Here is a 56,241-nt window from a genome sequence, read left to right as displayed (position 1 = left end):
TCGGCGCTGCCGCTGGAGGCGTCCGGCGACCTCGACCCGCTGCTGGCGCGGATCGGCGACGCCCGCCACGTCCTGATCGGCGAGGCCAGCCACGGCACGCACGACTTCTACGCCTGGCGGGCCGAACTCACCCGCCGCCTGATCGCCGAGAAGGACTTCCGGTTCGTCGGCGTCGAGGGCGACTGGCCCGACTGCGACCGGATCCACCGGGCCGTCACCGGAGACGGCCCGCCCGACGAGGCCGTGTACGCCTTCTCCCGCTGGCCCACGTTCATGTGGGCCAACCAGGAGGTCAAGGAGTTCTGCCGGTGGCTGCGCGACTGGAACGACGCCCTGCCGCCGCAGCGGCGCGTCGGCTTCCACGGCCTGGACGTCTACAGCCTGTGGGACTCGCTGCTGGCCGTGCGCAGCTACGCGCAGCACCACCTGCCCGAGCAGGCCGACACCGTGCTGCGCGCGCTGCACTGCTTCGAGGCCTACGGGCACGACCCGCAGCGGTACGGCCTGGCCACCCGGCTGCTCCCGGACACCTGCGAGGACGAGGTCGTCGGCATGCTGACGGCCCTCCGCCGGGAGGCGCCCGGCGACGAGGAGGGCTTCGCCGCCCGCCAGAACGCCGAGGTCGTGGCCGGAGCCGAGGAGTACTACCGGGCCATGATGCGCGGCGGCCCCGACTCGTGGAACCTGCGCGACATCCACATGGCCGACACCCTCGACCGGCTGACCGGCTTCTACGACGGCGCCAAGAGCGTCGTCTGGGCGCACAACACCCACATCGGCGACGCCCGCGCCACCGACATGGCCGCCGCCGGGATGACCAACCTGGGGCAACTGGCCCGGGAACGCCACGGCGAGGACACCGTCGTCCTGGTCGGCTTCGGCACCCACCGGGGCACGGTGATCGCCGGCCACGCATGGGACGCCCCCGCCGAGATCATGCCGGTGCCCTCCGCCCGTCCGGGCTCCTTGGAGGACCTGCTGCACACCGCGGCTCCGAACCGCGCGCTCTTCGTCGTCCCGCCTCCGGGCGCCGACCGCCCCGCCTGGTACGACGCCCCGGTGAAGCACCGCGCCATCGGGGTGGTCTACCACCCCGAACGCGACCGCCTGCGCAACTACGTCACCACCGTTCCCGGCCGCCGCTACGACGCCTTCCTCTGGCTGGACGAGACCACGGCCCTGCACCCCCTCCACGGCGAGCCGCCGGGCGAGACCGAACCCGAGACCTTCCCCAGCGCCCTGTGAACCCGGGTCCGCCGACCGGACGGGTGCCCACGTGGCCGCGCGTCAGCTCAGGCCGGGAAAACGCGGCGTACGGCGCTCGACGAAACTGCGCACGCCCTCCCGGTAGTCGGGGGACCTCCTCGCCTCCGCCAGCAGGGAGCGGGCGTTCGCAGCGGCCTCGCCGAAGGTGCGGGCCTGGTCTTCCAGCAGCTGCCGTTTGATCACCGACATGGCGTGCGGGCTGCACAGGCGCGCGATCTCACCCGCGTGGTCGACCGCCGCCGCCAGCAGGTCCTCGGAGTCCACCAGCCGGTTGACCAGACCCATCTCCAGCGCTTCGACGGCGGTGGCCGGCCGGGAGGACAGCAGCAGGTCGCTCGCCCGGCCGAAGCCGACGACGCGCGGCAGCAGCCACGAGACGCCGTCCTCGGCGATGAGGCCACGTCGGCTGAACGCGGCGGAGAACTTGGCACCGGGCGCGGCGAACCGCAGATCGCACATGAGCGCCTGGTTGAACCCGATCCCCGCGCACGCCCCGTTCACCGCCGCGATCACCGGCTTGGGGAACATGAGGGGACGGACGCGCGGCGGCAGCCGGTCCGCGGGATAGGGATCGGCCCCGGAGGAGGAGGCCTCGAGCACGGCCATGTCCATTCCCGGGCAGAAACTGCGCCCCGCCCCGGTCAGCACCACCGCCCGCACGTCCGGATCCTTCTCGGCGCGGTCGAACGACTCGTTGTAGAGCAGTTCCATCTCCAGCGTCCACGCGTTGTGGTGGTCGGGCCGGTTGAGGGTCAGGACGAGCACGCCGTCGCCGACGTGCTCACTGAGAACGACCATCTCCCCTCCTCACGGGGCTTGGCGTGCTGTTCGAACCGGCCCGCTCGAGCGGTGTCAGTCGAGGAAGCCGGGCTCTTCCTCGATGACGACCTGGTACAGCGCCTCGAACGACCGGCGCGCCAGGGACTCGCCGCCGATCTGGCCGGCGGTCAGCCTGGCCGTGTCGTGGTCGATGTGCTTCAACGTGCCGGCGGCGGCCGCGATGAGCTGGGCCTTCGCCGCGCGCTCTGCCGCGATGTACCAGTACGCGGCCGACTCGACCGACCTCCCGACCGACAGCAGCCCGTGGTTGGCCAGCAGGGCCAGCTTGCACCGGCCGAGCGCGGCGGCGATCCGGTCGCCCTCGTCGGTGCTCAGCACGACGCCGGCGTAGTCATCGAAGATCACGTGGTCCTCGTAGAAGGCGCACGCGTCCTGGTTGACGGGATGCAGGGGCTCGCCGATGGCCGACAGCGCCTTGCCGTAGACCGAGTGGCTGTGCGCCGCGGCGACGACGTCCGGGCGCGCCTCGTGGATGCGGGAGTGGATGGCGAACGCCGCCGTGTTCAGCGGCCCCCGGCCCTCGACGATCTCGCCCTCCGCGTCCACCAGCAGCAGGTTCGAGACGGTGATCCGGCTGAAGTCGACGCCGAACCGGTTGACCCAGAAATGGTCGGGCCGCTCGGGGTCGCGGGCCGTGATGTGACCGGCCAGCCCCTCGTGCAGGCCGAGCCGGGCGAAGATCCGGTACGCGCCCGCCAGGCGCTGTCTGCGGTGCAGGCGCTCCTGCTCGACGGTCCGCTCCGGCCGGGCGCCCGGCCGTTCGCCGGGCGCCGTTCGGGGATCGCCGAGTGACGACGGGGTCGCCATGGTCCTGTCTCCGTCCTGGGACCGGGCGGTCCCGTCAGATCGGGTGCGCGTCATGCGCCCGTGCCGCCGTCCACCGCGATCGCCTGGCCGGTGAGGTAGCCGGGGGCCTCGTCGCACAGCCACAGCGCGACGTCCGCGATCTCGTTCGCCTCGGCCAGGCGCCCCACCGGATTGCCCGACACGAGGCGCTCGACGGTCTCGGGCGGCATCGACCGGCGGAACATCGGCGTGTCCACGGTCCCGGGGCAGATGACGTTCACCCGCACGCCGGAACCGGCGTACTCGCGCGCCGCGACCCTGGTCAGGCCGACCACGCCGTGCTTGGCGGCGGTGTAGGCCGGCACCGTGGGCGCCGCCCGGAGCCCGGCCACCGACGCGCAGTTCACGATGGAGCCGCCACCGGCCCTGACGATCTCGGGCAGCTCATAGCGCATGCAGGACCAGGTGCCGGTCAGGTCGACGGCGATCACCCGGTTCCAGTTCTCCATGGTGCACTCGGCGGTGGGCCTGCCGTGCTCGCCGTCGATGCCGGCGGCGTTGAACGCGGCGTCCAGGCGGCCGTAGGTCGCGACGGCCCCGGCCACCGCCTCGCGGACGGTGTCGTCGTCGGTCACGTCGCAGCGGAAGAAGCTGCATTCGCCCAGTCGGCCCAGCTCGGCCGCCACGCCGAGTCCGGCCTCCTCGTTCAGGTCGGCGAGCACCGTCGCGTAGCCGCGGCGGACGAAGGACTCCGCCGCGGCACGACCGATGCCCGAAGCGGCGCCGGTCACGAAGACGACCTTGCGTTGTTCGGTTCTTCCCATTGCTCCTCAGCTCCCGGTCGTCCGGCCCGCCGGTCACGATGACCGTGCGTCGGGGTCAGGCCGCAGCGTGGTCCTTGCGTGAAGCGAGCCGGTCGATCACGAAGGCGCCGTCTCGGATGACCGCCTTGAGTGCCTCGTCGGGTCGGGCGAGCAGCGACAGGTCGGCGAGCGGGTCGCCGTCGACGATGATGAGGTCGGCCATGGCGTCCGGCTCGATCACGCCGACCCTCGCCGGCGGGTCCACCAGCAGCTGGCCGGCGTTACTGGTGCCCCAGCTCAGGATCTCGGCCGGTGACAGCCCGTCGATCTGGCCGTAGAAGGCGAACTCACGGCCGTAGTTGCCGACCTGGTGGTCGAGCGGGTCGTTCTCGAGCATGGTGCGGAACACGCCGCTGTAGTCGTCTCCGATCAGGATCCGGACGCCCGCCTTCTGGGCGACCGGGAGCATCGCCCGCACATGGTCGTACTGGGCCCGCGTCACGCCGAACTGCGCGGCGTAGCCGACCTCGAACAGGCTCCAGAGGTAGACGAGGCTGGGGACCCAGAAGGTCCCCGCCTCCACCATGGCCCGGACGCACTCCTCGTCGACCTCGTCGCCGTGGTCGACGATGTCGACTCCGAGCTCGACGCACTCGAGGATCATCTGCTTGTCGGCGACGTGGGCGCGCACCTTGGCGCCGCGTTCGTGGGCGGTGTTCACGACCGAGGCGATCTCGTCGCGTGACATGTTGCGCGTCGTGCGGTTGGGGATGCCGTGCCCGGAGCCGGCGAAGATCTTGATCGTCTCGACGCCGCGGCTGATCTCCTCGCGGACCAGCTTGCGCAGGGCGTCGGGGCCGTCGGCGAGGAGGTCGAGGCCGGGCGTCTCGTAGCGCTTCCACCACCGCGACTTGTTGTTCATGTCGCCGGTGGTGCCGAGGTGATGGCCGCACGCGCGGATGCGGGGACCGGGGATGATGTCCTGTTCGATGGCGATCTTGAGCTGGGCGTCGATGTCGTGCGCGCAGGCCGCGCCGGCGTAGCCGGTGAAGCCGCTCTCCAGCAGGACCCGGCAGGTGCGGACGCCGATCGCCATCATGACGCCGGGCGGGAGCTCCTTGCCGGGCTTCTCGCCGGAGAAGACGTCGAACTTGTAGAAGTCCGGGTGCAGGTGGCAGGTGATGAGGCCGGGCATCAGCGTCATGCCGCCCACGTCGACGACCTCGCCGGACACCGTGCCGGGCGCGTCGATGGCCTTGATCCGGTCTCCGTCGAGGAGCACGTCGTGCTTGTCGGGGAGCATCTGCCTGCCGTCGAAGACTCTCGCGTTCGTCAGGATCAACATCGTCATCCTTCCTCTGGGTTTCGGCTGGAGTGTTCGGCGGCCCGGCCCCGCTGGCTGAGGCGCCAGTCGGGGGGAAAACGCTCGTCGTTGTCCCGGACGGAGCTCGTCAGGCCGCGGTCGAGCATCTCCCGGTCGAGCTCCAGCGACGTGCCGTCGGGCCGGAGCAGCCGTCCGGTCGACTCGAGCAGGCCGGCGAGGATGCTGCCCATGTACTCGCCCTGATGCTGCTTGTAGATCTCGAAGAACGTCTTCTGGACGAAGACCGTGTCCGTCGGCCGGGAGCGGGAGCAGGCGAGCGCGTACTTCTCCGTCATCGCTTCGAGCTCCTCGAAGGGAACGACCGCGTTGACGAAGTCGCAGTCGTACATCTCCTTGGCGGTGAACGGCCGACCGGTGAACACCATCTCCATGAACTTGCGGAGGCCCATCATCGTGCACCACTGCCACTGCCGCGCCGCGTAACCGGCGTAGCGGAACGCGGCATGCCCGAACAGGGCGTCGTCGGAGGAGATGACGATGTCGGCGTCGGCCGCCTGGTAGAAGTGCCAGCCGTAGCAGTAGCCCCGCACTTCGAGGATGCTGATCTTCTTGAAGTCCTGCAGGCTCCGCATCCCGGCGCTCGGGTCGGTGTAGGACTGGACGTTCGTCGCGCCGTAGCGGTACGAGCCCTTCGGGGGGTACACGACGTCCGCGTCGTCGGGGACCCGGACGATGTGCTTCATGGGGACGTCGCCCCGGCCGGCCATGATGTCCAGCAGTTCGGGGAGGTCGGCGCCGCTGCCGAGGTGTCGGCCGTTCGCCCGGATCACCAGCACCTTGACGTCGTCGTCGACGCCGGCCATCCGGACGAGGTCGGCGTAGCGGTGCTGGGCGTCGATCGTCATGGCGTTGAGATCGTCGGCGCGGTCGAGCGTGATCGTCGCGATCTTGGTCTTCGGGTCCTTCTCGTACAGGACGATCTCCTCCGCCGTGGGGCGGCTGTCCTTCTCCGTCATACGTGCTCTCCTGCGGGTGTCGAGGTGCGGGATGCGATCAGTTCGGCCAGGTCGAAGAGCCTCACCTTCCCCGTCGCCGTCCTCGGGACGTCGTCGTGCGTGACGAACACGATGCGGCGGGGGATCTTGAAGCTCGACAGGCGGTCGCGCAGCGCCGTCCGCAGGCCGTCCTCGGTCGGGGCGGCGCCCGGCGCCGGGACCACCGCCGCCGCGACGATCTCCCCGGACTCCGGATGGGGCAGCGCGGTGACGAGCGACAGCGCCACCTCCGGCAGCGAGTTCAGGGCGGCCTCGACCTCCAGCCGTGACACGTTGGCGGAGCTGGTCTTGATCATGTCGCCGGTCCGGCCGACGAAGAAGGCGTAGCCGTCGGCGTCGATGCGCACCAGATCGTTCGTGGGGTAGAAGCCGTCCGGCGTGAACACCCTGCGCCGGTCGACCTTGTAGAAACCGGTCATCAGCGCGCCGCCGCGGAGCTGGAGCTCACCGATCTCGCCGGGCGGCACCTCCGCCCCGGTCTCCGGATCCACCGCGCGCCGTTCGATGCCGTTCACCGCCCGGCCCGAGGCGCCCGCCTTGCCGTCCGGCATGCGCCGGTTGACCGGCTCGGCGCTGTGCGCGGAGAAGCTCTCCGACATTCCGAGCAGGTTGGCCCGGAGCGGTGGCGGGACTGCCTCTCCCCGTTCGTCGCGTGACGGGCCCCCCATGCCGCGGATGCCGTCGACGTCGATGCCCCGCGCGATCGCCGCCGCCCGGAGCTTCGCCAGGACATGCCAGACGACCACGTAGGTGACGTCGTGCCGCTCGATCATGTCGAGCGCGTCTTCGAGGTCGGGGGAGGGCGGGTACACCAGCGTTCCGCCCGTGCTCAGGACCTGGAGAGCGGCGGCGATGCCGCCCATCCAGAACGCGGGCAGCAACGGCATGGTGCGGTCGTCGCCGGTCAGGAGGAAGTACGCGGCGAGCGCCCGCGGCTGGCGGGCGACCGCCCACTGCCCGTGCACCACCGCTTTCGGGGTCGCCGTGCTTCCCGAGGTATAGACGACGAACGCGTCGTCGCCCGGTGACACCTCCTGCTCCGCGGCGGCGAGCAGCACGGCATCGGGCGCGTCGGGGGCGTCGGCCTTGGCGAGGAGGTCGCCGACCGGCCGCGCCCACGGCAGTCCGTCGGCACCGTCGAGCCAGACGGACCGCAGATGAGGAGCGCCGGGGAGCCGCAGCGCCGCCGCTTTGCCCTCGCCCAGTCCGGGCAGGGCCGTGACGAGTTTCTCGGCGTAGTCGTGACGGAGGAAGCAGCGTGTCCCGATGAGGATCTGGGCGTCGCTCGTGCGGATGATGTGCGCCAGTTCGGGTGGTGTCGCCAGCGTGCTGATGGGCGTGATGAGGGCGCCGATCCGCAGGGCCGCGTAGAAGGTCGTCAGCCAGAGCGCTCCGTCGGGCGCCAGCAGTCCGATCCGCGTCCCCTTGCCCACGCCTGCGGCCAGTAGCGCCCGTGCCATCCTGGCGGACCTGCGGTCGAGCTCCCGATAGGTCAGCGTCTCGTGCGCGAGGATGAGCGCGTCATGGTCGCCGCGTGCCGCGACGATCTCTGCGAACAGCGCCGGAAACGTCGACGCCGGTTCGGTCTCGTCCATCGGGCTCCTTTCAGCCTGGGCCATGACTTTCAGGAGAGGCCGACGATCGGGTCGGTGCCGTCCCAGATGTCGGCGGCCTTGCGCATGGCGGCGAAGCCCGCGTCTCGCGTCGCGCTGGGCTCCAGCAGCTCGATCATGAATCCGAGCGTGGGGGACGTGTCGAGCCAGCAGGTGCGGCTGGTGCCGATGACGCCCTCGAACGCGAGCGTCGCGCCCGCTTCGATGTAGGTGTCGCGCTCGGTTTCGTAGTCGCGGCAGACCAGTCCGGCGTGGTGGAGCCCGGACCGCCCGCGGGGGACGAGCTCGGAGAAGATCGACGGTTCGTCGTCGTCCTGGCAGACGAGCTCGATCTGCAGATCGCCTGCGTAGGCGATGGCGGCCGTGACCGCCGGGAACTCGGCGGGCCGCCCGCGGTAACGGCCGTCGGTGCAGGGGACGCCGTCGAACCAGAAGAACGGCCCGACGCCGGCGGCCCGCACCCAGGAGTCGATGGCGGCCCGCAGATCGGGCACCACCCAGCACATCTGCATGAAGTTCCGGTTCGGAAAGGGCAGGGTGACCATCGTTGTCGTGTCCTTCGCGCCAGGGGATGCGTCAGGCGGGGGCTTGTCTCCGTCAGCCGATCAGCGGGAAGCGCTCGTCGCCGAACGGCTCCCAGGGCTTCATGGCGGTCGAGTCGAAGTTCGGGCACGGCGAGCCGTTCCAGCGGACGTCGGCCGGCTGCGTCACGAGGAGGTAGGCCCAGCGGGGCCGGTCCATCGTGTTCGCGCCGGCGCCGTGGATGGTGAGGTGGGTGTGCACCGTGACGTCGCCCAGCTCGTACGTCATCGGCTCGGACATCGGCAGCTCGCGGAGCTCGGGGAAGGCGTCGAGGGCGTCGCCGTCCCCGTAGGTCGTGTAGTCGCCGAGCACCCCGGCGCGGTGCGACCCGTTCACGAACGACATCGTCCCGGCCTCCGGACCGTAGGACTCCAGGGGGATCCAGAAGGTCATGCCCCCGGACCGGTCGACGCTGAAGGTGATGAAGTCCTGGTGGAAGGCCGTGGGACCGTTGCCTCCGTGCCGCGACTCCTTCGCGGCGGGCAGCTTCGGTACGAAGAAGTCCGAGTAGTACCGGACGCCGACGTCCGCGCCGCCGGCGGTGGTACGCCGCTGCAGCCGCTTCGCGTTGCCGCCCGCGTCATGGATCAGAGGCCGTATCACGGGGTGGGAGAGGCCCGAGCTGCGCTGGGCGTTGAAGTAGGACAACCCCGTCCGCCCCTCCGCCACCGCGGCGGCGAGACCGGGGGACAGCGGGTTGCTGTCGGCGTCGTCGCCCATCTTCTCGCGTGCGTCGCCGAGCATGGCGCGCAGGACATCGGGGTCGACGAACCCTGGGAGCTTCACCCAGCCGAACTCGTGGAAATGATCGACTTCCTCGGCGGTCACGGGCCTGCACACGCCCGTCCGCGGCGTTCTCTCCGCTTTCATGATGATCACCGTCCCCTCAGATGAAGATTCCCGGACCGGTGCGGAACGCATAGAGGCCGACCACCTCGTCCTCGGGCGGCGAGCAGGGTGTCGAGAGCTCCGCCGCCGTCGGGCCGATCCTCGCGGCGATCTTCTTCAGCTCGACCGGGTCGAGCCCGTACACGTCGATCGCCGTGCCGCCGATGAGCTGCCGGGTGTACTTCGGCTCGATGTCGTGGAAGGTGTACTGCATCGCCTGCCGCGTGTGCGGCCAGGTCCCCTCGGCGTGGGGGTAGTCGTCGCCCCACATGATGTTGAGCGCGAGGTCGTGCTCGATCCCGAACTTCGCCTCCCAGTTCGCCATGAAGCTCGCGCCGATGTAGCAGTTGCGCATGAAGTACTCCGACGGCGGTTCGGGCAGGGCGGCCCGGACCGCGGAGCTCGCCGGGCTCTTGTAGAGCCCGTCCATGTCGTCGATCACGCCGGGCGCCCAGTCCAGCCACTGCTCGGTGAGCACCAGCTTCAGGCGCGGGTGGCGGGCGAAGACCCCGCCGAGGATCATCACCCAGAGGCCGCGGCGGGTCCGCCACGCCGTCTCCATCATGTACATCGTCAGCGCGCCCTGGCCCTGGTACGGGTAGTGCTCTCCACCGCCGCCATGGGTGTTGAGCGACAGGCCGGTGTCCTCGCACGCCGCCCACAGCGGCTCCCACACGGGGTCGTTGAGCATCGGGAAGTCACCGCGCGGCGCGGGAAGGTTGATGCCCTTCAAGCCGGCGGCGGCCGCCCACTCGACCTCGCGGACGCACGCCTCGGGATCGGAGATCGGGATGTGGGCGATGCCTGCGTGGCGTTGCGGGGCCTGGGACACGAAGTCCGCCAGCCAGCGGTTGTAGATGCGGACTCCGGCGGGTTCGAGGTGGTTGTACGTCGAGTCGCCCCACGCGATGAGACCGGTGGTCGAGAACGGGATCGACTGTCCGTTCAGCCCACCGTGGAAGATGACGTCCGCGGCGACGCCAGACTTGTCCATGTCGGCGATGCGGGCCGCGTGGTCCTGGAGCCCCGGCATCAGGCTGTGCTCGTAGCTGCGCTGCAGGAAGCGGAGGCCGACCTGGTCGGCGTTGCGGATCCCCGCGCTCTTGCCGAACCGCTCGGCCTGGGAGCGTCCGAGCGACCAGCTCTCGTCCGCACCAGGCTTGGCGGCCTCGGAGGAGCGGTAGGAGAGCAGGCCGTGCCCTTCCATCTGCTCCACGAAGCGGTCGAAGTCCGCGAGGTGCCTGGAGTCGCAGTACTCCCGCAGCTGCTCCTTGACGGACGGCCCTACATGGCTGTCGGTCGAGACCACGGTGTAGCGCTCGTCGTCGGCGGGCTGACCGCCCGTGGCCTCGTCACGTGTCTGTGGCATGGCGTCCCTTTCTCTTCGTCGGCGTTCAGGACCGTTCAGTCGGACCGGGTGAAATAGGCGTCGAGCGTCGCGTGGAAATGGCGGATCCGGCTCTCCTGGTAGCGCGCCAGCGTGCCGCTCGTCCGCACCGAGGCGCGCAGGCCGCGTTGGACGCGCGCGAACCGGGCGCCGTCCTGGTTGAACACCCGGCCGAAGACGCCGAGCTCGGGGGCGTCGGTCCAGCTCTCGTCCGGGCCGAGGTAGCGGGTCTTGGCGGCGGGCGGGCGGGGGCCGTCTTGCGGGACCGGCTCGAGCACCATGATGTCGATCACGCACGAGCCGGGATCGTTGCCGTCCGGACGGAACCGGTAGGCGAACGAGGTCAGGTACCCGCCCCACGGCATGAAGTTCGGGAAGAGGAAGTATTCGATGCCGTCGAGCGCCTCGGCATCGGTGATGTGCGCGTGGTCGCGGCCCGTGCGCCGGTGCAGCGAGGCGCGCACCCGGTCCGCCAGCACCCTGCGGGCCGTCGATCCCGGTTCGAGGACGATCTCCTCCTCGGTGGAGCCGAGCATGGCCTTGACGATCTCTGCGTCGTCGAGCGGGCGGTCGAGGTGCTCGCTGCTGATGCCGACCGCGGTGAGCATGCGGCTGACATGCGGGCCGTAGACGTCGTACTGGGTCAGCGTGTCCGCCGCCGTGCGCAGCAGCTGAGGGTGCACCGTCATCGTGTGGTAGGCCTCGATGAACGCCTCGAGCGCCACCTTCCAGTTGCACGGCATCGTCCGCACGATGTGTGCGGTGAGGCGCCGCTCCTCCAGCGGCCACGCGGTGAAGTGCGCCGGCAGGTCCTCCAGGTGCTCCTCCAGCGGTCCGGCGTTCGGATCGGTGTTCACGAACACGAACCCGCCCCACGTTCCGACCCGTGCTTCGGGGAGCCGGAACGTGGCCGGATCGACCTGCGGGAAGTCCCACGCGCAGGGGATCTCGTGGAGGCTCCCGTCGAGGTTCCAGGTGAACCCGTGGTAGGGGCAGCGGAACCGCTTGACGTGGCCGGCCCGGGTCCGGAGCTGCGTGCCCCGATGGAGGCACGAGTTGTGGAAGGCGCGGATCTCGTCCGGCGCGGTACGCACGACGATGAGCGAGGTGTCGGCGATCTCGTAGACGACGGAGTCGCCGACCTCGGGGATCTGCTCCTCGCGGCACGCCATCTGCCAGACCCGGTTCCACACCCGTTCGACCTCGAGCCGGTGGATCTCGGGGTCGAAGTAGCGGGAGGGTGCGATGCCCGCACCGTCCGGCGGGCCGGCCGACGTCGCGCGCAGGCTCGCGGGAACCGGCCGGGTGTCCTCGTCGAGCAGCCGCTGGTAGAAGCGTTCGCCGCGCGGGACGTCGTCGACCTCCCCGGGACGCGGCCCCATGTCGGCAGTGGTCATGTCGAACCTCCGGTCTCGGATACGAGCGCGTGGCGGTGCCACATCACTTCGCGGGCAAGAGCAGCGGCCGGAAGGCCAGAGCGACGATCTCGACGAAGAGCCCGTTGCCGGTCCGGTGGTAGGCGCAGAACGGCGATGCGTCGTCGTTGACGGCGATGCTCGCGATCCTGCGCGAGCCGAGCCGTTCCAGCGCCGCGGAGGCCGATGCCACGTCGTCGACCCAGTAGCCGAGGTGGTGGGCGCCGCCCTGCGCGGTCGCCGTCCACAACGTCCCCTCGACCGACTGGCACAGCTCGACGTGGTGCGGGCCCTCTCGGGAGAGCGCGTAGGCCGTCCGCACGGTTCGCGCGCCGTCGTCGGTGATCAGCCGCACGTCGGCGCCGCCGGCGTGCCACGTGACGCCGAGGCTGCCGCCGAGCTCCTCCTTGGCGGAGGCGAGGTCGTCGACGACGACGCCGGTGTGGAAGAGGGCGGAGTGCCGCAGCGGGCCCTGCTCGTCGCCGTTCACCGGCTGAGCCGTTCCCGCGCCAGGGCCACGAGTGCCTCGTCCTTCACCTTCATGCCGCTGCGGTTCATCGGGACCTCGCCTTCGGGGAAGAAGAGCACTCGTTTGGGCACCTTGTAGGCGGCCAGCCGTTCGCGCAGGAAGGACTTGATGTCGTCCTCGGTCGCGGTGGCACCGGCTTTCAGCTCGACGCAGAGCACGACGATCTCCGCGCGCCGGTCGTCCGGGACGCCGACGGCGCGCGCCAGCTTGACCGGCTCGTACGCCTGCAACCGGACCTCGATCTCGGCCGGTGACACGGTGGCGCCCGCGGTCTTGATCACTTCCGTGCGGCGTCCGCTGAAGTACACGTACCCGTCCTCGTCGTACGAGCCGAGGTCGCCGGTGCGGTAGAAGCCGTCGGCGTCGAAGCACTCGGCGCGCGTGCGCTTGACGTAGTGGTCCATGAGGGTCGGCCCGCGCACGGCGAGCTCGCCCTCCTCGTCCGGGCCGAGCACCCGGCCGGTCTCGGGGTCGACGACCCGGAGCTCGTTTCCGGCGAGAAGCCGCCCGTAGCCTCGCCGCCTCAGCAGCTCGCGCGGCGTGCCGGACGGATGGGCGGTGAAGAACGAGCACGTCTCGGACGAGCCGTAGCCGACCGGCATGTTCCAGCTCGTGTCCCCGGTGACGCTCGGATGACGGGTGAACACCGACTTGCCGAAGACCCTCGTGCACGACGAGAGGTCGGTCGAAGGCCAGTCCGGGTGCTCCTCCAGGGCGCGGGCCTGGTGCGGGAGCGTGTGCGGTTCGGTCACGCGCTCCCGCTCCATGAGCCGCAGCGCGTGACCGGGCTCGAACACCTCCTGCATCACCCAGGTGCCGCCGGCGGCGAGCGTGGCCCCCATCGCCGCGTTCAGGCCGGCGGTCCAGAAGATCGGGAGCGCGCACCACAGCCGCGTCGACTCGTCGCGGCCGAACAGACCGGCCTGCGTCCAGCACTGCAACGCGACCGCCTCGTGGTGGTGCAGCACGCCCTTCGGCCGGTCGGTCGTACCCGAGCTGTAGATGATGACCGCGGGGTCGGAGGCGTGGACCTGGGCGGCGGCGGCGTCCAGCAGCTCGTCGTCGATCGTGTCGCCGCGCTGCAGGAACCGCTCCCACGGTTCGATCCCGCACGTGTACTCCACCGGGCCGAGAGCCGCGGCATGGCGCAGGTAGGGGTATGCGGCGTCGGCGATGGACCCGGGGCTCGCGGCGGCCGGGCACAGCTCGGTGACGTCGGCGGCGAACCGGTGGGCGCCCATCGTCGTCTGGAGCAGGAGCACGCTCAGGTCGGCGTGCGCGAGCAGGTGGGAGAGCTCCGGTTTCGGGGAGAAGGTCGACAGCGGCACCACGACCGCGCCGGCGAGCGCGCCGCCGAAGAGGGACGCGACCGCCTCGGGCCGGTTCCCCATGAGCACGCCCACCCGGGCTCCCTTGCCGATGCCCGCCGCCAGGAGCGCCTTCGCGACGCGCCGGGCCTGCCGTTCGAGGTCGCCGTAGGTCCACCGTACGGTCGCGCCGCACAGGAACGGGTCGTCGAAGACGAGTGCCTCGTGGTCGGGGACCCGTGCGCAGAGTTCGGTCAGGAGGGCGCCGAGGGTGCGGCCGCCGATGCCTGTGGCCTCGTGCAGCGGGGGCCCCGCGAGCGTCTCACATTCGCTCATGGCCGGGACGCTACCCGAGCGAGGCACTCAGTGCCAGAGCCCGCCAGGCACTGAGTGCCAGTTAATTTCAAGCGTTTCATGCCGATCGGGCACCCGTGGACGTCCGCTGCCCCTGGAGGGGCACGACCGGTGCGAGGCGATCGCGCAGGTCGTGGACCGTGTGGGCGGGCGCGCCGTCGGACGCCTCGAGAACGCCGGGCGGACGGCCGGATTCGACACCTCCGTGGCCGGTTCCGGCTGGGATGAGCTGCACACGGCCGACGACGCCGGTGCGTCTCGGGTGCGGGGAGTCGAGGTGGCGATCGTCGCCGATGCACCGGCACTGCGATCGGCCGATGTCGCCTTTCCGGGGCCGGTGCTCGCGGCGGCAAGCGAGGGCGTCCGCGAGCCGCGCACGAGGGGAGGTGGCACTGAGTGTCGATCTATTCGGCCTCGCCGCACCGGGAGAGCAACGCGGCGGCCGTCGGCGTGGCGCCGCTCCGCGCCCACCCGTACGGCCGGGCGCGGAGCGGGATGGGCGGTATCGCCCGGGTCCAGAAGGACCTGATCACCACGCGCGTCCGCGGACCGCCCCGGGTGCGGCCCGCTCGCACGGCCGGAAGGCCGTCAGCCGGGACGTCCGGCCGAGGGCTTCGGACGGCGGGGGTCATGCGGTTTTCCGGAGTCGGCGCCGCCGTTGCGGCGGAGGAACGTCATCCTGCGGGTCCTCAGGCGCCAGCCGTTCTCCGTGCGCCGGTAGGTGTCGCTGTACCACCCCATGCGCATGTGGTGGTTCGTCTGGTCGATGAAGAGCAGCGGCACCTCGCCCGAGCCCGTGTCCCCGTCGAGCTCGAGAACGGGCCTGCCGGTGAGGAACAGGCCCTTCGGGGCGGCCTCCACCAGCCTCGGCCAGTCCTCCAGGCCGTACGTCTCGCCGAAGGCGCTGTAGGTGCCGTCGTCCGTGCAGATGTGCTCGATGATGTAGCCGATGTCGCCCTGGGTCATCTTCAGCGCGTAGGCGGCGCAGAGCTGCTCCAGTTCGATCACGTCCTCGACCGGCAGGTTCATTGTCGTCGGCCCTCCTGTGGACCGGGCGTCGTCGAGGGGCCTCAGCCCGTCGGCCTGGCCCGGCGCTCGAAATCGGCGTGGTCGGCGCGGCGCAGCTCGGTGAGCGCCTCCACGACGCAGAACTCCATGCCCGCCGGGTCCCGCATGATGATCCAGCGGCCGGGGTGGTCGGCCCAGGTGCGGTCGACCACGGTCGCGCCGCATGCCGCGAGCCGTTCGACCTCCGCGTCGAGGTCGTCGGTGTGGATGTCGAAGTGGATGCCGGCCGAGCCCGAGCCGACGTCCTGGACGACGATCCGGTTGCCCGGGGAGGCGTCCTGGAGGATGTGGTAGTTCGGCATGCGCGTGGCCGCGGGCGTCGCGCCGAGTGCCGCCGACCAGAAGGCGATGGTCTGGTCCCGGACATCGGAAGGAACATCGATGACGATGGTGCTCAACAGGTTGCGATGCATGTCGATCCCCTCTGCCGTGATCGGCTCGGTCGCCTGAGGCTACTCCAGCGAGGCACCGAGTGCCATAGGCTGTCGGGTACACGGGCGGCCTCCTCGAAGCGATGGGAGAGCACGGTCGGTCAGCGGTGTCGGACACCCGCCGCCCCGCACTCGCGCCGCAGAGCGGTGCCGCCTTGCAGCAAGGGAGAGGTGTGTGAAGAAGCCGCAGCAGGTGCCGATCGAGGCCGTCGAGAAGGTGGCGCTCGAACTGTTCGAGGAGCGGGGGTTCCGTGAGACATCGGTGGACGACATCGCCGCCGCGGCCGGTATAGCGCGACGCACCTTCTTCCGCTACTTCGAGTCGAAGAACAACATCCTGTTCGGAGATTTCGAGACCCTCCTCCGCAACCTCGATGAATGGTTCACGTCCGTACCGGACGACCGTCCGATGTTCGAGGTGATCGCGGACGGGGTGTTGTGGTTCAACCGCGTGCACAGCGACGGTCCCGTCGCGCACCGCGCGCGGATGAAGCTCATCCTGCAGACGCCCGCGCTGCGGGCCAACGCCGCGCTCCGGCACGCCGACTGGCAGGCGGTCGTGGCACGGTTCGCGGCGCGCCGCATGGACGCGCCGGTCGAGGATCTCGGCCCGCAGCTCGCCGCGCACATCGCCCTCGGCGCCGCGAACGCCGCGTACGACCAATGGCTGCGCGACGAGTCGAGCAATCTCGTCGAGCTCGTCTACCGCGCGTTCAGCATGGCCCAGATGCTCCCCGGTCTGGAGGAGTCGGTGCGGAACAGCCGCCGCATGCGGCCTGCCGACACCCGCACCTGAGGCCGCACTCCTCGCCGATGCCGGCGCCGGTGCGGGTATTGACCCCTGGCACCGAGTGTCATAGTTTGCGAGGCACCGAGTGTCAGCTGTGCGACCGCTCAGCATCGTTGTGCGGAGTCGGGGACGGTCGCCGTTCCGAGGGAGGGCCCGTGATGCCGGTTACCGACGCGAGCGACGTCTACTACGACCCTTACGACGTCGGCATCAACGCCGACCCCTATCCGGTGTACCGCCGGCTGCGCGAGGAGGCGCCGCTCTACTACAACGAGCAGCACGACTTCTACGCCGTCAGCCGCTTCGAGGACGTCGACCGGGGTCTGACCGACCCGGCGACGTACATCTCGGGGCGCGGCAACATCCTTGAGCTGATCAAGATCGACATGGAGATCCCGCCGGGCGTGGTCATCTTCGAGGACCCGCCGATGCACGCCACCCACCGAAGGCTGATGTCGGGTGTCTTCACGCCCAAGAAGGTGGCGGCCCTGGAGCCCAAGATCCGCGCCTTCTGCGCGCGCAGCCTGGACCCCCTGGTCGGAGCCGGCGGCTTCGACTTCGTCGCCGACCTCGGCGCGCAGGTGCCGATGCGCACGATCGGCATGCTGCTGGGCATCCCCGAGGACGACCAGGAGTGGATCCGCGACCGCGTCGACGAGGGCCTGCGCCCCGAGGCCGGGCAGCCCATGGACACCTCGAAGTTCTTCGCCGACAGCGACATGTTCGCCCGGTACATCGACTGGCGTGCCGAGCACCCCTCCGACGACATCATGACCGACCTGCTGCGTGCCGAGTTCGAGGACGAGACCGGCACCCGCCGGAGGCTGACCCGCGAGGAGATCCTCCTCTACGTCAACGTCATCACGGGCGCCGGCAACGAGACCACCAACCGGCTGATCGGCTGGATCGGGAAGATCCTGGCCGACCACCCCGACCAACGCCGCGAACTGGTCGCCGACCCCTCTCTCATCCCGGGCGCCATCGAAGAGCTCCTGCGCTACGAGTCGCCCTCCCACCAGATCGCCAGGTACGTGGCCAAGGACGTGCGGCTCCACGGCCAGGTGGTGCCCGAGGGCGGCGTCATGATGTTCCTCAACGGCTCCGCCAACCGCGACGACCGGCGCTACCCCGACGGCGACCGCTTCGACATCCACCGCAAGGCCGGCGGACAGCTCCTCACCTTCGGCCGCGGCATCCACTTCTGCCTCGGCGCGGCGCTGGCCCGCATGGAAGGCCGCATCGCCCTGGAGGAGATCCTCAAGCGCTTCCCCGAGTGGGAGGTCGACCAGGACAACGCCGAGTTCAACCCGATGGCCGCGGTCCGCGGCTGGGACTCGCTTCCGGTGCGCACGCCGTAGCCGTCATCCGGTCCGGTCCGCGAACACGTCCGCCGCGGCGGGCCGGACCGCCACCGGGTCCGGAGCCCTTCGAGCCGTCCGCCCCGCGGGCGCTCAGGGCCGGAAGGCCCTGAGCGTGATGTCGACGAGCGCGTCGGCGTACTCGGGGGTCAGCGGGCCCGAGCGGTGCAGCCAGCGCTGGAAGAGGGGTGCGTAGAGCACCTCCAGGACCAGGTCGAGGTCGGCGTCCGCGGCCAGCTGGCCGGCCCGCTGCGCGCTGCGCAACCGCTCCTTCTTGGCGGCGTCCACGGGCAGCGCCAGCTTCTCGCGGTACTGCGCGGCGAGGTCGGGATCGTTGATGATCTCGTTGTTGAGCGCCCGGATCGGCTTCTCGAACTCCGGGTCGGCGAACTCGGCCACCGTCGCGCGCATGACCGCCTTGAGGTCGGCCTCGATGTCGCCGGTGTCCGGCAGCGCCGTGCCCTGGCCCTCGGCGTCCTCGCTGAGCGCCAGGAAGGCGTCGAAGATCACGGCGCCCTTGGACGGCCACCAGCGGTAGATCGTCTGCTTGCCGACACCGGCCCGGGCGGCGATGGTCTCGATCGCCACCTTGCCGTACCCGACCTCGGAGACCAGCGCGCGGGTCGCCTCGAGGATCGCCTGCCGTGAACGTTCGCTGCGCCGGGAACGATCCGGCTTCCTGTCCTGGGACATGCGCCCAGGCTAGCACCCCAACGAGACGAGCCGGTTCGTTTTGACAAGGTCGCCGCCATTTTGCAGGATGGGGCCAGATGAGACGCACCGTCTCGCTTTAGGGGTGGGATTTCCATGACGACAGCCAGAGTCTGGTTCATCACCGGCGCTTCACGCGGTCTGGGCAGGGCGTTCACCGAGGCGGCCCTGGCCGCCGGGGACCGCGTCGTGGCTGCGGCCCGCAACATCGAGCCGCTCGCGGTCCTTGCCGAGGAGCACCCGGGCGCCCTCGTCCGGCTCCCGCTGGACGTCTCCGACCGCCGGGCCGTGTTCGACGGCGTGGACCGCGCGGCAGCCGCCTTCGGCCGGCTCGACATCGTGGTCAACAACGCCGGCGGAATGCTCTACGGGATGGTGGAGGAGGCCACGGAAGACCAGATCCGGGCGCACCTGGACGTCAACTTCTTCGGCGCCGTCTGGGTGGCACAGGCCGTCCTGCCCCACCTGCGCGCGCAGGGCTCCGGACGCATCCTGCAGGTCACGTCGATGGGCGCCGCCGGCGGCATGGCGTCCGTCGGCTTCTACGGCGCGGGCAAGGTGGCGCTCGACTCGGTCAGCGAGGCGCTGGCGATGGAGGTCGAGCGGTTCGGCATCAAGGTCACCATCGTGGAGATGGGCGGTTACGACACCGGCCTGTTCACCCAGGGGACCACGGAGACCAAGGCCCTCCCGCACTACGATTCCCTGCGCGCCGAGCTGGCCGAGATGTGGGGCGAGGAGACCGGACCGGCCCCGGACACGGCCGCCCCCGTCATCATGGAACTGGCCGCGCTGCCGGAACCGCCCCGGCGGCTCATCATCGGCGGCCGTTCCTATGACCAGGTCCAGGAACTGGACCGGGCCAGAGCCGAGCTCTACCAGGCGTGGGAAGAACTCAGCCGCAAGGCTCCAGGCTGACCGAAACGCACCTGCCGAGCCGGGTCAGGGGCCTTGGTGGCGGCCCGCTCGCATCAGGCGCCCGGCCAGTTCCCGGCTGAGGTCGGCGAACTCCGCGGGGGAGTGGATGCGGAACTCGGCTCCGATGAGGCCGATGTTGATGATGAGCCAGTGGAACGAGTCGACGGACGCGGTGACGCGGCATCGTCCGCCGTCCAGGGGCTCGATCGAGCAGTCGGCGAACTTGACCTTGTCCGCGACCGTCTCGGCCGGAGCATCGACGGTGACGACGGCTCTGTACCGGGCTCGGGTGAGCGCGTCGCGCAGGTAGGCGCGGCCGTCGTCGGCGGGTATCGGGCGGGGGGCGAAGTGCTCCCCGGTGGGGATCAGGTCGTGGATGCGGTCGATGCGGAACGTTCGCCAGTCGTCCCTGTCGAGGTCCCAGGCCAGGAGGTACCAGCGCTGGCGCGCCAGGATCTGCCGGAACGGCTCCGCCTTGCGGGACGTGAGCGTCCCGTCCGGGCCGCGGTAGCCGAACCTGATCCGCTCGCGGCGGGTGCAGGCCTCGCCGATGGCGGTGAACACGGCGGTGTCGACCACCGGCGAGGAAGTGGGGGAGACCTCCATCGACGCCCGGACGAGCCGCACCCTGGAGCGAAGGCGCGCCGGGAGCAGCTGGTCGACCTTGCCGTAGGCGCGGTCGGCGGAGGCACCGATCCCGGCGGGGGACTCCCGGTGGCCGCCGTCCTGCGGGCTTTCGGGCGCTCGAGCCGCGGAGGCGGCCATCGCAAGCCCGATCAGGACGGCGACCGCCTCGTCGTCCTCGAAGATCAGCGGGGGGAGCCTCGTGCCCGGACCCAGCTGATAGAAGCCGCTCGGCCCCGGCCGGGTCGTGACCGGGTAGCCGTACTCGCGCAGCCGCTCGACGTCGCGGCGCAGCGTGCGGGGGCTGGTCTCCAGGCTCCGGGCGAGTTCGGCCCCGGAGAACCTGCGCCCGGTCTGCAGCACCGCCAGGAGGTCCAGCATCCGCTTGGTCACATCGGCCATCACTGTCGAGGATAGGTGAATCACGGTCAGGTTCCGGCCGCATCTCCGCATAGGAAGGGAGGCATGGCGAACACGATCAAGATCAGAGGCGCGCGGACCAACAATCTGAAGAACCTCGACCTCGACATCCCCCGGAACACGTTGACGGTGGTCGTGGGCGTGTCCGGATCGGGCAAGTCGTCGCTCGTGTTCGACACCGTGGCCGCGGAGGCTTCATTCCAGTGGAACGAGACCTATCCGCCGTTCCTGCGCAATCGCCTGCCCCGCTACTCCCGGCCGGAGGCGGACTCGGTGGAGGGCCTCTCCCCGGTGGTGATCGTCGACCAGCGCAGGCTGGGCGGAAACGCCCGCTCCACCGTGGGCACCATCACCGACACCTGGACGTACCTGCGGTTGCTGTTCTCCCGGATCGGATCCCCCTGGATCGGCGAGTCGAACCGGTTCTCCTTCAACGACCCCAAAGGCATGTGCCCGGCCTGCGACGGCATCGGACAGGTGCTCACCAGCGATGTCCGGCGGATGCTCGACCTGGACAAGTCCCTGAAGGAAGGGGCGATCCTGCTGCCCGGATTCGGGGACGGCCAGTACTGGTACCGGCAGTACGCGGACATCGGCTCGTTCGATGCGACCACGCCGTTGCGCGAATGGAGCGAGGAACAACGCCGGGCGCTGCTCTACGGCGGTGAAGCGGCGGCTCGGCTCGGCACCAGACCCCCGAAGGACTACGAGGGCGTCGCAGAACGATTCGAGCGCATCTATCTGCGTACTTCCGACGCGCTGTCGGACCGCAAGCAGGCGGTGCTGGAGAGATTCACCCGCTCGAAGACCTGCCCGGAGTGCGACGGGGCGCGGCTGAACGAGCAGGCCCGCTCCGTTCAGGTCGCCGGGCACACCATCAGCCAGATGAGCCGCATGGAGATCCGCGACCTGGCCGCGCTCGTCGCCACGATCAACGACGCACGCGTGGCACCGGTCACCGAGAGCCTGCACGCCAGGCTCACCGCCCTGGAAGACATCGGCCTCGGCTACCTCAGCCTCGATCGCGGGACCACGACCCTCTCCGGGGGAGAATCCCAGCGCGTCAAGACCGTCCGCCACCTCGGCAGCAGTCTCACCGAAGTGCTCTACGTGTTCGACGAACCCACCGTCGGGCTCCACCCCCGAGACGTCGGCGACATGACGGTCCTGCTGAAAAGGCTGCGCGACAAGGGAAACACCGTCCTGGTCGTCGAACACGACCCCGACGTCATGCGGGAGGCCGACGCCATCATCGAGATCGGCCCGGGAGCGGGCGAACACGGCGGCGAACTCGTCTTCCACGGTCCGTTCGCCGAACTCCTCACCGCCGACACCCCCACAGGCCGTGCCCTTACCCGCGTTTCCTCCGGCGAATCCCGCCGACGGCCAGTACGTGAACGGCTCATCATCGAACACGCGCGACGCAACAACCTCAAGGACATCACCGTCGGCATCCCCCTCGGTGTGCTCACCGTCGTCACCGGTGTCGCCGGTTCGGGCAAGTCGAGCCTGATGGCCGAACTCCTCGACCAGCACCCGGCGACCGGCATCGACCAGCGCGCGATCGCCGCCAACGGCCGTTCCACACTGCTCACCTACAGCGGCATGGGCCCCCGCCTCCGCTCGATCTACGCCCGTGCCGGCAACGCGCCCGCCGCCTTGTTCAGCTCCAACTCCGCAGGCGCCTGCCCCGAGTGCAACGGCACCGGGAGCATCCGCACCGACCTGGCCTTCATGGACGACCACACCGTCGTCTGCGAAGCCTGTCAAGGCCGGCGCTACTCCCCGCAGGCCCTGGCTCACAAAGTCCATGGACGCACCATCGCCGACGTCGAGGACCTCACCGTCATCGAAGCGGCCGACGCTTTCGAGGACCCTCAGATCACCGCGGCCCTGACCGGGATCATCGACGTCGGCCTGGGCTATCTCCGGCTCGGCCAGACCCTGCCCACCCTTTCCGGCGGCGAGAACCAGCGACTCAAAATCGCCACCGAGCTCCGCAACGGGGCGAACGCCAGCCTGTACGTCCTCGACGAGCCGACCACCGGCCTGCACCTCAGCGACGTGGACGTCCTCGTCGAGAACCTGCAGCGCCTCGTCGACGCGGGGAACACCGTCATCGTCGTCGAACACCACCTGGACGTCATCCGCAGAGCCGACTGGCGCATCGACATCGGCCCGGAAGCCGGCCAGGACGGCGGGCACCTCGTCTTCGAGGGCGCCCCCGGTGAGTTCCACCGGTGAACGGCCGGACCTGGTGCCGGTGATGGTCCGAGCCGCTACGGCCCTCGCGGCCGCAGTCGAGCGCTACCTGGGCCGGATCGGGTCCGCCGAGGTCATCGTGTGTTCACCGCGATGAGGGCGGCGTCGGTGATCTTGCGGAGATAGGTCTCGTCGGGCGGGGGGATGTGGGCCACGAGGCGGTGGAAGACCGGCCCGTACAGCAGGTCCATCACCAGGGCCGGATCGGCTTCGGCGGCCAGTTCGCCCTGCCGTTGGGCCTTGCGCAGGCGTTCTTCGAACGCCTTGATGCGCGGCCGGAAGAGGGTGTCGTGCATCTGTTCGCCGAAGCCCGGGTCCTGCAGGCCTTCGGCGAAGACTCCGAAGATGGCCGACCGGGTGCTGTCGTGGGTGAACAGGCCGAGGGTTCCGGTCAGTTGCCGGTGCAGGTCTGCGGCCAGGTCGCCGGTGTTGGGGAAGTCGGTGGCCTGGAGTGCTGCGTCGTCGATGGCCTCCAGGACGACCGCGCCCTTGGACGGCCACCAGCGGTAGATCGTTTTCTTGCTCACGCCCGCGCGGGCGGCGATGCCCTCCACGGTCACCTGGGCGTATCCGAGTTCGGCACACAGGTCGAGGGCGGCTTTGAGCGTGGCGCGGTGGCTTCTCTCACTGCGGCGTTGCGGGTTCGGCGTCTCCTGCACGTCCCGGAGCCTACCAGAAACGGAACGTGTCGTGTTGACAGGGGGAACGGGTGCGGGACATACTCCGACCGACAACACGGTACGTGTCGTTTATCCACTCACCCGCAGTGTTCACCAGGGAAGGGGGCCGGTCCGCATGGGTCCAGAACCCGCGATGGACGGACCTCGGCGCGACGTGCTAGGAATGGGCGGCTCAGGTGGGGAGAGTGCCGATTTCGGCGGCGATCCGGGCGAAGGCCCGGATGGGGTCGTCCTCGGTCTCGGTACGCCACACCAGGGCGTACGGCAGGACGTCGATGTCCCGGACGGGCAGGTAGGCGATGTCGGGCCGGCTCCAGTAGCGCCTCATGTGGGCGGGGAAGAGGTTGACGATCTCCCCGACGCTGGCCAGGGTGAGGACCTCCTCGGCGTTGCCCACCACGGGGCCGCGTTCGATGGGGCGGCCCTTGCGGGTGTGGGACGGGATGTAGCCGTCGGCCCAGTAGTCCGGCCACACCGAGGATCTTGCGTGCTGGAAGTCGGCGAGCATCTCCAACGAGACCGAGGTGTGCCGGGTGAGTTCGTGGTCTGCGGCCACGGCCAGCACCCGCGGCTCGGCGAACAGGACCGGCCCCACCGTCAGGTCGGGTTCTTCGACCGGCAGCCAGCAGATCAGGATGTCGAGGTCGCCGCGGCGCAACCCGGCGAACGGATCGACGAAGGAGGCCTGCTGGATCCGCAGCTTCCACTGCGGATGCCGGGTGCGGAAGGTGTCCCAGTAAGGACGCAGGTCCTGGACGTTGAGGGAGAGCGTGCCGACGCGCAGCACGGCGGTGACGCCCTGGGCGGCGAGCCTGGCACGGCGCATGCCGTCCTGCAGCCCGGTGTAGACGGGCCAGAGGTCGTCGCGGAGCTGCCGGCCGAGCGGGGTCAGCCGGACCGTGCGGTTGGTGCGCTCGAACAGCAGGGCGCCGATCTGGCGTTCCTGCTTCTTGACGGCCTGGGTGATGCGGGCGGGGGACACGCGCAGCCGTTCGGCGGTCCGGCCGAAATGCAGCTCTTCGGCCAGAGTCAGGAAAATCTCGATGTCGCGAAGTTCCACGACACTCTCTCTCGCGTTAACTCAGGGGTTAATACGGCCTTGCAGACTTTGCCATTGTTCGGGCTTGTGGACGGCATTGATCCTAGTTGCCAGAAGAGTAAGACCACTTCTGGAGTGACGGGATGACGCCTCTGATGGGCAGAACGGCGCTGGTGACCGGGGCCTCGCGTGGGATCGGCCGGGCGATCGCGCGGCGGCTGGCGGCCGACGGGGCGCTGGTGGCCGTGCACTACGGCAGCAACGAGGCGGCCGCACGGGAGGCCGTGCGGCTGATCGAGAAGGACGGCGGCCGTGCCTTTTCGATCCGCGCCGAGCTGGGCGTGCCCGGGGACGTGGACACCCTGTTCGCCGCCCTGGAGGCGGGTCTGCTCGCGCAGGCCGGCCAGGTGCGGCTGGACATCCTGGTCAACAACGCCGCCATCACCGCCGACTCGATCGAGACGATCACTCCCGAGGCGTTCGACCGGTTGATCGCGGTCAACACCAAGGCGCCGCTGTTCATCATCCAGCGAGCCCTGGGCCTGCTGAACGACGGCGGCCGCATCGTCAACCTGTCCGCGGCGGCGACCAGGATCGCGATGCCCGAACAGCCGTACGCGATGAGCAAGGCCGCCATCGAGGTACTCAGCAGCTCCCTCGCCCAGGTGGTCGGCGTACGGGGCATCACGGTCAACGCCGTGGCGCCCGGGCCGACGGTCACCGACAGGAACCCGTGGATGCTCGACGATCCCGAGGTCCAGCAGATGGTGGGCAGCGGCAACGCCGTCCCCAGGGCCGGGCGGCCCGCCGACATCGCCGACGTGGTGGCCTTCCTGGCCTCCGACGCGGGCCGCTGGGTGACCGGTCAGGTCATCGACGCCTCCGGCGGCTGCTTCCTCGGCCCCCGGATCTGAGCCGACGGCCGCACCGGCCGCCGCCAACGGTCGACACCGGCCCGTCAGCACCTCCCAACAGCCTTCATCCGTCCGTTCCATCGAAGTTCCGTTAGATAAAGCAGAACGAAACGGCACTCACCGACCTTGAGCAGGTCCTGATCCGAGGCCGGCAGTCCGGTGAGTGCCGTTTCGTTAGTCTTCACCGTTGCGACCAGAAAGACACCATGGCGCCCTCACTCGAGATCGCCGGCCTCGTCAAGAGGTTCGGCGACAAGACCGCCGTCGACCACATCGATCTCAACGTCCCGCAAGGATCCTTCTACGGCCTGGTCGGGCCGAACGGTGCGGGCAAGACCACCGCGCTGTCCATGGCCGTCGGGCTGCTCAGACCGGACGGGGGGCGCGCCCTGGTCCACGGGGTCGACGTGTGGGAGGAGCCGCTGCGGGCGCGCCGCCTGATGGGCGTCCTGCCCGATGGGCTGGCCATGCCGGAGCGGCTCACCGGCCGTGAACTCCTCACCTACCTTGGACAGTTGCACGGCCTGAGCGCCGAGGAGGTCGACGGCCGGGCGGACGAACTGCTCGCCGTCATGGAACTCGACGGTTCCGCCGAACGCACCCTGGTCGTGGACTACTCCACCGGTATGCGCAAGAAGATCGGCCTGGCGACCACGCTGCTCCACGCCCCCAAGGTCCTGGTGCTCGACGAACCCCTGGAGGCCGTCGACCCGGTCTCCGCCGCGACCATCAAGAGAATCCTCAAGAGGTTCGTGGAAGGCGGCGGCTCGGTGCTGATCTCCAGCCACGTCATGGCGCTCGTCGAGGAGCTCTGCGACACCGTCGGGGTGATGGCCCGGGGACGCGTCGTCGCGCAGGGCCCTCTCGACGAGGTCCGCGGCGGCCGCTCGCTGGAAGAGACCTTTGTCGACCTGGTCGGCGTCACGATCGGCGGCGGGGAGGGGTTGTCGTGGTTGGCGTCCTGATCCGGATGAAACTGGCGGTGCTGCGCCACAGCACGACGGACGCCAAGATGGCCCTCAGCGGCCTGGGCCGGACCGTTGGAATCTGCCTCGCCGTCACCACCCTCGTCCTGGCGTGCCTCGACTTCTCCCATCCGCGGCTGCTGATGGATCTGCTCGCGGTGACCTTCGCGCTGTGGGCGCTCGGCTGGATGGTCGGTCCGATCTTCGCGGGCGAACCGGCGCTCAACGGGGAGCACTTCCACCGCCAGCCGATCCCACGCCGCACCCTGGCCATGGGCCTGCTCGCCGCCGCTCTGGTCGCCGTCACCACCGCCATCACGCTGCTGGCGTTCTGCGCGCTGATCGTCTTCGCCGCACGGCTGAGCCGGGCGGCCGTCGTGGTGTCGGTGCCCGCGGTGGTACTGCTCCTGCTGCTGGTGGTGCTGCTGTCCCGAGTGGTCACGCTGCTGTTTCGCAGCCTGGCCAGGTCCCGCCTCGGCGGAGTCGTCACCGCGACCGTCACCGCTGCGATGGTCTCGCTGTCCTCGTTCTCTTGGGTTCTGATCATCGGGGTCTCCCTGCTGCTGGAGTACGGCTTCCCGCCCGCGTTCTCCACGGTGGTGCGGGCGCTGCCGACCAGCTGGGGCCTGCTCGCCGTCGAGGCGGCCGGCCGCGGCGACTGGCCGTGGGCCGTGGGGCCACTGGTCGCCCTGGCCGCCGTGGTGGTCGCGCTGTTCCTGGCATGGAGCGCCCTGCTCGGACCGCAGCGGACCGCCCGCCCGGTGGTCCGCGGCTCCTCCGCGCACAAGGCCGCCCGGCGGGGCCCGCTGTTCCGCGGCGACCAAGGGGCGGTCTACCTCAAGGAACTGCGCACCTGGTGGCGCGATCCGGTGCGCACCCAGGGCATCGTGATGGGCCCGGCCTTCTCCATCATCACCGTGCTGTTCCCGCTGATCTTCGGCTTCACCGCCGGGTTCCCGTTCGTCGGCGCGGCCAGCGCGTTGATGGCCGCCGCGACCTGCGCCAACCTCTACGGGCAGGACGGCACGGCGCTCTGGCTGACCCTGACGATACCGGGCAAGGAGAAGGCCGACGTCCGTGCCCGCCAGTTGGCCTGGCTGACCGTCTTCGGCCCGCTGACGCTGGCGCTGACGATCCTCGGATGCCTGCTGCACGGCGACGCCTCCCTGGTGCCGTGGGCGCTGGCCGGCACCCTCGCCGCGCTCGGCGGCGGTTCCGGTCTGCTGGCGTGGGTCTCCGTCAACGCGCTGGTGCCCGGCCCCGATCCGCACAAGAGCAAGAACTCGCCGATGGACCACGGTGACGTCACCGGCCAGTCGTTCCTGATGTCCTTCCTGGTCGCCCTCGTGATGTGCCCCGCGCTCGGGGTCGCCTGGGCGGGCCACGCACTGGAACTGCCCGCCCTGCTGTGGGCGAGCGTCCCGGTGGCCCTGCTCACCGGTGTGCTCTGCCATGTGAAGCTCGGCTCGGTGGCGGCCAGGACGCTGAGAGACAAGGGTCCCGAGCTGCTGCACCTGATGCGGTCGGGCAAGCCGACGTCCACCACCGAGGGAACGGGCGAGGACGCCGACACGTCCCCGTTCACGACGATGTCGGGCAAACGCCAGACCCTCATGTGGTCCGCCATGGCCGTGGGCATCCTCGGACTGTTCCCGCAGGGCCTGGCGCCGCTGGGCATCAAGCTCAGCGGATCGCCTGACAAGGTCTGGTTCCTCGCCCTCCACGTGCCCGAGCCATGGCAGTGGCCGGTGATCGCCGTCATGATCGTGATCGGCCTCGCGGGCTCCTGGGGTGCCTACCTGGTGTACCGGACCGAGAAGAACAGACTCCGGGCCGCGCCCTTGGTGGCGTCCGGGACGCGCGGCTGAGGACCAGGCCGAGAGCGCCGAGCTGGTTTTCAAGCTCGGCATTCACTCCCATGTCATTGCAACACTCAGGGCGATCGTCGTTGCGTTAATCGAGAGATCATCGCAACGATTTCCATGCAGCTACCTGCCCAAATGCAAATCCATCGCAATATTCTTGTTGTGTGAATCTGGAATGCAACGTAGCGTTTGCGATGTCAGAAACGAAGAGCCGCAGCCGTTAAGGGAGAGCACGATGACCACCTTCCCCACCTCCGCCCCGATCTCCGTCGTCCTGGACGTTCCCGCCGGGCGGGTGCGCCTCGTCGCCGCCGACCGGGCCGACACCACGGTCGAGGTGCTGCCCGCCGACGCCGCCAAGGGCCGTGACGCCAAGGCCGCCGAGCAGACCCGCGTCGAGTACGGCGACGGCGTCCTGCGGATCACCGCCCCGTCCGGCGGCCAGATCCTCGGCCCGTCCGGCTCGGTCGAGATCACCGTCCACCTGCCCGCCGGATCCGGAGTCGAGGCCAAGACCGCCAGCCTGGAGCTCCAGGCCGCCGGGCGCCTGGGCGAGGTCGCCCTCGAGGGCGCACACGGCCCGGTCGAAATCGAGGAGGCCGCAGGCGTCCGCCTCGCCACCGACGCCGGCGACGTCCGAATCGGCCGCCTGAGCGGCTCCGCCGACATCACCACCGCCAAGGGCGACATCACCATCACCGAGGCCGTACGCGGCACGGTCGTCCTGCGCACCCAGGCCGGCCAGATCACCGTCGGCGCCGCCCCCGGCGTCTCGGCCTCCCTGGACGCCGGCACCTCCCACGGCCGCATCACCAACGCCCTCAAGAACGACGGCACCGCCGACCTGGCCATCCAGGCCACCACCGCCCACGGCGACATCACCGCCCGCAGCCTCTGACCCGCGGCACCGTCATGCCCGAAGCCGATACCAGAGAAGGATGAAGAGGATGAGCACCACCCAGAACTACCAGGTCGCGGAGCAGCTCCTGCGCCGGTCCGCCAGTCCCGGCGAGTTCGTCGTCGGCGACAAGATCCGTCCGCAGTGGATCGACGGGGGCACCCGGTTCTGGTACGCGGTGAACAACGGCGCGGGCAAGAGGTTCGTGCTGGTCGACCCGGCGGCCGGCGTCCGCGAGCCCGCCTTCGACCACGCCCTGGTCGCCGCCGCGCTGACCGCGGCCTCCGGACAGGAGGTCGACCCCGGGTCCCTGCCGTTCACGGCCATCGTCCTGGCCGGGAACGCCGTGGAGTTCGACGCGTTCGGCGAGTACTGGCGCTGCCGTCTGGACGACCGCGTCTGCGAGCGGGCCGAGTTCACGCCGCCGGGCAATCCGCTGGAGGTGCCCTCGCCCGACGGGAAGTTCGCGGTGTCCCTGCGGGGCCACGACCTGTGGGCGCGGTCGCTGTCCGACGGCGGCGAGTGGGCGCTGACCACCGACGGCGAGCCCGGCCACCGGTACGGTTCCGGCCCGGAATGCACGGGCAACGCCACCCTGTTGCGCAAGATCGGCCTGCCGCACCTGCCGCCCGCGGTGGCCTGGTCACCCGACTCCACGAAGGTGCTGACGCACCGGACCGACGAGCGCGACGTCCGGCAGACCCACCTGGTGGAGGCCCGGCCCGCCGACGGAAGCGCGCCTCTCCTGCACACCCAGCGGTACGCCTACCCCGGAGACGAGCGCCTTCCCCGGGCCGAGCTGGTCGTGCTGAACGTGGCCGAGGGCACGGTGGTCCGCGCGCAGGCCGAGCCGCTGCTCATGCCGCAGATGTCGCCGATCATGATCCAGTGGGCGTGGTGGGCGCCGGACGGCTCGGCGGTGTACTACCTCAGCCGTCCGCGCGACCTGCGCACGCTCACCCTGCACCGGCTGGATCCGGCCACCGGCGAGGTCACCACCGTGCTCAGCGAGACCGGGGCCACCCGCGTGGAGCCCAACCAGTGGACGTACGAGCCGCCGATCGTGCGGGTGCTGGCCGACGAGGTGCTGTGGTACTCGCAGCGGGACGGCTGGGGCCACCTGTACCGGTACGACCTGCGCACCGGCGAGCTGCTCGGGCAGGTCACGTCCGGACCGTGGGCGGTGCGGCAGATCCTGCGCGTCGACGAGACCGAGCGCATGGTGTACTTCACCGCCTCCGGCCTGGTCGAGGAGGACCCGTACCGGCGCACGGTGTGCCGGGCCGGCCTGGACGGCTCGGGCTTCGCCAAGCTCACCGACGACGAGCTGGACCACATCGTCACCCTGCCGGAAGGCCAGGAGTACTTCATCGACTCCGCCTCCACCGTCGACACCCCGCCGGTGACGACGGCCCGCGACTGGTCCGGACGGGTGCTGGTCGAGCTGGAGCGCGCCGACGTCAGCAAGCTCGCCGCCACCGGCTGGACGCCGCCGGAACGTTTCCGCGTCAAGGCGGCCGACGGGGTGACGGACGTCTACGGCGTGCTGTACCGGCCGCTGGGCTTCGACCCCTCCCAGCGCTACCCGGTGGTGGACAGCCTCTACCCCGGCCCGCAGGTCAACCGGGTCGAACCGTGCTTCGACCCCGGCGGGATGGGCCTGGACGCCGAACCCATCGCGGCACTGGGCTTCGTGGTGGTGGCGCTGGACGGGCGCGGCACCCCGGGCCGGAGCAAGGCCTTCCACGACGCCTCCTACGGCCGCCTGGCCGACGCGGGCGGTCTGGACGACCACGTCGCCGCGCTGCGGCAGCTGGCCGAGACCCGGCCCTGGATGGACCTGGACCGGGTGGGCGCGTTCGGCCACTCCGGAGGCGGGTTCGCCGCGGCGCGGGCGATGCTGGACTTCCCCGACACCTACAAGGCCGGGGTCGCCCTCTCCGGCTCGCACGACGTCCGCTACTTCAACGCCGGCTTCGTGGAGTCCTACGACGGCGCGGACGACCCCGAGGCCTGGGCCCGTTCCGCCAACACCGAGCTCGCGGACCGCCTGGCGGGCAGGTTGCTGCTCGTCCACGGCGAAATGGACGACCAGGTCCACCCGGACCAGACGCTGCGGCTGGCCGACCGGCTCGTCGCCGCGGGCAAGGACTTCGAGCTGCTCATCGTGCCCGGCGCCGAGCACACGCTCATCGACTGCCTGGCCTACGTCCGCACGCGCTGCTGGGACTTCCTGGTACGCGAACTGATGGGCGTGCGGCCTCCCGCCTACCGCCCCGCCCCCATCGCCATCGGCCCCGAGACGATCGCCGCAATGTTCGCCTGAGTGACCCGTTCCCCCGGGCGGGGTCACCGAAGGACGCAGAAAAGCCGGACGGCCCCGACGTGGAAGCGTCAGGGCCGTCCGGCCACGCGGTGGGCGTGGAGTTCACGTCGTACGCCCGCCGCCCTCCCGCGAACCGCCCCGCAAGGTCCCACGATCAGCGGGGCGTCTTCGTATCCCGGGGCGCACCCGGCGACGGGACTCACGGTCAGACGACGTCGCGGCGCATCGGGCTGAGTACGGCGGCGACGCCGAACAGGGCGGTGTACGCCAGGAGGACGAGCAGGCCCGCCACCGGGGAGAGCAGGTGGACGGGATCGGTGGACAGCTGCTGCGAGAGGGCGTCGGAGATCGCGGTGAAGTCGGTCAGCGCCGCGGCGGCGCCGCCGGGCAGCCACGGGTAGAGGTGCCGGACGCCGGGGATCATCATCAGGAGCGTTTCGCCCGCGTACAGGTACCCGATCACCACGGCGAGGGCCGCGACCTGGTTGCGGATCAGGGCGCCCACACCGATCCCGAGCACCGTGTAGGCCACCATCGCCAGGCCCGTCCTGGCCAGCAGCTCGATGATGCCCGCGGCGGGCATGCCCAGCGCCACGCCCTTCACCGCGGCGGCGCCGAAGAAGGCCATGGCGGCGGTCGTGGCGAGGACCAGCCCGTAGCAGGCGCCCGCCGCGCCGTGGGCGACGATCTTGGCCACCAGCACCTGCCAGCGGCGCGGCGCGAACAGGAACGTGAAGTTGATCGTCCGGTGCCGGTACTCCGACGTCACCGCCAGGGTGCCGACCGCGGCGGGGACGAACGCGGTGTATCCGAGGAACCCCACGACCGTCCGCACCCCCTGCTCGGTGTGCAGGCCCGGCATCGGGGGGTCGAAGTTCTCGGGGCCGACCAGGGTCAGCATGCCGATCAGCCCGCCGCCCAGGAGCCCGCCGGCCAGCAGTGCGCCCCACCACATCCGGGTGGCCAGCAGCCTGCGGAACTCGGCTCTGATCAGACGGTTCACCGCGTGCTCCCTGTCAGGTCGAGGAAGAGCCGTTCCAGATCGGGCTCCTCGGTGGTCAGGCCGTGGACGCGGATGCCGTGCGCGGCGGCCAGGTCGGCGAGGCCCGCCTGATCCGGTCCCCACACGCGCAGCTGCTCCGGACCGATCCGCTCCACGCGCGGGATGGGACCGGCGGACGGCCGCCGGACGAGCACCTGGGCCAACGCCTCCGCGTCGGGGGAGCGGACCAGGATCGCCGGCGCCGCGCCGGACAGTTCCGCCAGCGGCGCCGCGGCGACCAGCCGCCCCTGGCGGATCACCACGACGTCGTCGGCGATCTGCTGGACTTCGCCGAGCACATGGCTGGAGACCAGGACCGTACGGCCCTCCCCGGCGAGGTACCGCAGGAACGAGCGGAGCCAGGCCGTGCCGGCGGGATCCAGGCCGTTGCTCGGCTCGTCCAGCAGCAGGACCCGGGGGTCGCCCAGCAGCGCGGTCGCCAGGTTGAGCCGCTGGCGCATGCCGGTGGAGAAGCCGTGCGTCCTGCGGTGCGCGGCTCCGGTGAGGTCCATCAGCGACAGCAGCTCGTCGACGCGCTGATCGGGGTGGCCGCCCATCGCGGCGTACACGCGCAGGTGGTTGCGAGCCGAGTGGCCGGGGTGGAAGGAGGCGGCGTCGAAGACGGCGCCGACGGTGGCCGACGGGTCGGCGAACTCGCGGTACGACTTTCCGCCGATGGTGACCGACCCCGAGGTGGGGGCGATGTGACCGATCACCATGCGCATCGTCGTCGTCTTGCCCGCGCCGTTGGGCCCCAGGAATCCGGTGATCCGGCCGGGCTCCACGGTGAAGCCGAGGTCGTCCACGGCGGTGACGTCGCCGAAGCGCTTGGTCAGGTGCCTCGCCTCGATCCGGAGCCGCCCGCCGGTCATGTCCGCTCCCGGGTCGTCGTGGTCTCTGTCATGTCATCGCCTTTCCTTCGGGGGAGTCATGCCGTCCTTGTCCGCGGGCGGCGGATCCACGGGCATGAACACGGTCGCCATCAGCCGTGGCGTCCGTCCCGGCCGCGGTTCGTTGCCGATCAGCGGCTGGACGAGTTCGGTGAAACCCCGGGCGAACTCGGCGAACTCCTCGTCGTCCAGGTGCAGGACCAGCTGCTGGTAGCCGACGCCGTCGGCCACCAGGTCGATCTGCTCGCGCGCCAGGTAGCGGGAGAACTCCGCGAGGAGGCTGGAGACGAACGCGGTGAAGTAGCGCCCGTGGTCCTCGCTCGTCGCCTCGGCCAGCGCCTCACCGCTGAGCGTCGCCCCGCCGGGCGGCAGCGCGTAGACGCGCTCGTTCGTCCCGCCGATCCTGCGTTCCTCGACCACCTCGAGCAGGCCGCCTTGGGCGAGCGCGGCAAGATGCCGGTAGAGCGTCGCCTGCGGCACGTCCGGCAGCAGAGCGGCGATCTCGCGGGTGGTGCGCCGCCCGCCGCTCACCGCCCGCAGCGCCCGGATCCGCACCGGATGCAGGGCCAGCTCCGCCCAGCGCTTCTGGGGATCTTTCATGCCCCAACGTTATCATTATCGATAACGAGAATGGTCGGCCGTGTCCGCGTGCGGGTGGATGCAGGCCGGTCATCCTGTGGCGGGGGCCGCCGCGTCGCAGGATCTCAGGGCGGCCTCGACGATGCGGAGCGCCTCGTCGTTGTCGATGCCGACGCTGGCCACGACGGCGGCATAGTCGGCGGCGGCCTGGAGGGCTCGTTCGCGGGCCTGCTCTCCGGCCGCTGACACGAATGAGCCCGCCCGCCCCCGGGTCTCGATCAGCCCGGCTTCCTCGAGTTCCCGGTAGGCCCGGCCGACCGTGTTGACGGCCAGGCCGAGGTCGGCCGCGAGCCGGCGGATGGTCGGCAGCCGGGAGCCGACGGCCAGCGTGCGTTCCTGGATCTGCCGGGCCAGCTGGGCCCGCAGCTGCTCGAACGGCGGTACCGGCGAGTCCGTGTCGATGACGATCAACGGGCGCCCACCACCTCTCGCGCCACGGCCGCGGCACCCGGCATCCTGAACCGGACGGCGATGTAGGCGGCCGCGCCCAGCACCACGAAACCGAAGCAGGCGGCGTTCAGCCAGCCGGGCGAAAACCCGACCAGCAACACCATCGGCAGCGTCCACAGCACGGTGGGCGTGGTGCCCTCGCGCACGTCCTCGATGCGCATGATGACGTCGGCCATCAGCGAGACCTCGTCCTCGGCCACGACCGGCCGGGCCAGCAACTCGCGCAGTTGCAGGGCCTCGCCGAGGCCGACCCCGACCACGGCGACCAGTACCACGACGGCCGCATACCGCGCGGTGTCCTCGCCGACGGCCAGTGCGCCCGCCCCCAGCGCGAACGCGCCGGCGAAGGTGCCGGCCACCAGGGCGGCGTACGGCCATCCGAGCAGGGCCCGCCAGCCGGGTTGCACCGCGTGGGCGGCTCGCCGTGCCAGCGCCGCCCCGACCTGCCGGTCGACGCGCCGTATCCAGGCGTCCAGCAGCGTCCGGGCCAGCACCAGGGCGGCGATCAACGCGCCCAGGGCCAGCACCGGCGCCGGCCTGCGCGATCCGAGACCGCCGGACACCAGCACCAGCGCCGCCCCGATGATCAGCACCGCCTGCAGGACGCTGTCGAGGGTCCGCGCCCGCCACCGCACTGCCAGCCGCGCGGTCAGCAACGGCGTCGGCGGACCGTCGCCGAGGCCGTGCTGCCGCAGCCAGAGCTTCGCGTAGCGGACGTATGTCGGTCGCAGTCCGGCGTCCGGCATGGAGTCGTTCGCCATGCTTCCTCCTTTGACGCAAGGCTTGTAGCAACATCTTGCGTCAAAGCTTGCGACAAAATCAACCGCGCCGGCGGCCGGACGCCGCCGTCCTGGCCGCATGCGCGATCGTGGAACTCAGATCTGGTTCAGGCCGCCGTCGACGTACAGGCTCGAACCGGTCATGAAGCTGCTCTGCTCGGAGGCGAGGAAGGCCACGGCTGCGGCGATCTCCTCCGAGCGTCCGAGCCGGCCCATCGGTACCTGCGCTGCCAGTTCCGACTTGAAGTCGGCGACCTGCTCCGGGGCGGCGAGTCCCGTCAGACCAGGGGTGTCGGTCGGGCCGGGCGTGACGGTGTTGACCCGGATGCCGCGTCCCTTGAGTTCGTTGGCCCAGGTCCGGGAGAACGATCGGGTGGCGGCCTTGGACGCCGCGTACACGCCGAACGCGTCATCACCGACGTCAGCGTTGGTAGAGCCGTTCAAAATCACCGAGGCACCGTCGTTGAGCAGTGGCAGCGCCTTCTGAACGGTGAACAGCATGCCCCGGACGTTGATGCCGAAGACCCTGTCGAAGTGCTCCTCGGTGACCTGTTCGAGCGTCGCGAACTCGGCGATGGAGGCGTTGGCGAACAGTACGTCCAGGCCCCGTCCCCGGCTGCGGATCGTCTCGTAGAGCCGGTCCAGATCGGCCGGGCTCGAGATGTCGCCGGTCACCGCGGTGGCCGCTGAACCGATCATCTCGACGGCCGCGTCGAGTTCGGTCCTGCGCCGGCCGGTGATGAACACGTGTGCGCCCTCGGCGGCCAGCCGTACGGCACTGGCCAGGCCGATTCCGATGCTGCCTCCGGTGACGAGAGCGGTCTTGCCCTCAAGTAGTCCCATGGGAACGACCTCCGTCGATTTCTGTATCGATCAATGCAGAACTCGACGTTAGCACGTTCTGTATCGATCGATGCAAAAGTGGTAGGCTGCGAGAGTGGAGACCGAACAGAAAGGCCCCATCGGCCGACCGCGGGGATTCGACGCCGACGAAGCTCTCGAGCGCGCCCTGCTGGTCTTCTGGGAGCACGGCTACGAGGGGGCCAGCCTGGCCAAACTGACCGAGGCGATGGGCATCTCCACCACCAGCATGTACGCGGCCTTCGGCAACAAGGAGGAACTGTTCCGCAAGGCCCTGGAGCGCTACACCGAAGGCCCTGGCGCATACCTGACCCGGGCACTGGAGGAGCCGACCGCCCTCGGCGTCGCCACCGCGATCCTGGCCGGCTCCGTCCGAACCACCACTCTCCCGACACACCCCCGGGGGTGCCTGGGCGTCCAGGGCGCCCTGGTCGCCGGTGACTCCGGGAACGGAGTTCGCGATCTTCTCGTGGCCTGGCGTGACGACGGCTGCTCCCGCGTCCGGGAGCGGTTCCAACGAGCCGTCGACGACGGCGACCTGCCTCCGGAGACCGACGCGGGACTCCTGGCCCGCTACATCACCACCTTGACGTTCGGCATCGCCGTGCAGGCCGCGAGTGGTGTCGGCCGCGACGAACTCCAGGAGACGGCAGACGCCGCCCTGCGCAACTGGCCGCTCTCCTGAGAACCGCCCGGCGTTCGTCTTCGCGAGCCCGGGGCCCGGTCGTGGCCGGGATGCCGCGCGACCTGCTGCACGGCTTGGACGTGCTGTACGACCGCGAAGGTCCACGCGAACCGGTGGCGCCCTCGAGCGGCCGCCCGGACGTCCGTCCGGGCGGCAGGGCGTGCCGGTTCAGGTCTGGGTGAGGAGGTTCTCGTAGGCGGCCGAGTGGTGGCGGCCCGCCATGAAGGCCAGGAACTCCCGGACGAAGGCGCTGCGGGACAGGGGGACCGGGGCACCGGCCGCGGAGTCGTGGTCGAAGGTGGTGCGGAAGAGGACGCGGTACTCCTCGGGGCTGATGGCCTGGTCGCCGTCGGTGTCGGTGGCGTCGAAGAGGATCTCGGCGATCTCGATCAGGGCGCGTCCGGCCAGGGTGGTGGCGGTGGCGTACTCCTGCCCGTCGATGCGGCCGTCGCCGTCGGCGTCCATGGCGGTGCGCAGCTCCTCCCACCAGGCGGCGTAGGCGGTGAAGAGCCGGTTTTCGGCCTGCTCGTCCAGATCGAGGCGGGAGGCGATCTCCCTGGCCATGGCGGCGAGGTCGGGCCAGTCGAGGTATCCGTCCCCGGTCTGGTCCAGCACCTCGGCGAAGAAGCGTTCGGCGGACCGCCGGGCGGAACCGCCGGTCCCGGGACGGGTGGGGACGGGGGTGACGAGGCGGAGCAGGGCGCCGACCTTCCCGGCGTGGTCGCGCAGGGAATCCACCACCGGCGAGCCCTGCCCCGGCCCGGGGCCGAGGTTCAGCACGTCCAGCAGCACCTCGGTCCTGGTCCAGGACGACGGCAGCCAGCGGGTCGCCAGCCCGGCCGTCAGGTAGGCGCCGTGCATCAGCACCCGCGCGCCCGGCAGCGCGGTGAGGTAGGCCTGCCGCCGGTAGGACTCGGGAAGCGACGCGACGGTGATCGCGGTCGCCAGCGGACCGGCCAGGGCGCGGACCGCCGCCCACGTCGCGGGGTGGTCGCGCAGCAGCGGCGGCGCGGGCACCTCGGCGAACAGCCGGTAGAGCACGGCGTGGACCGCCTCGGTGTTCTCCAGGCCCTCGGTGATCGTCTTCTCGTAGTAGGGCCAGAACTCCGCGAGGGTGGCCGGGAGCCGACCGCCGCCCGCGTCGCCCAGATGGCCGAGGAGGGCGCGGAACTCGGCGTACAGCCGCTCCTGCGCGGCCTGGTCGAGGGGCTCCCCGCCCAGCCGGCACATCATGACGGTGGACTCGAAGAGCGTCGCCACCACCCAGGCCCGCGCCTCGGGGTCCATCGCGTCGTAGGGGCGCCCCCGGGAGTCGGTGCCGGAGATGCGGGAGTGCAGCCGGTTGAGCCGGGCGGTCTCCTTGTCGCGGACCCGCTCGTCGCCGCCGACGATGCGCTGGGTGCTGACCACGGTGTTGCGCAGCCGGCGCCACGGGTGCGCCACGAACGTCGAATGATCGACCAGGGCCGCGCCGATCTGCGGATGGGCGGCCTCCAGGATGCTGGCGCGGGTCGCCGCGAGCCCCCACCGCGCCTCGTTGCAGAGCCGCTGCAGGAGGGAGCCCTCACCCGGGGTGAAGTCTCCGGCCGTGGTGTCGGTCGCATCGGTCATGTCAGCTCTTTCCCGTCGGGGTCGGTATCCGGACGGCGCCGAAACGGCGTTCGCGCCCCCGGTAGGAGTCCAGGCACTCCCAGAAGTGGGTGGCCCGGAAGTCGGGCCAGAGCACCTGGGGGAAGGTCCATTCGGCGTAGGCCACCTGCCAGAGCATGAAGTTGGAGATGCGGTGCTCTCCCGACGTGCGGATGACCAGGTCCACGTCCGGGGTGTCGGGATAGGGCAGGTGGTGGGCGAAGCTCTCCTCGGTGACCTGCTCGGCGGGCACCCGGTTGCGGATGAGGGAGCGTGCGGCCCGCACGATGTCGCGGCGGCCGCCGTGGTCGAACGCCACGGTCAGCGTCATCCGCCCGTTGTCGCGGGTCAGCGTCGTCAGGTCGGCGATGTCCTGCGCCAGGTCCGGGGGGATCCTGATGTCGGAGTCGCCGAGGAACCGGCACCGGATGCCTCGCGCGTGCAGCGCCAGGGCGTGCTTGCGGATGGTCCGCCGCACCAGCCCCATCAGGAAGTCGACCTCGCCGTCGGGACGGAGCCAGTTCTCCGTGGAGAAGGCGAAGAGGCTGAGCCAGGGGATACCGGCCGCGTAGGCGGCCTCGATGACGTCGATCACCGCGGTCTCCGCGGCCTTGTGCCCCGCCGTCCGGGGGAGCGACCGCTGCGCCGCCCACCGCCCGTTCCCGTCCATCACGCACGCCACATGGCGCGGCAAGCCCAACACCGTGTCACAGCCTCCTACCGGCAGATGCCCGAGACCTTCGCGCGCCGCCGAAGGCCGGTTCACGCGCAAGACGCAACCGGACGGCCCGTATCCATCCGGGTTCATGACCGAACCTTGGCGCGATGAGAGAAACATAGCTCACCCAAAGTGAGCACCCGTAGCTTTACGCGAGGTGATACCGGTCAGAGTTATGTCACTGCTTCGACACCGGATACGGCAGCCGGCCGTGACGTCCGGCGAGCCGGTCCCGATCCGCGCGGTCCGGCGCCCGCCCGACCGGCCGTGGCCGCCTGCCTGGGAGGTGCACCTTGCTCGGCCTGGAGCTCGTCGTGGTCCTGGGCGTCGCGGTGCTGGCGTGCAACGTCGCCGGGCGGCGTTTTCGCATCGCCCCGCCGGTGCTGCTGCTGGTCTGCGGCGTGGTGTTCGGGTTCGTTCCCGCGCTGCGGCAGGTGCATCTGCCTCCTGATGCGGTGCTGCTGCTGTTCCTGCCCGCCCTGCTGTACTGGGAGAGCCTGACCACCTCACCGCGGGAGATCCGCAGGGGGTTGCGCGGTATCGCCCTGATGGGCACCGTGCTCGTCATCCTCACGGCCGGGGCCGTGGCGGTGGCGGCGCACGCTCTGGGCCTTCCGTGGGGCCCGGCGTGGGTGCTGGGAGCGGCGGTGGCGCCGACCGACGCGACGGCGGTGGGGGTGCTGGCCCGGATGCTGCCGCGCCACGACGTCACGATGCTGCGCGGGGAGAGCCTGGTCAACGACGGCACCGCCCTGGTCGTCTACGGCCTGGCCGTCGGCATCACCGTCGGCCAGGAGCGGCTGGGCGTCGCGCACGTCACCTGGTTGTTCCTGGTGGCCTACCTCGGCGGGGCCGCGGCAGGGGCGCTCACCGCCTGGGCCGGGGTCCGGGTGCGCCGACGGTTGGACGACCCGCTGCTGGGAAGCGCGGCCATGCTCCTGATCCCCTTCACCGCGTTCCTGCTCGCCGAGGCGATCGAGGCCTCCGGCGTGCTGGCCGTCGTGGTGTGCGGGCTCATCATGAGCCAGGCCGGTCCGCGCGTGGGGCAGGCCGACGCGCGCCTGCAGACGGTGGAGTTCTTCTCGTTGTCGGCGTTCCTGCTCAACGGCTCCCTGTTCGTCCTGGTGGGGATGGAGTGGCAGTCGGCCGTGCGCGGCCTGACCAGCCTCGCCCTCGTCCAGGCGTCGGTCGCCGTCGGCGTCGTCTTCGCGGTGCTGGTGGGCGTGCGCTTCGCCTTCCTCTTCGGCTCCGCCTTCCTGGCCCGCCTGCTCGACCGCCGTCCCCGGCGGCGGCCGCGCCGCGTCCGCGACCGCGCCCGGGTGGTCAGCGGGATCTCCGGATTCCGGGGCGCCGTCACCCTCGCCGCCGCGCTCGCCGTTCCGAGCACCCTGGCCTCGGGCGCGCCGTTCCCCGGACGCGACGTGATCGTCTTCGTGGCGGCCGGGGTCATCGTGGCGACGCTGGTGGTGCAGGGCCTCCTGCTGCCGGGCGTGGTGCGCTGGGCCCGCCTGCCGCACGACACCTCCGTCGCCGCGGAACGCCATCTCGCCGAGACCCTCGCCGTCGAGGAGGCGCTCACCGCGATGCCCTGGATCGCGCAGGATCTCGGCACCGACCCGGAGGTCCTCGAGCGGCTCCGCCGCGAGTACGAGACCCACCTGCTGATCCTGCGCTCCACCGACGCCGACTCCGACGCGGATGACGGCGCCGACGCCGGTCTGGCCCTGCGGCTCAGGCAGGACGACACCGCGCTGCGCCTGGCCCTGATCGCCCGCAAACGCGCCGCGGTGCTCCGCCTCCGCGACGAGCGCCGCATCGACGACACCGTGCTGCGCCAGATCCAGGCCGCGCTCGACCTCGAGGAGATCCGCCTGTCCCGGCGCCCGCCGTCCGGATGACCCCCGGCGGCGAAGCCGTTCACGGTCCAAGCGGCGAGCCGGCGCGGTGGACGGCCGGGATCACCGCGATCGCCCGGGTGATGCACCGAGGAACCCCTGGTGGTCGCGGTCCTGAGGGGGACCTTGATCACCAGGGGTTCGCCAAGGGGTCAGGCTGACACCTTCGTGACGGCCTGGGGGGCGTTCGGTGAGGGCGCCGGGGCCGGCTCGCCGTCGGTGAGGGAGGCGAAGCGGCGGAGGCGGAGGCTGTTGCCGACCACGAAGACCGAGGAGAAGGCCATCGCGGCTCCGGCGATCATCGGGTTGAGCAGGCCGGTGGCCGCCAGCGGCAGGGCCGCCACGTTGTAGGCGAAGGCCCAGAACAGGTTGCCCTTGATGGTGGCCAGGGTGCGCCGCGACAGGCGGATGGCGTCGGCCGCCGCCCGCAGGTCGCCGCGCACCAGGGTGAGGTCGGAGGCCTCGATGGCCGCGTCGGTGCCGGTGCCCATGGCCAGGCCCAGATCGGCCTGGGCGAGGGCGGCGGCGTCGTTCACGCCGTCGCCGACCATCGCGACGGTGCGGCCCTCGGCCTGAAGGCGCTTGACCACGTCCACCTTGTCGGCGGGCAGCACCTCGGCGATCACCTCGGTGATGCCGACCGCCTCGGCGACCGTCCGCGCCACCGTCTCGTTGTCACCGGTCAGCAGGACGGGGCGCAGCCCCAGCTCGCGGAAGCGGGTGACGGCCTCCGCCGAGGTGGGCTTGACCTGGTCGGCGACGGTGATGACCGCACGGGCCTCGCCGTCCCAGCCGACCGCGACCGCGGTGCGGCCGAGCGCCTGGGCCTGGGCCATCGCCCGTTCCAGCTCGGGGGTCAGGTGCTGGGCCCACTCGGCCAGCAGCTGCGGGCGGCCCACCAGGACGCCGCGGCCGTCCACGATGCCCTGGACGCCGAGGCCCTCGACGTTGGCGAAGTCCTCCACGGTGCCCAGCGTGCCGACGCGTTCGACGGCGCCCCGGGCGATGGCCTGCGCGATCGGGTGCTCGGAGGCGTCCTCCAGCGCGCCCGCCAGCCGGAGCACCTCGTCGGCCGCCACGCCCTCGGCCGTGACCACGTCGACCAGCGCCATCCTGCCGGTGGTGACGGTGCCGGTCTTGTCCAGCACGATGGTGTCGATCCCACGGGTGGACTCCAGCACCTCCGGGCCCTTGATGAGGATGCCGAGCTGGGCGCCCCTGCCCGTACCGACCATCAGCGCGGTGGGGGTGGCCAGGCCGAGGGCGCACGGGCAGGCGATGATCAGCACGGCCACCGCCGCGGTGAACGCCGCCGCGCCGCCGGCTCCGCTGCCCAGCCAGAAGCCGAGGGTGGCCACGGCCAGGGTGATCACGATCGGGACGAACACGCCGGAGATCCGGTCGGCCAGCCGCTGCACCTCCGCCTTGCCGGTCTGTGCTTCCTCCACCAGCCGCGCCATCTGGGCGAGCTGGGTGTCGGCGCCCACCCGGGTCGCCCTGACGACCAGCCTGCCGCCGGCGTTCACGGTCGCGCCCGCCACGGCGTCGCCCGGACCGACCTCGACCGGGACCGACTCGCCGGTGAGCAGGGAGGCGTCCACGGCGGACGAGCCCTCCTCGACCACCCCGTCGGTGGCGATCTTCTCGCCGGGACGGACCACGAAGAGGTCGCCCGCCGCGAGCCGCTCGACCGGGATGCGCTCCTCGCGTCCGTCCCGCAGCACCGCGACGTCCTTGGCGCCCAGTTCCAGCAGCGCCTTCAGGGCGGCGCCGGCGCGGCGCTTGGAGCGCGCCTCGAAGTAGCGGCCGGCCAGGATGAAGGCGATGACCCCGGCCGCGGCCTCCAGGTAGATGTTCATGGAGCCGTCGCCCCGCGTCATCGAGAACTCGAAGCCGTGCCGCATCCCCGGCTGTCCCGCCGTGCCGAAGAACAGCGCCCACAACGACCAGCCGAACGCCGCCAGCGTGCCGACCGAGACCAGCGTGTCCATGGTCGCGGCCCCGTGCCGCAGGTTGGTCCAGGCGGCCTTGTGGAACGGCCACCCGCCGTACACCACCACGGGGGCGGCCAGGGTGAGGGACAGCCACTGCCAGTTGTCGAACTGCAGCGCGGGCACCATCGCCATGGCGATCACCGGGACGGCCAGGACCAGCGAGGTCAGCAGCCGCTGGCGCAGCGGGCTCAGCCCGTCGTCCTCCTCGCGCCCGGAACCGGACTCCGCCGCGGGGGGCGCCGGCGGCTCGGCGGTGTATCCGGCCTTCTCGACCGAGGCGATCAGCTCCTCGACGGTCACCCCCTGGGGGTAGGCGACCTTGGCCTTCTCGGTGGCGTAGTTGACCGTCGCGGTCACGCCTTCGATCTTGTTGAGCTTCCGCTCGATGCGGGCGGCGCACGACGCGCAGGTCATGCCACCGATCGCCAGCTCGATCTGCCCGGGTGCGGCGCCGGAAGTCATCGCTCCTCCTTCGGAGTCGTCGGGGGGAATGTCGGCCGGAGCGCGGACCGGCGGCCTGGCCGCCGGTCCGCGCCCGGTCAGTCCTTGATCTCGTATCCGGCCTTCTCGACCACGCCGCGCACTCCGGCGTCGTCGATCGGCGCCGAGCCGGTCACGGTCACCCGTCCGGTGGGCAGGTCCACCTCGACCCCGGTGACCCCGGCGACGCCGCCGACCAGGCCCTTGACCTTGCCCGCGCAACCGCCGCAGGTCATGCCGCCGACGGTGTAGGTGGTGGTGGCGGTGTTGCTCATCAGACCCAGCTCCCTCTGTTCTCCCATACCCCCTGGGGGTATCTCGCGCCGCCCATGCTGCCACCCCGCCCCGCGGATCGCAACCCCTACCCCCCAGGGGTATCTGAGAGCTCCGTCACAGCCACCGGTACCGGACCGAAGGCGGACCGGGTCGTGAAGCGCACCGCGGGCCTCCGCAAGGACGAGGAACCGGTGAGGCCCCTCAGGAGCCGTCCGCCGACGGGGGAGCGGCGAAGGCGCCGACGGATGCGGCGAGGGCGGCGGTCCTGGCCGCATGGCCGGGCAGCAGGGGGTCGGGCGGCGTGCGGAGGAGCACCAGCTGGTGGTACAGCGGCGCGGTGGCGGCGATGAGCAGTCGCCGGGCGTCGGTGCGCGGTGGGAGCTCACCGCGCCGGACGGCCCGGCCGACGACGATCTCGCAGCGGGTGTAGCGGTCCTCCCAGAGCCGCTGCTGGGCGTGAGCGGCCTGCTCGGAGCGGAACGAGGCGGCGATCAGAGCCGCCATGATCGGCGGCTGTGCGGTCATGGCCGCCTGGATCTCTTCGTTCAACGCCGCCAGGTCGCCTTCCAGCGAGCCCGTGTCGGGCGGCCCCCAGTCGTCGTCGCCCGCCGCGTCGAGGACGTCGGCGAGCAGGCCTCCGACGTCTCCCCAGCGCCGGTACACCGTTGCGCGGTGCACGCCGGCGCGGGCCGCGACGGCGTCCATGGCGAGCCCGTCGTAACCGTGCTCGCCGAGCTCCGCGAGGACCGCGTCGAGCACCTGCGCACGGATGCGCGCGGTACGGCCGCCGGGGCGCCGCCGGGGCGGCGGCTGTGCGCCTTCCGGTTCTGCGGTCGCCGGAGTCATCGATGGTGGTCCGTTTGCCGGGGGAACGAGATCATGGAAGTATCTTAATGCATCATCTGTCGCACTAGTGGAATGATCGATGCCCCCCGACAGGCCCTGTGGACCTGCGGACGCCCCTCCAGAAAGGAAGCCGTTCATGACGCCTCCCGTTCCCGCGGACCCGACCGCGGTGCACCCGATGCCCGGCCAGCCGCGTGTGGTGCTGCTGAAACCGCTGGTCACCTCACCGCTGATCGAGGTGGGGGAGTTCTCGTACTACGACGATCCGGATGATCCGACCGCCTTCGAGACCCGCAACGTGCTGTACCACTACGGACCGGAAAAGCTGGTCATCGGGAAGTTCTGCGCGCTGGGCGAGGGCGTGCGGTTCATCATGAACGGCGCCAACCACCGCATGGACGGTCCCTCGACGTTCCCCTTCCCGATCATGGGCGGTTCCTGGGCCGAGCACTTCGATCTCATCACCGGCCTGCCCGGGCGGGGCGACACCGTGGTGGGCAGCGACGTCTGGTTCGGCTACCGGTCCATGGTGATGCCCGGCGTCCGGATCGGCCACGGAGCGGTCATCGCCTCCGGTTCCGTCGTCGTCGACGACGTCCCCGACTACGGCATCGTCGGCGGCAACCCGGCCAGGCTGCTCCGCCGCCGCCACAGCGATGCGGACATCGACCGCCTCGTGGCCCTGGCCTGGTGGGACTGGCCGCTCCAGCACATCACCGAACACATCCGCACGATCATGTCCGGCAGCATCGACGACCTGGAGAGCGTGGCACCGGCCGCGCGGTAGAGAAGCGGTGGCGAGCGGAAGGGAGGGCGCATCGGGGGTTGAAGACCCCTTCCATGGAGGAGATCGACCGGTTTTCGACCACGGTGCAGTCGCGGCGGCCAAGGCGGTGGCTTTCGGTCGTCGTCATGTCCTCTCGGAGGTGAGGCGGCCGACGGCCCGGATGATCTGCCGGCGGGTGGTCAGGCGGTGGGCGAGGGCCGCGGTCACCCGGTTGAGGCGTCCTGCGACGGCGCTGGGCGGAGGGTTCCTGCGGTCCAGGGCGGCCAGTGCGGTGCGAACGACGTCGGCGGGCTCGGCGAGCCTGGACCCTCCGGCGGCCTGCATGGTGCCCACGACGTCGAAGAACTCGGTCCGGGTGGCGCCGGGGGACAACGCCATCACCCGAAGGCCGGTACCGCGCGACTCCTCCCACAGCGCCTCGGTGAGGCTCAGCACGAACGCCTTGGTCGCGCCGTAGAGCGCCATGCGGGGGTTGGGCTGGTAGGCGGCCATGCTCGCCACGTTGACCAGTACCCCGCACCCGGCCGTACGCAGTTGTCCGATGAAGGCGCGGCTGATGTCGGCCACCGCGGTCACATCGACGGCGATCTCCTGGCGCAGCCGTTGCGGGTCGGTCTGGTGGAAGGGGCCGAAGGTGGCGAACCCGGCGTTGTTGATCACGCTGGTGACGTTCAGGCCGAGCCCTTCCACGTGCGCGGCCAGCGCCTGCCCGGGGCGGTCGGCAGCCAGGTCCATCTCCACCACATGAACCTGGACCCGGTGGTGTGCGCGCAGTTCGGCGGCCAGGTCCTCCAGGCGCGGTCTGCGGCGGGCGACCAGTACCAGGTCCGAGCCGCGGGCGGCGAGCCGACGGGCGAACTCGGCGCCGAGACCCGCGCTGGCGCCGGTGATCAAGGTGGTCTGTCCGTGGTAGTCGACGGCCGTCATGGCAACCCTTCGTTCAGCCAATGCCTATTCGGCAGTAGATGCCTAGTTGGCAGTAAATGCCAAGAAGGCGGCTGCTGTCCAGTCGGGGTAGCCTGACGTTCCATGACGACCTTGTGGGACCGTTCACGGCAGGCCGCCGTCCAGACGATCCTGGACACGGCGCTCCGCCTGTTCGCCGAGCAGGGCTACGAGCAGACGACGATCGCGCAGATCGCGCGGGAGGCGGGGATCTCGCAGCGCTCCCTGTTCCGCTACTTCGGCACCAAGGAGGACCTGGTCTGCGGGGATCAGGAGGCGCTGGGCGAGCTGTTGAAACAGGCCGTCCAGCAGCAGCCGGCCGAGATGTCGGCCTGGGACGCCCTGCGCGCCGGCTTCGAGGTCCTCCTGACCGCCAACCACTCACCCGAGCGGGCGCTGGAGCTGTCGCGCCTCATCTTCGACACCCCCTCGCTGCACGCCCGCTACATCGAAAAGCGCCTGCGCTGGCAGGCCGACCTCCTCCCGATCATCCAGGCACGGCTGAACAACGGTCCCCATCCGGCCCCCGGCCTGCAGGCCAGAGCGATCATCGCCACCGTCTTCGCCTGCGCCGACACCGCGACCGCGCTATGGGTCGGAGACGGCGGAGAACTCGACCTGGCGGACCTTTACGACCAATGCCTCGCCGCAGTGCGCGGCCGAGGTCCGGCGTAGCCGTAGGCGAGGCCGGCCACGCGCCCGGAGGACCGGGCGGCGCTCGGGGAGATCAGATCCAGCCGTACTCACGGGCGAGGCGGGCGGCGGCGTGGCGGTTGTCGGCGCCCAGCTTGGTGACGGCCGAGGAGAGGTAGTTGCGGACGGTGCCCTGGGAGAGGCGGGCGCGGGTGGCGATGTCGGCGATGGAGGAGCCGTCGGCGGCGAGCTCCAGGACGTCGCGTTCGCGGGGGGACAGGGGGCTCTCGCCGATGCTGATGGCCTCGGCGGCCAGGTCGGAGGCGATGTAGCGCTTTCCGGAGTGCAGGAGGCGGATGACCCCGGCGAGTTCGCGCGCCGACATCGTCTTGGGCGCGAAGCCGCGCACTCCGGCCGCGAGCGCGCGCTTGAGGTGTCCCGGACGGCCGTGCCCGGTGAGGATCATGGTCAGACAGGAGGGCAGTTCGGCGCAGAGCCGTTCGGCGACGGCGATGCCGTCCATGCCCGGCATCTGGAAGTCGAGGATCACCAGGTCGGGGCGGTGTGCCAGCGCCATCGACAGGGCCTCGGGCCCGCTCGCCGCCTCCGCGACGACGAGCAGGTCCTCTTCCAGCCCCAGAAGCGCCGCCAGCGCGCCTCGGATGAGGTGCTCGTCGTCCGCGAGGAGCACCCGAATCGGCTCGCTCATCCCACCTCCGTCGGCTGCCGCTCGTCCGCGGGCAGGCGTACCGAGAGCCTGAACCTGCCGCCGGACAACACTCGCGCCTCCATACGGCCGCCGAGCGATGAAAGCCTGTCGCGGATTCCCGCCAGGCCGTTGCCGTGCGGCTCCTCGTTCCGCCCGACCGGGACCCCGTCGTTCTCCATCGTCAGCAGCACCTCACCGTCCGCGCCGGAAAGCGAGATGGAGCACTCGGTCGCCTCGCTGTGCCGGATGACGTTCGTCGTCCCCTCGCGCACCGACCAGGCGAGGACTGTCTGCCGCTCACCGTTCAAAGAGAGCTCCCCGTCGATCCGGCAGGCGATTCCCGCGGCCTGCAGGACCGAGCGCGCGCCCGTCAGCTCGGTGCGCAGATCGATCGTCCGGTAACCGTTGACGACCGCCCTGACCTCGTCCTGGGACTCCCGTGCGATGCGCTGCACCTCCACCATCTGCGTCACGGCGTCGGGACGGCCGCGGTGCGAGAGCTCGATCGACAACTCGGTCTTCAAGGCGATGACCGACAGGTTGCGCATCACCACGTCGTGCAGGTCCCGCGCGAAGCGGAGGCGTTCTTCGGCGACGGCCAGCCGAGACTCGACCTCGCGTGCGCGGTCGATCTCCCGGACCACCTTCATCGTCCATGCCGAGAAGGTGAAGGAACCGCCGATCAGGAAGCCGCTGAACAGGGTGATGAGTCCAGTGGTCAGCAGCAGGTCGAGTGAGGCGCCCGCGAGGCCGGCGCAGAGGCCCGCGCCCAGGGCCGTCAGCACGTAGGCGCCGGCCGCCCGCCGGGCCGTCCAGCCGACGGCGAGGGGACCCGCGGCGAACATCAGCGCCGCGTTCGCCAGCATCCGCGCGGTGGCCTCGTCGGGCAGCGCTCCCCACACGTGGAATGCGAGGCCCAGGAACACGGCCGCCGCCGTGACCACCAGCATGGGCACCGCCTCCCGCGCGGACGGAACGGTGCCCTCCCGCAACGCCGCCAGCCTCCGGCGGAGCAGCGCCAGGCACAGGACCGTGTGGGCGCCCCAGATCAGGCAGACGGCCAGGCGCAGCTCGCCGGAGACCCCGTCGATGTCGCCGGAGAAGAGCCAGAGCGCCAGCGTGAACGGCTCCAGGGCGGCCGTGGCGTACATGGTCTGGCTCATGTGGAGGTCGAACCTGTCCGGTTTGTTCAACCGCCGGACGGCCGACGCTCTGCCGAACATGGGGGCTCCTCGGGAGGGTCGGACGGTGCTCAGCGGCGCGGTTCCCAGCGGAACCAGCGGCGTGCGCCCCACACACTAACGACCGCCCATACCGCCGACATCCCCACCTGCCGGACGGCCTCCTGCGTACCGCCTTCGCCGGTCCCGGCCCAGCCGGAGCGGACCGTCTCCATCACCGGGGTGAACGGCAGGAACGCGCAGATCTCCGCGACCGGGTCGGGCAGCTCGCTCAGCGGGACGAACATCCCCGCGCCGCCGACCGACAGGAGGATGAACGGCAGCACGGTCACCTGCGCCGTCTCCACCGTCGAGGTGAACGCCGAGGAGCAGGCCGCGAGCGCACCGGTGATCACCATGCCGAGGACCAGCCCGGCCAGGAGCAGCACGGGGTTCTTCGGCGGGACGACGTCGAGGAAGACCAGGCCGACACCCGCGAGGATGAGGATCTGGACGACGGTGATGGCCAGCGCGGGCAGCGCGGTGCCCAGCAGGATCTCCCCGTCGTGGAGCTCGCCGACGCGCAGCCGTTTCAGGACGAGCCCCTCCCTGCGCCCGACGTACGCCGCCACCAGGGTGGTGTAGACGACGAAGAGGAGGGTCATCCCGATCGTCCCGGCCATGAGTTGCGCGGAGGCGGCCGCGTCGTCGGGCGAGAACATCCCCGAGGTGGCGAGCATCGCGAGCGCGATGGCCGGGAAGGCCACCGAGGTCAGGAGCGCGGTCCGGTTCCGTCCCAGCAGCAGCATCTCCGCGCGGCCCAGCGCGAGGAGGCGGGGTACGGCGGCGGACCGGACGGGGGAGAGCATGCTCATGACGCGACCTCCATGGCGACGTCGTCGGTGGTGGATTCGCTCAGGCCGAGGAAGACCTCTTCGAGGGAGGCGGCCCGCGCGTCCAGTCCTTCCAGTTCGGCGCCGCGTTCCTCGGCCCAGGACAGGAGGGCGTACAGGGCCGGCTGCAGGTGCGCGGTGCGGACGGTGCACAGGCGGCCCGTCCACTTCGCTCGGGTCCCCGCACCGAGGTGGGGGAGGTCCACCGGGCCGTCGGCCAGGCTGAAGCGGATCCGCGACGGGTGGTCGGCGATGACCTCCGCCGGAGTGCCGGAGGCGATGGCACGGCCCTCATGGATGATCGCCAGCCGGTCCGCGAGTGCCTCGGCCTCCTCCAGGTAGTGGGTGGTGAGGAGGACGGTCGTGCCTTCCTCCTGGAGCTGCTTCACCAGCCGCCAGGTGTCCCTTCTGCCCTCCGGGTCCATGCCGGTGGTGGGCTCGTCGAGGAACAGCACCTCCGGTCTGCCCAGGAGCGCGATCGCCAGGTCGAGCCTGCGCGCCTCGCCGCCGGAGAGCTGCTTCACCCTGACATCGAGCCGGCCGCCGAGCCCCAGCAGCTCCAGGACCTCGCCCGGCGGTCGCGCGCCGGTGGTGGCACCGGCCCACGTCCGCGCGGTCTCCGCGACGGTGAGGTCGCCGGGGAAGCCGCCGGACTGCAGCAGGACGCCGATGCGCGGCCGCACCACCGTCCGCTCGGCATAGGGATCGTGCCCGAGGACCTTGATCGTGCCCGCCGAAGGCCGGGCGAGCCCTTCCAGGAGCTCCACCAGGGACGTCTTCCCCGCTCCGTTCGTGCCCAGCAGCGCGAACATCTCCCCGCGCCCCACCCTGAGGCCGACTCCCCGGACGGCCTCGAACCCGCCGCCTTCCCCGGACGAGTACGTCCGCCGCACCCCGTCAGCGGTGATCGCCCAGGGTCCGTCACCACCGGGACCTTTCGAAGTCGTTTCCATACCCCCAGTCTCGAAGCGCCCGAAAGCTCCCGGTAGAACACCCCGTCATGGAATCGGTGGGATGTGTCAGCTTTCGGCCATGACATCTGTCATCAGACCGACATGCGCTCGATCAGGCCGACGACCTCGGGGGCGGGCGGGAGCGGTGCTCCCTCGAGGAGCGCGGTGACGACGTCGACGGTGTAGCGGGCCGTGGCCCGCATGTCGACGGTCACCATCGTCAGGGGAGGGCAGGCCAGCCGGGCGGCCGGGGAGTCGATCACCCCGATCACCGCGAGGTCGGCGGGGGCCGACAGCCCGTGTCGCCGCAGGCCCGCCAGCACGGCCAGGGCCGCGACGTCGTCATGGGCGCAGACGCCGGTGACGGCCGGTGTCATCGCGCGCCAGGAGGCCACGGCCGCGTGGGCGCCGTCGTCGGCGGGGACGGGGAGCGCGACGGGGTCGGGCAGGCCGTGCTCGGCGCAGGCCCGCTGCAGGGCCTCCAGCCGCTTGCGGCTCGCCTCGGCCAGCCGCCGGTCGTGCGGAAGGGCGTAGCCGAGCCTGCGATGACCGGCTTCGACCAACCTGCCGACCTGCAGACGCGCGATGGTCTCCTCTCGAGCCCCCCAGACCCACCGGGCCACCGGATCCGAGCCGTCGGTGAGGGAGACCACGACCTGCACCCCGTTGCGGCGCATGGCCGTGACGGAGTCCTCGTCCAGGTGCCAGGCCAGCACGACGGCCGGTGTGATCGCCTTCGACACCTCGGTGTCCGGGTACCGGGTCCAGGGCTGGGCGATCACGGTGAGCCCGGCGGCGGCGAACATGGCGGCCAGGTGCTCCAGGAGCTGCCCGAGGTCGGTGGTGAGGGGCAGCTCGGGCGCCAGGTAGAGCAGGACCACGTCGCTGCGCCCGCGTCTGAGCGCGCGGGCCTCCGCCGAGGGGGCGTAGCGCAGCCGTTCGGCCGCCTGCAGGACGCGCTGCCGGGTGGACTCGGGGATCGTCTGCCCCCGGGTGCCGTTCAGCACGAAGCTGACCGTGGTCCGGGAGACGCCTGCGGCCTGGGCCACATCGGCGATGGTGGTACGACGCCCCCGACGGGCCGCGCCCTCGCTCGCCATGAAGATTCCCCACGTCGCTCTTGTGATCCGAACCCTACGTGCCTTACCTTACCGGCACATCACTAAATCGATTTAGCTTCCTTCGACCGGTCACAGAGGTGCCGAATGCCTGTAGCTGACGCCCATCCGGAGCCGTCTTCGCCGGAAGACGGCGGCGCGGTGCGGCTGAGCCCGGAGGGCCACGACCCGAACAGCACCGAGCGCGATCCCGTGAGGGGGCCTCTGCGGCGGTTGCTGATCTGGTTCTTCCTGGCCCAGCTGGGAGTGTTCCTCGCGATCGGCGCGGTCGGCGGGATCCTGCTGCCGCTGCAGGTCGAGGAGTTCGACCCGGCGGACAAGACGGCCAACCTCGCGCTGATCACCGTCGTCGGCGCGGTGGCCGGGCTGGTCGTACCGCCGCTGGCCGGCGTGCTGTCGGACCGTACGCGCAGCCGCCTGGGCCGGCGCGCACCGTGGCTGCTGGCCGGTGCCGCACTCGGGGCGGCGAGCCTGGTGGTCCTGCGCGGAGCGGGCGACCTGGCCGGGCTGACCGGCCTGGCGGTGACGTACCTGCTGCTTCTCGCCGGTCTCAACCTGATGCTCGGCCCGTTCGCCGCGGTGCTGCCCGACCGGGTGCCGCGCGGCGTGCGCGGCCGGTTCTCCGCGGCGGGCGGACTCGGTGTGCTGCTGGGCATGCTCGGCGGGCAGGCGGTGGGCTCGGCCTTCTCCGACGCGCCGTTCGCCGGACACTGCCTGCTGGCCGTACTGGTCGTGCTCGGCGCCGCGGGCTTCGTCAGGTTCAACCCCGACCACCCGAATCAGGACGACCCTCGCCCGGCTCTGCCCTGGGCGACGTTCCTGCGCGGTTTCTGGGTCAGCCCGAGAGCCCATCCCGACTTCGCGTTCGGCTTCGCCGGCCGGCTGCTCACCTTCATCGGCTACTACCTGGTCAACGGCTACCAGCTGTACCTGTTGCAGGACTACATCGGGCTCGGCGACGACGCCGTGGACTGGGTGCCGCTGTTCGCCGGGATCGCACTGGTCACCACCGTGATCAGCACGGTGGTGGGCGGCACCGTCAGCGATCGGCTCGGCCGGCGCAAGCCCGTCGTCATCGTGTCCGGTGTGCTGATCGGCCTGTCGCTCATCGGCCCCTGGATGCTGCCTTCCGTGACGGGTTTCGGGGTCTACGCCGCGTTGGCCGGCCTGGGTTTCGGCGCCTACATGTCGGTGGACCAGGCACTGCTGTCGGAAGTGCTGCCCTCGGCGCAGGACAGCGGCAAGGATCTCGGCGTCCTCAACATCGCCGTCGCCCTGCCTCAGCTGATCGCGCCGGGCGTCGCGGGAGTGATCGCGACGTCGTGGGGCTACGCCGCCCTGTTCCCGATCGGGCTGGCGGCCTCCGTGGCCGGCGCCGCGGCGGTCCTGGCGATCCGGTCGGTCCGCTGAACCCGAACGATGTCCTTCCCCTCTCGAAGTCTGGATCGCTCATGACCAAGCCGCCCACCGCCGCCGACCTCACGCTGAGGCAGCAGGTGTCACTGCTGTCGGGTGAGGGCTACTGGCGCACCCAGCCGTTGCCCGAGTCCGGCGTGCCCTCGTGCGTGGTCAGCGACGGGCCGCACGGCTTGAGATTCCAGGCCGACGCCGGTGATCACCTGGGGGTCGGGGGCAGCGCCCCGGCGACCTGCTTCCCCCCGGCCGTGACGCTGGCCGGCACCTGGGCCGAGGACCTGGCGGCCGAGGTCGGTGCGGCCCTCGCCGTCGAGGCCCGTGCCTTCGGCGTCGACGTGGTGCTCGGACCGGGCCTGAACATCAAGCGGAGCCCCCTGTGCGGACGCAACTTCGAGTACTTCTCGGAGGACCCGCTGCTCGGCGGCCGGTTCGCGGCGGCGGTGGTGGACGGGCTGCAACGCCACGGCGTCGGCGCGTGCCTCAAGCACTTCGCGGTCAACAACCAGGAGTCCCACCGGTTCGTGGTCGACGCCATCGTCGACGAGCGCACGCTGCGGGAGCTGTACCTGGCCGGGTTCGAGTACGCCGTGAAAACCGCCCGGCCGTGGACCGTGATGGCCTCCTACAACCAGGTCAACGGGCATCCCGCCACCCAGCACCACCGGCTGCTCACCGAGATCCTGCGCGGTGAATGGGGATTCGACGGCCTGGTGATGAGCGACTGGGCCGCGACCGTCGACCGGGTCGCGGCGGTGGCCGCCGGCATGGACCTGGAGATGCCCGGTAGCCGCGGCCTGTCCGACCGGCTCGTCGTACGGGCGGTCGAGTCCGGGCTGCTGCCGGCGGAGCAGGTCGCCGAGTCGGCTCAGCGAGTCCTCGACCTCGTCGCCCGCTCGGCCCGTACGCCGCACGGCGAGATCCCCGTCGACGCCCACGACGCCCTGGCCCGTCGGGTGGCCGCCGACGGCACCGTGCTGCTCACCAACGACGGAGTGCTCCCTCTCGTCCCGGAGGATTCGATCGCCGTGATCGGGTCGTTCGCCGAGCAGCCTCGCTACCAGGGCGCCGGGAGCTCCCTGGTCACCCCCACCCGGATCACCACCATGCTGGCGGAACTCGAACGCCGCGGCGCGAACACGACCTATGCGCCCGGGTACGACCCGGCGCACGCCCGGCAGGATCCCCAACTGATCGCCGAGGCCGTCGTGGCCGCCCGCGCCGCCGACGTCGCAGTCGTCATGATCGGGTTGCCGCCGTCCTATGAGAGTGAGGGCTTCGACCGCACCGACCTGCGGCTGCCCGCTCAGCACGACGAACTGGTCGCGGCGGTGTGCGCCGCCAACCCGCGGACCGTCGTCGTGTTGTCCAACGGCGCCCCGGTGCTGATGCCGTGGAAGGACCTCCCCGCGGCGATCCTGGAGTGCTATCTCGGCGGGCAGGCAGGCGGCGGCGCACTCGTCGACGTCCTCTACGGCGATGCGGAACCCGGGGGCAGGCTCGCCGAGACGTTCCCGGCCGCGCAGGACGACGATGCCGCGGCCCCGTACTTCCCGGGTGAGCCGCACCAGGTGCAGTACCGCGAGGGCCTTTACGTCGGTTACCGCTACCACACCACCATCGACCGGCAGCCGCTGTTCCCGTTCGGTCACGGCCTCGGCTACACCACCATCGCCTGGAGCGGCATCGGAGTCGACCGTGCCGATGTGCCGGCCGGTGAGGACGTCACCGTGAACGTCACCGTCGAGAACACCGGGCGGCGGGCGGGCAGCGACGTCGTTCAGGTGTATCTGCACGACCGTACGGGCGTGGTCGCACGGCCCCGCCGCCAGCTGGCCGGTTTCGCCAAGGTACGGCTGTCGCCGGGGGAACGCCGGACCGTCGCGATCACCGTCGCGGCCCGCGCGTTCGCGTTCTACGACGTGTCCGAGGCGGACTGGCGGATCCCGTCCGGCCCCTTCGATCTGGAGATCGCCCGATCGAGCACCGACGTGGTCGGTACGGTGACGGTGGTGGTCAGCGGAGGCGTCGACACGGCGGCCGAGCCCGTCGGCTCACCGCTGGTCGCGGTCACCGACGAGCAGTTCGAGCAGCGGCTCGGACACCCCGTCCCGCGACCGCGGCCGGTGCGGCCGTTCACCCGGGACTCGACCCTGGGCGAGGTCAGCGCGACCCGGCTGGGACGGCTGCTGAAGGCCGTGCTGTGGCGGGCGGCCCCTCTCGACGAGGCCACCAGGGCCGACCCGGCCGAGATGGCGATGTACGAACACGGTCTCGACGAGCTGCCGCTGCGTGCGGCCGCCATCTTCTCCGCCGGCAAGCTGCGGTGGACGACCATCGACGTCCTGCTGCACCTGCTCAACGGCCGTCCGGCACGCGCCGCCGCCGCGTTGCTGCGGCTGCCCGGCCGGATGAGGGAGTGACCGGCACGTCCTCGACGGAGATCCCTCACGCCGCACCCGGCGGCCGCGGTCGGCTGCATACTGGTGCGGGACATCGGATCTTTGAGGGGTGAAGGCGCGTGGCGGTCACCGATGAGGCCATCGAGAAGATCAAGGAGATGATCGTCTCGGGCGCGCTGCGGCCGGGGGACCGGTTGCCGAAGGAGGCGGACCTCGCCTCCGAGCTGGGGTTGTCGCGCAACTCCCTGCGCGAGGCGGTGCGGGCGCTGTCGCTGCTGAACATCCTCGACGTAAGGCAGGGCGACGGGACGTACGTGAGCAGCCTCGCGCCGGAGCAGCTGCTGGAGGCCGTCACGTTCATCCTGGACTTCCACCAGGACGACACGGTCCTGCAGGCGTTCCAGGTCCGGGCGATCCTCGAGCCCGCGGCGACGGCGCTGGCCGCCCAGCGGATCACCCCGGAGGAGGTCGCCGGGCTGCGGAGCCTGCTGGACGGGCTGGGCGACGCCCCGGGCGCCGAGGAGCTCGTGGCCAACGACCTGGAGTTCCACCGGCGGATCGCGGCCGCCTCGGGCGTCCCCCTCCTGTGCTCGCTGCTGGAGACCATCTCCGGTCCGACGGTGCGC

Annotated in this window: 52 protein-coding genes (2 of these 52 only partly in view); 17 read left to right on the top strand and 35 right to left on the bottom strand. The window is 71.0% G+C overall.

Annotated features, from left to right (window positions below; genetic code table 11):
- A protein-coding gene (locus C2865_RS26525; protein WP_106401260.1) for an erythromycin esterase family protein crosses the window boundary here: on the top strand, nt 1-1,245 show its 3' portion. It extends 27 nt beyond the left edge of the window; the window shows 1,245 of its 1,272 coding nt (coding positions 28-1,272); its start codon lies off the left edge, out of view; the stop codon is at nt 1,243-1,245.
- Nucleotides 1,246-1,287: 42 nt separating this feature from the next.
- Here the strand turns inward: C2865_RS26525 and C2865_RS26520 are convergent, their stop codons facing one another.
- The 14 genes from C2865_RS26520 to C2865_RS26455 all read right to left on the bottom strand — a co-directional run bounded on the left by C2865_RS26520 (nt 1,288) and on the right by C2865_RS26455 (nt 15,630).
- Nucleotides 1,288-2,064, bottom strand: a complete 777-nt coding sequence (locus C2865_RS26520) for an enoyl-CoA hydratase-related protein (protein ID WP_106401259.1) — start codon at nt 2,062-2,064, stop codon at nt 1,288-1,290.
- 54 nt (nt 2,065-2,118) lie between these two features.
- Nucleotides 2,119-2,913 (bottom strand): class II aldolase/adducin family protein, encoded by a 795-nt coding sequence (locus tag C2865_RS26515; protein ID WP_106401258.1) that lies wholly within the window; start codon nt 2,911-2,913, stop codon nt 2,119-2,121.
- A gap of 50 nt (nt 2,914-2,963) precedes the next feature.
- Entirely contained in the window at nt 2,964-3,716 is a 753-nt protein-coding gene (locus C2865_RS26510; RefSeq protein ID WP_106401257.1) for an SDR family oxidoreductase, read from the bottom strand.
- Nucleotides 3,717-3,771: 55 nt separating this feature from the next.
- Nucleotides 3,772-5,040: an amidohydrolase family protein gene (locus tag C2865_RS26505; RefSeq protein ID WP_106401256.1), complete on the bottom strand. Its 1,269-nt coding sequence runs from the start codon at nt 5,038-5,040 to the stop codon at nt 3,772-3,774.
- A 2-nt stretch (nt 5,041-5,042) separates the two neighbouring features.
- Nucleotides 5,043-6,035: an enoyl-CoA hydratase/isomerase family protein gene (locus tag C2865_RS26500; RefSeq protein ID WP_106401255.1), complete on the bottom strand. Its 993-nt coding sequence runs from the start codon at nt 6,033-6,035 to the stop codon at nt 5,043-5,045.
- Nucleotides 6,032-7,669, bottom strand: a complete 1,638-nt coding sequence (locus C2865_RS26495) for a class I adenylate-forming enzyme family protein (RefSeq protein WP_106401254.1) — start codon at nt 7,667-7,669, stop codon at nt 6,032-6,034. The genes C2865_RS26500 and C2865_RS26495 overlap by 4 nt, the downstream gene beginning before the upstream one ends.
- Before the next feature lie 29 nt (nt 7,670-7,698).
- Entirely contained in the window at nt 7,699-8,232 is a 534-nt protein-coding gene (locus C2865_RS26490) for a VOC family protein (RefSeq protein WP_106401253.1), read from the bottom strand.
- Nucleotides 8,233-8,284: 52 nt separating this feature from the next.
- Nucleotides 8,285-9,139 (bottom strand): phytanoyl-CoA dioxygenase family protein, encoded by an 855-nt coding sequence (locus tag C2865_RS26485; RefSeq protein ID WP_106401346.1) that lies wholly within the window; start codon nt 9,137-9,139, stop codon nt 8,285-8,287.
- 16 nt (nt 9,140-9,155) lie between these two features.
- Entirely contained in the window at nt 9,156-10,526 is a 1,371-nt protein-coding gene (locus C2865_RS26480) for an amidohydrolase family protein (RefSeq protein WP_106401252.1), read from the bottom strand.
- Nucleotides 10,527-10,561: 35 nt separating this feature from the next.
- Nucleotides 10,562-11,941, bottom strand: coding sequence for an aromatic ring-hydroxylating oxygenase subunit alpha (locus C2865_RS26475; RefSeq protein WP_106401251.1), 1,380 nt, complete (start codon nt 11,939-11,941; stop codon nt 10,562-10,564).
- 43 nt (nt 11,942-11,984) lie between these two features.
- A complete protein-coding gene (locus C2865_RS26470) occupies nt 11,985-12,449 on the bottom strand; it encodes a VOC family protein (protein ID WP_106401250.1) in 465 nt (154 codons plus the stop codon).
- A complete protein-coding gene (locus tag C2865_RS26465) occupies nt 12,446-14,131 on the bottom strand; it encodes a class I adenylate-forming enzyme family protein (RefSeq protein ID WP_106401249.1) in 1,686 nt (561 codons plus the stop codon). The genes C2865_RS26470 and C2865_RS26465 overlap by 4 nt, the downstream gene beginning before the upstream one ends.
- Before the next feature lie 606 nt (nt 14,132-14,737).
- Nucleotides 14,738-15,178: a nuclear transport factor 2 family protein gene (locus tag C2865_RS26460; protein ID WP_198653604.1), complete on the bottom strand. Its 441-nt coding sequence runs from the start codon at nt 15,176-15,178 to the stop codon at nt 14,738-14,740.
- 41 nt (nt 15,179-15,219) lie between these two features.
- Nucleotides 15,220-15,630, bottom strand: a complete 411-nt coding sequence (locus C2865_RS26455) for a VOC family protein (RefSeq protein WP_157963919.1) — start codon at nt 15,628-15,630, stop codon at nt 15,220-15,222.
- Between the two features lie 193 nt (nt 15,631-15,823).
- Here C2865_RS26455 and C2865_RS26450 point away from each other — a divergent pair, with 193 nt between their 5' ends.
- Both C2865_RS26450 and C2865_RS26445 read left to right on the top strand, forming a co-directional pair.
- Nucleotides 15,824-16,444 carry an acyl-CoA-like ligand-binding transcription factor gene (locus C2865_RS26450; protein WP_106401248.1) on the top strand — a complete coding sequence of 207 codons (621 nt, stop codon included), beginning with the start codon at nt 15,824-15,826 and terminating at the stop codon, nt 16,442-16,444.
- A 152-nt stretch (nt 16,445-16,596) separates the two neighbouring features.
- A complete protein-coding gene (locus tag C2865_RS26445; protein WP_106401247.1) occupies nt 16,597-17,796 on the top strand; it encodes a cytochrome P450 in 1,200 nt (399 codons plus the stop codon).
- Nucleotides 17,797-17,889: 93 nt separating this feature from the next.
- Here C2865_RS26445 and C2865_RS26440 read toward each other — a convergent pair whose 3' ends face one another.
- Nucleotides 17,890-18,489 carry a TetR/AcrR family transcriptional regulator gene (locus C2865_RS26440; protein WP_106401246.1) on the bottom strand — a complete coding sequence of 200 codons (600 nt, stop codon included), beginning with the start codon at nt 18,487-18,489 and terminating at the stop codon, nt 17,890-17,892.
- A gap of 114 nt (nt 18,490-18,603) precedes the next feature.
- On the opposite strand from C2865_RS26440, the gene C2865_RS26435 reads away from it, so the two are divergent.
- Nucleotides 18,604-19,425, top strand: coding sequence for an SDR family NAD(P)-dependent oxidoreductase (locus C2865_RS26435; RefSeq protein WP_106401245.1), 822 nt, complete (start codon nt 18,604-18,606; stop codon nt 19,423-19,425).
- Nucleotides 19,426-19,449: 24 nt separating this feature from the next.
- On the opposite strand, the gene C2865_RS26430 is transcribed toward C2865_RS26435, so the two are convergent.
- Nucleotides 19,450-20,451: a helix-turn-helix transcriptional regulator gene (locus C2865_RS26430; RefSeq protein ID WP_198653603.1), complete on the bottom strand. Its 1,002-nt coding sequence runs from the start codon at nt 20,449-20,451 to the stop codon at nt 19,450-19,452.
- Between the two features lie 63 nt (nt 20,452-20,514).
- Here C2865_RS26430 and C2865_RS26425 point away from each other — a divergent pair, with 63 nt between their 5' ends.
- Nucleotides 20,515-22,713, top strand: coding sequence for an excinuclease ABC subunit UvrA (locus tag C2865_RS26425; protein ID WP_106401244.1), 2,199 nt, complete (start codon nt 20,515-20,517; stop codon nt 22,711-22,713).
- Between the two features lie 92 nt (nt 22,714-22,805).
- Here C2865_RS26425 and C2865_RS26420 read toward each other — a convergent pair whose 3' ends face one another.
- Nucleotides 22,806-23,390 (bottom strand): TetR/AcrR family transcriptional regulator, encoded by a 585-nt coding sequence (locus C2865_RS26420; protein ID WP_198653602.1) that lies wholly within the window; start codon nt 23,388-23,390, stop codon nt 22,806-22,808.
- A gap of 193 nt (nt 23,391-23,583) precedes the next feature.
- Complete coding sequence (locus tag C2865_RS26415; protein WP_106401242.1) at nt 23,584-24,471, bottom strand: LysR family transcriptional regulator; 888 nt, start codon at nt 24,469-24,471, stop codon at nt 23,584-23,586.
- 122 nt (nt 24,472-24,593) lie between these two features.
- Between C2865_RS26415 and C2865_RS26410 the strand changes: the two genes are divergently transcribed.
- From C2865_RS26410 to C2865_RS26390, 5 genes are all read left to right on the top strand, one after another.
- Nucleotides 24,594-25,364, top strand: coding sequence for an SDR family oxidoreductase (locus tag C2865_RS26410; RefSeq protein WP_198653601.1), 771 nt, complete (start codon nt 24,594-24,596; stop codon nt 25,362-25,364).
- A 206-nt stretch (nt 25,365-25,570) separates the two neighbouring features.
- On the top strand, nt 25,571-26,329 hold the full coding sequence (locus C2865_RS26405) for an ABC transporter ATP-binding protein (RefSeq protein ID WP_106401241.1): 759 nt from the start codon (nt 25,571-25,573) through the stop codon (nt 26,327-26,329).
- Nucleotides 26,314-28,197, top strand: coding sequence for a hypothetical protein (locus tag C2865_RS26400; protein WP_106401240.1), 1,884 nt, complete (start codon nt 26,314-26,316; stop codon nt 28,195-28,197). Before C2865_RS26405 ends, C2865_RS26400 begins: the two co-directional genes overlap by 16 nt.
- A 232-nt stretch (nt 28,198-28,429) precedes the next feature.
- On the top strand, nt 28,430-29,092 hold the full coding sequence (locus C2865_RS26395) for a DUF4097 family beta strand repeat-containing protein (RefSeq protein WP_106401239.1): 663 nt from the start codon (nt 28,430-28,432) through the stop codon (nt 29,090-29,092).
- Nucleotides 29,093-29,141: 49 nt separating this feature from the next.
- A complete protein-coding gene (locus C2865_RS26390; RefSeq protein WP_106401238.1) occupies nt 29,142-31,418 on the top strand; it encodes a S9 family peptidase in 2,277 nt (758 codons plus the stop codon).
- Nucleotides 31,419-31,623: 205 nt separating this feature from the next.
- On the opposite strand, the gene C2865_RS26385 is transcribed toward C2865_RS26390, so the two are convergent.
- From C2865_RS26385 to C2865_RS26360, 6 genes are all read right to left on the bottom strand, one after another.
- Nucleotides 31,624-32,421, bottom strand: a complete 798-nt coding sequence (locus tag C2865_RS26385) for an ABC-2 transporter permease (protein WP_106401237.1) — start codon at nt 32,419-32,421, stop codon at nt 31,624-31,626.
- The gene (locus C2865_RS26380; RefSeq protein ID WP_106401236.1) at nt 32,418-33,332 is read right to left on the bottom strand and encodes an ABC transporter ATP-binding protein; all 915 of its coding nucleotides are present in this window, start codon (nt 33,330-33,332) and stop codon (nt 32,418-32,420) included. The genes C2865_RS26385 and C2865_RS26380 overlap by 4 nt, the downstream gene beginning before the upstream one ends.
- A 33-nt stretch (nt 33,333-33,365) precedes the next feature.
- Complete coding sequence (locus C2865_RS26375) at nt 33,366-33,950, bottom strand: helix-turn-helix domain-containing protein (protein WP_106401235.1); 585 nt, start codon at nt 33,948-33,950, stop codon at nt 33,366-33,368.
- A 69-nt stretch (nt 33,951-34,019) separates the two neighbouring features.
- Nucleotides 34,020-34,400 carry a GntR family transcriptional regulator gene (locus tag C2865_RS26370; RefSeq protein ID WP_106401234.1) on the bottom strand — a complete coding sequence of 127 codons (381 nt, stop codon included), beginning with the start codon at nt 34,398-34,400 and terminating at the stop codon, nt 34,020-34,022.
- Entirely contained in the window at nt 34,397-35,200 is an 804-nt protein-coding gene (locus C2865_RS26365; RefSeq protein WP_106401233.1) for a hypothetical protein, read from the bottom strand. The genes C2865_RS26370 and C2865_RS26365 overlap by 4 nt, the downstream gene beginning before the upstream one ends.
- A 114-nt stretch (nt 35,201-35,314) precedes the next feature.
- Nucleotides 35,315-36,061 carry an SDR family NAD(P)-dependent oxidoreductase gene (locus tag C2865_RS26360; protein ID WP_106401232.1) on the bottom strand — a complete coding sequence of 249 codons (747 nt, stop codon included), beginning with the start codon at nt 36,059-36,061 and terminating at the stop codon, nt 35,315-35,317.
- Between the two features lie 94 nt (nt 36,062-36,155).
- Here C2865_RS26360 and C2865_RS26355 point away from each other — a divergent pair, with 94 nt between their 5' ends.
- Nucleotides 36,156-36,764, top strand: a complete 609-nt coding sequence (locus tag C2865_RS26355; protein WP_106401231.1) for a TetR/AcrR family transcriptional regulator — start codon at nt 36,156-36,158, stop codon at nt 36,762-36,764.
- Between the two features lie 168 nt (nt 36,765-36,932).
- Here the strand turns inward: C2865_RS26355 and C2865_RS26350 are convergent, their stop codons facing one another.
- The gene (locus tag C2865_RS26350; protein WP_106401230.1) at nt 36,933-38,375 is read right to left on the bottom strand and encodes an oxygenase MpaB family protein; all 1,443 of its coding nucleotides are present in this window, start codon (nt 38,373-38,375) and stop codon (nt 36,933-36,935) included.
- 1 nt (nt 38,376) lies between these two features.
- Nucleotides 38,377-39,096: a polyprenyl diphosphate synthase gene (gene uppS / locus C2865_RS26345; RefSeq protein ID WP_232835817.1), complete on the bottom strand. Its 720-nt coding sequence runs from the start codon at nt 39,094-39,096 to the stop codon at nt 38,377-38,379.
- Nucleotides 39,097-39,404: 308 nt separating this feature from the next.
- Here uppS and C2865_RS26340 point away from each other — a divergent pair, with 308 nt between their 5' ends.
- Nucleotides 39,405-41,009: a Na+/H+ antiporter gene (locus C2865_RS26340; RefSeq protein ID WP_106401228.1), complete on the top strand. Its 1,605-nt coding sequence runs from the start codon at nt 39,405-39,407 to the stop codon at nt 41,007-41,009.
- 149 nt (nt 41,010-41,158) lie between these two features.
- On the opposite strand, the gene C2865_RS26335 is transcribed toward C2865_RS26340, so the two are convergent.
- From C2865_RS26335 to C2865_RS26325, 3 genes are all read right to left on the bottom strand, one after another.
- Nucleotides 41,159-43,462 carry a heavy metal translocating P-type ATPase gene (locus C2865_RS26335; RefSeq protein ID WP_106401227.1) on the bottom strand — a complete coding sequence of 768 codons (2,304 nt, stop codon included), beginning with the start codon at nt 43,460-43,462 and terminating at the stop codon, nt 41,159-41,161.
- A 77-nt stretch (nt 43,463-43,539) separates the two neighbouring features.
- Nucleotides 43,540-43,755: a heavy-metal-associated domain-containing protein gene (locus tag C2865_RS26330; RefSeq protein ID WP_106401226.1), complete on the bottom strand. Its 216-nt coding sequence runs from the start codon at nt 43,753-43,755 to the stop codon at nt 43,540-43,542.
- Between the two features lie 202 nt (nt 43,756-43,957).
- Nucleotides 43,958-44,602, bottom strand: a complete 645-nt coding sequence (locus tag C2865_RS26325; protein ID WP_106401225.1) for a TetR/AcrR family transcriptional regulator — start codon at nt 44,600-44,602, stop codon at nt 43,958-43,960.
- A gap of 79 nt (nt 44,603-44,681) precedes the next feature.
- Here C2865_RS26325 and C2865_RS26320 point away from each other — a divergent pair, with 79 nt between their 5' ends.
- Complete coding sequence (locus tag C2865_RS26320; protein WP_408608334.1) at nt 44,682-45,389, top strand: CatB-related O-acetyltransferase; 708 nt, start codon at nt 44,682-44,684, stop codon at nt 45,387-45,389.
- 123 nt (nt 45,390-45,512) lie between these two features.
- On the opposite strand, the gene C2865_RS26315 is transcribed toward C2865_RS26320, so the two are convergent.
- Entirely contained in the window at nt 45,513-46,316 is an 804-nt protein-coding gene (locus tag C2865_RS26315) for an SDR family NAD(P)-dependent oxidoreductase (protein ID WP_106401223.1), read from the bottom strand.
- 102 nt (nt 46,317-46,418) lie between these two features.
- On the opposite strand from C2865_RS26315, the gene C2865_RS26310 reads away from it, so the two are divergent.
- On the top strand, nt 46,419-47,009 hold the full coding sequence (locus C2865_RS26310; protein ID WP_106401222.1) for a TetR/AcrR family transcriptional regulator: 591 nt from the start codon (nt 46,419-46,421) through the stop codon (nt 47,007-47,009).
- Nucleotides 47,010-47,061: 52 nt separating this feature from the next.
- Here the strand turns inward: C2865_RS26310 and C2865_RS26305 are convergent, their stop codons facing one another.
- From C2865_RS26305 to C2865_RS26285, 5 genes are all read right to left on the bottom strand, one after another.
- On the bottom strand, nt 47,062-47,676 hold the full coding sequence (locus tag C2865_RS26305; protein ID WP_106401221.1) for a response regulator transcription factor: 615 nt from the start codon (nt 47,674-47,676) through the stop codon (nt 47,062-47,064).
- Entirely contained in the window at nt 47,673-48,899 is a 1,227-nt protein-coding gene (locus C2865_RS26300; RefSeq protein ID WP_106401220.1) for a sensor histidine kinase, read from the bottom strand. The genes C2865_RS26305 and C2865_RS26300 overlap by 4 nt, the downstream gene beginning before the upstream one ends.
- A 29-nt stretch (nt 48,900-48,928) precedes the next feature.
- A complete protein-coding gene (locus tag C2865_RS26295) occupies nt 48,929-49,711 on the bottom strand; it encodes an ABC transporter permease (protein WP_198653599.1) in 783 nt (260 codons plus the stop codon).
- The gene (locus tag C2865_RS26290) at nt 49,708-50,682 is read right to left on the bottom strand and encodes an ABC transporter ATP-binding protein (protein WP_106401219.1); all 975 of its coding nucleotides are present in this window, start codon (nt 50,680-50,682) and stop codon (nt 49,708-49,710) included. Before C2865_RS26290 ends, C2865_RS26295 begins: the two co-directional genes overlap by 4 nt.
- 92 nt (nt 50,683-50,774) lie before the next feature.
- On the bottom strand, nt 50,775-51,782 hold the full coding sequence (locus C2865_RS26285; RefSeq protein ID WP_106401218.1) for a LacI family DNA-binding transcriptional regulator: 1,008 nt from the start codon (nt 51,780-51,782) through the stop codon (nt 50,775-50,777).
- A 105-nt stretch (nt 51,783-51,887) separates the two neighbouring features.
- Here C2865_RS26285 and C2865_RS26280 point away from each other — a divergent pair, with 105 nt between their 5' ends.
- From C2865_RS26280 to C2865_RS26270, 3 genes are all read left to right on the top strand, one after another.
- Nucleotides 51,888-53,210 carry an MFS transporter gene (locus C2865_RS26280; RefSeq protein ID WP_106401217.1) on the top strand — a complete coding sequence of 441 codons (1,323 nt, stop codon included), beginning with the start codon at nt 51,888-51,890 and terminating at the stop codon, nt 53,208-53,210.
- Between the two features lie 41 nt (nt 53,211-53,251).
- Nucleotides 53,252-55,636 carry a glycoside hydrolase family 3 C-terminal domain-containing protein gene (locus tag C2865_RS26275; protein WP_106401216.1) on the top strand — a complete coding sequence of 795 codons (2,385 nt, stop codon included), beginning with the start codon at nt 53,252-53,254 and terminating at the stop codon, nt 55,634-55,636.
- Between the two features lie 98 nt (nt 55,637-55,734).
- Nucleotides 55,735-56,241: the 5' portion of a FadR/GntR family transcriptional regulator gene (locus C2865_RS26270; RefSeq protein ID WP_106401215.1), read on the top strand. Its footprint extends 165 nt past the window's final position; only the first 507 of its 672 coding nucleotides appear in the window; it begins with the start codon at nt 55,735-55,737; its stop codon lies off the right edge, out of view.

It is taken from the genome of Actinocorallia populi, from assembly GCF_002995495.1.
Lineage (GTDB): Bacteria > Actinomycetota > Actinomycetes > Streptosporangiales > Streptosporangiaceae > Actinocorallia > Actinocorallia populi.
This window is presented reverse-complemented; position numbering and strand designations above follow the sequence as displayed.

What these genes read in the sequence shown, in the direction of transcription:
- C2865_RS26430 (WP_198653603.1), bottom strand. Translation starts at nt 20,451, where the DNA reads ATGGCCGATGTGACCAAGCGGATGCTGGACCTCCTGGCGGTGCTGCAG.
- C2865_RS26405 (WP_106401241.1), top strand. Translation starts at nt 25,571, where the DNA reads ATGGCGCCCTCACTCGAGATCGCCGGCCTCGTCAAGAGGTTCGGCGAC.
- C2865_RS26480 (WP_106401252.1), bottom strand. Translation starts at nt 10,526, where the DNA reads ATGCCACAGACACGTGACGAGGCCACGGGCGGTCAGCCCGCCGACGAC.
- C2865_RS26460 (WP_198653604.1), bottom strand. Translation starts at nt 15,178, where the DNA reads ATGAACCTGCCGGTCGAGGACGTGATCGAACTGGAGCAGCTCTGCGCC.
- C2865_RS26360 (WP_106401232.1), bottom strand. Translation starts at nt 36,061, where the DNA reads ATGGGACTACTTGAGGGCAAGACCGCTCTCGTCACCGGAGGCAGCATC.
- C2865_RS26365 (WP_106401233.1), bottom strand. Translation starts at nt 35,200, where the DNA reads ATGGCGAACGACTCCATGCCGGACGCCGGACTGCGACCGACATACGTC.
- C2865_RS26410 (WP_198653601.1), top strand. Translation starts at nt 24,594, where the DNA reads ATGACGCCTCTGATGGGCAGAACGGCGCTGGTGACCGGGGCCTCGCGT.
- C2865_RS26280 (WP_106401217.1), top strand. Translation starts at nt 51,888, where the DNA reads ATGCCTGTAGCTGACGCCCATCCGGAGCCGTCTTCGCCGGAAGACGGC.
- C2865_RS26305 (WP_106401221.1), bottom strand. Translation starts at nt 47,676, where the DNA reads ATGAGCGAGCCGATTCGGGTGCTCCTCGCGGACGACGAGCACCTCATC.
- C2865_RS26325 (WP_106401225.1), bottom strand. Translation starts at nt 44,602, where the DNA reads ATGACTCCGGCGACCGCAGAACCGGAAGGCGCACAGCCGCCGCCCCGG.
- C2865_RS26490 (WP_106401253.1), bottom strand. Translation starts at nt 8,232, where the DNA reads ATGGTCACCCTGCCCTTTCCGAACCGGAACTTCATGCAGATGTGCTGG.
- C2865_RS26495 (WP_106401254.1), bottom strand. Translation starts at nt 7,669, where the DNA reads ATGGACGAGACCGAACCGGCGTCGACGTTTCCGGCGCTGTTCGCAGAG.
- C2865_RS26510 (WP_106401257.1), bottom strand. Translation starts at nt 3,716, where the DNA reads ATGGGAAGAACCGAACAACGCAAGGTCGTCTTCGTGACCGGCGCCGCT.
- C2865_RS26275 (WP_106401216.1), top strand. Translation starts at nt 53,252, where the DNA reads ATGACCAAGCCGCCCACCGCCGCCGACCTCACGCTGAGGCAGCAGGTG.
- C2865_RS26320 (WP_408608334.1), top strand. Translation starts at nt 44,682, where the DNA reads ATGCCCCCCGACAGGCCCTGTGGACCTGCGGACGCCCCTCCAGAAAGG.
- C2865_RS26300 (WP_106401220.1), bottom strand. Translation starts at nt 48,899, where the DNA reads ATGTTCGGCAGAGCGTCGGCCGTCCGGCGGTTGAACAAACCGGACAGG.
- C2865_RS26485 (WP_106401346.1), bottom strand. Translation starts at nt 9,139, where the DNA reads ATGAAAGCGGAGAGAACGCCGCGGACGGGCGTGTGCAGGCCCGTGACC.
- C2865_RS26445 (WP_106401247.1), top strand. Translation starts at nt 16,597, where the DNA reads ATGCCGGTTACCGACGCGAGCGACGTCTACTACGACCCTTACGACGTC.
- C2865_RS26515 (WP_106401258.1), bottom strand. Translation starts at nt 2,913, where the DNA reads ATGGCGACCCCGTCGTCACTCGGCGATCCCCGAACGGCGCCCGGCGAA.
- C2865_RS26295 (WP_198653599.1), bottom strand. Translation starts at nt 49,711, where the DNA reads ATGAGCATGCTCTCCCCCGTCCGGTCCGCCGCCGTACCCCGCCTCCTC.
- C2865_RS26475 (WP_106401251.1), bottom strand. Translation starts at nt 11,941, where the DNA reads ATGACCACTGCCGACATGGGGCCGCGTCCCGGGGAGGTCGACGACGTC.
- C2865_RS26435 (WP_106401245.1), top strand. Translation starts at nt 18,604, where the DNA reads ATGACGACAGCCAGAGTCTGGTTCATCACCGGCGCTTCACGCGGTCTG.
- C2865_RS26440 (WP_106401246.1), bottom strand. Translation starts at nt 18,489, where the DNA reads ATGTCCCAGGACAGGAAGCCGGATCGTTCCCGGCGCAGCGAACGTTCA.
- C2865_RS26285 (WP_106401218.1), bottom strand. Translation starts at nt 51,782, where the DNA reads ATGGCGAGCGAGGGCGCGGCCCGTCGGGGGCGTCGTACCACCATCGCC.
- C2865_RS26335 (WP_106401227.1), bottom strand. Translation starts at nt 43,462, where the DNA reads ATGACTTCCGGCGCCGCACCCGGGCAGATCGAGCTGGCGATCGGTGGC.
- C2865_RS26455 (WP_157963919.1), bottom strand. Translation starts at nt 15,630, where the DNA reads ATGCATCGCAACCTGTTGAGCACCATCGTCATCGATGTTCCTTCCGAT.
- C2865_RS26350 (WP_106401230.1), bottom strand. Translation starts at nt 38,375, where the DNA reads ATGACCGATGCGACCGACACCACGGCCGGAGACTTCACCCCGGGTGAG.
- C2865_RS26500 (WP_106401255.1), bottom strand. Translation starts at nt 6,035, where the DNA reads ATGACGGAGAAGGACAGCCGCCCCACGGCGGAGGAGATCGTCCTGTAC.
- C2865_RS26375 (WP_106401235.1), bottom strand. Translation starts at nt 33,950, where the DNA reads ATGAAAGATCCCCAGAAGCGCTGGGCGGAGCTGGCCCTGCATCCGGTG.
- C2865_RS26330 (WP_106401226.1), bottom strand. Translation starts at nt 43,755, where the DNA reads ATGAGCAACACCGCCACCACCACCTACACCGTCGGCGGCATGACCTGC.
- C2865_RS26425 (WP_106401244.1), top strand. Translation starts at nt 20,515, where the DNA reads ATGGCGAACACGATCAAGATCAGAGGCGCGCGGACCAACAATCTGAAG.
- C2865_RS26520 (WP_106401259.1), bottom strand. Translation starts at nt 2,064, where the DNA reads ATGGTCGTTCTCAGTGAGCACGTCGGCGACGGCGTGCTCGTCCTGACC.
- C2865_RS26465 (WP_106401249.1), bottom strand. Translation starts at nt 14,131, where the DNA reads ATGAGCGAATGTGAGACGCTCGCGGGGCCCCCGCTGCACGAGGCCACA.
- C2865_RS26310 (WP_106401222.1), top strand. Translation starts at nt 46,419, where the DNA reads ATGACGACCTTGTGGGACCGTTCACGGCAGGCCGCCGTCCAGACGATC.
- C2865_RS26505 (WP_106401256.1), bottom strand. Translation starts at nt 5,040, where the DNA reads ATGTTGATCCTGACGAACGCGAGAGTCTTCGACGGCAGGCAGATGCTC.
- C2865_RS26395 (WP_106401239.1), top strand. Translation starts at nt 28,430, where the DNA reads ATGACCACCTTCCCCACCTCCGCCCCGATCTCCGTCGTCCTGGACGTT.
- C2865_RS26315 (WP_106401223.1), bottom strand. Translation starts at nt 46,316, where the DNA reads ATGACGGCCGTCGACTACCACGGACAGACCACCTTGATCACCGGCGCC.
- C2865_RS26380 (WP_106401236.1), bottom strand. Translation starts at nt 33,332, where the DNA reads ATGACCGGCGGGCGGCTCCGGATCGAGGCGAGGCACCTGACCAAGCGC.
- C2865_RS26290 (WP_106401219.1), bottom strand. Translation starts at nt 50,682, where the DNA reads ATGGAAACGACTTCGAAAGGTCCCGGTGGTGACGGACCCTGGGCGATC.
- C2865_RS26390 (WP_106401238.1), top strand. Translation starts at nt 29,142, where the DNA reads ATGAGCACCACCCAGAACTACCAGGTCGCGGAGCAGCTCCTGCGCCGG.